This window comes from Paenibacillus sp. UNC499MF, assembly GCF_900107975.1.
Classification (GTDB): domain Bacteria; phylum Bacillota; class Bacilli; order Paenibacillales; family NBRC-103111; genus Paenibacillus_F.
The window spans coordinates 1-57,671 of record NZ_FNVF01000009.1 but is presented as its reverse complement, the minus strand read 5'-3'; the positions used below and the strand labels follow the sequence as shown (position 1 = coordinate 57,671).

General features: G+C 48.9%; 53 protein-coding genes and 2 pseudogenes (1 of these 55 running past the window's edge). 5 read left to right on the top strand and 50 right to left on the bottom strand.

The genetic code is table 11. The annotated features are described in order from the left end of the window. The 15 genes from C4S74_RS18340 to C4S74_RS18270 form a co-directional block, all read right to left on the bottom strand. Positions 1-315 carry the start of a hybrid non-ribosomal peptide synthetase/type I polyketide synthase gene (locus C4S74_RS18340; protein ID WP_103996737.1) on the bottom strand. 8,931 nt of this gene lie to the left of the window's left edge, so the window shows 315 of its 9,246 coding nt (coding positions 1-315); its start codon is at positions 313-315; its stop codon lies beyond the left edge, outside the window. Next, the gene (locus tag C4S74_RS18335; protein WP_103996736.1) at positions 308-1,489 is read right to left on the bottom strand and encodes an acyl-CoA dehydrogenase family protein; all 1,182 of its coding nucleotides are present in this window, start codon (positions 1,487-1,489) and stop codon (positions 308-310) included. The genes C4S74_RS18340 and C4S74_RS18335 overlap by 8 nt, the downstream gene beginning before the upstream one ends. A 3-nt stretch (positions 1,490-1,492) precedes the next feature. Next, entirely contained in the window at positions 1,493-1,744 is a 252-nt protein-coding gene (locus tag C4S74_RS18330) for an acyl carrier protein (RefSeq protein WP_053491437.1), read from the bottom strand. Between the two features lie 4 nt (positions 1,745-1,748). Beyond that, the gene (locus tag C4S74_RS18325) at positions 1,749-2,813 is read right to left on the bottom strand and encodes an HAD family hydrolase (RefSeq protein WP_103996735.1); all 1,065 of its coding nucleotides are present in this window, start codon (positions 2,811-2,813) and stop codon (positions 1,749-1,751) included. Positions 2,814-2,825: 12 nt separating this feature from the next. Then, complete coding sequence (locus C4S74_RS18320; RefSeq protein ID WP_103996734.1) at positions 2,826-3,680, bottom strand: 3-hydroxyacyl-CoA dehydrogenase family protein; 855 nt, start codon at positions 3,678-3,680, stop codon at positions 2,826-2,828. Positions 3,681-3,683: 3 nt separating this feature from the next. Beyond that, positions 3,684-4,415 (bottom strand): thioesterase II family protein, encoded by a 732-nt coding sequence (locus C4S74_RS18315; protein WP_103996733.1) that lies wholly within the window; start codon positions 4,413-4,415, stop codon positions 3,684-3,686. Further along, on the bottom strand, positions 4,416-5,960 hold the full coding sequence (locus C4S74_RS18310; RefSeq protein WP_103996732.1) for a serine hydrolase: 1,545 nt from the start codon (positions 5,958-5,960) through the stop codon (positions 4,416-4,418). It lies immediately after the preceding gene. A 14-nt stretch (positions 5,961-5,974) separates the two neighbouring features. After that, positions 5,975-10,459, bottom strand: coding sequence for an amino acid adenylation domain-containing protein (locus C4S74_RS18305; protein WP_258042531.1), 4,485 nt, complete (start codon positions 10,457-10,459; stop codon positions 5,975-5,977). A gap of 25 nt (positions 10,460-10,484) precedes the next feature. Beyond that, complete coding sequence (locus C4S74_RS18300; RefSeq protein ID WP_258042530.1) at positions 10,485-11,510, bottom strand: BtrH N-terminal domain-containing protein; 1,026 nt, start codon at positions 11,508-11,510, stop codon at positions 10,485-10,487. Positions 11,511-11,882: 372 nt separating this feature from the next. Further along, complete coding sequence (locus tag C4S74_RS18295; RefSeq protein WP_103996730.1) at positions 11,883-12,392, bottom strand: AAA family ATPase; 510 nt, start codon at positions 12,390-12,392, stop codon at positions 11,883-11,885. A gap of 81 nt (positions 12,393-12,473) precedes the next feature. Next, positions 12,474-12,821, bottom strand: a complete 348-nt coding sequence (locus tag C4S74_RS18290) for a VOC family protein (RefSeq protein ID WP_103996729.1) — start codon at positions 12,819-12,821, stop codon at positions 12,474-12,476. Between the two features lie 273 nt (positions 12,822-13,094). Then, positions 13,095-13,856 (bottom strand): SDR family oxidoreductase, encoded by a 762-nt coding sequence (locus C4S74_RS18285; protein WP_103996728.1) that lies wholly within the window; start codon positions 13,854-13,856, stop codon positions 13,095-13,097. A gap of 137 nt (positions 13,857-13,993) precedes the next feature. Then, the gene (locus C4S74_RS18280; protein ID WP_103996727.1) at positions 13,994-14,440 is read right to left on the bottom strand and encodes a MarR family winged helix-turn-helix transcriptional regulator; all 447 of its coding nucleotides are present in this window, start codon (positions 14,438-14,440) and stop codon (positions 13,994-13,996) included. Positions 14,441-14,560: 120 nt separating this feature from the next. After that, positions 14,561-15,457 (bottom strand): chromosome condensation regulator, encoded by an 897-nt coding sequence (locus C4S74_RS18275; RefSeq protein WP_103996726.1) that lies wholly within the window; start codon positions 15,455-15,457, stop codon positions 14,561-14,563. 140 nt (positions 15,458-15,597) lie between these two features. After that, the gene (locus C4S74_RS18270; RefSeq protein WP_103996725.1) at positions 15,598-16,281 is read right to left on the bottom strand and encodes a DUF6273 domain-containing protein; all 684 of its coding nucleotides are present in this window, start codon (positions 16,279-16,281) and stop codon (positions 15,598-15,600) included. Between the two features lie 154 nt (positions 16,282-16,435). On the opposite strand from C4S74_RS18270, the gene C4S74_RS18265 reads away from it, so the two are divergent. After that, on the top strand, positions 16,436-17,143 hold the full coding sequence (locus C4S74_RS18265) for a MerR family DNA-binding transcriptional regulator (RefSeq protein ID WP_103996724.1): 708 nt from the start codon (positions 16,436-16,438) through the stop codon (positions 17,141-17,143). A 304-nt stretch (positions 17,144-17,447) separates the two neighbouring features. Here C4S74_RS18265 and cysC read toward each other — a convergent pair whose 3' ends face one another. The 21 genes from cysC to C4S74_RS18155 all read right to left on the bottom strand — a co-directional run bounded on the left by cysC (position 17,448) and on the right by C4S74_RS18155 (position 38,045). Beyond that, positions 17,448-18,020, bottom strand: a complete 573-nt coding sequence (gene cysC, locus C4S74_RS18260) for an adenylyl-sulfate kinase (protein ID WP_103996723.1) — start codon at positions 18,018-18,020, stop codon at positions 17,448-17,450. A gap of 535 nt (positions 18,021-18,555) precedes the next feature. Continuing rightward, complete coding sequence (locus C4S74_RS18255) at positions 18,556-19,482, bottom strand: bifunctional 2-polyprenyl-6-hydroxyphenol methylase/3-demethylubiquinol 3-O-methyltransferase UbiG (protein WP_103996722.1); 927 nt, start codon at positions 19,480-19,482, stop codon at positions 18,556-18,558. A gap of 271 nt (positions 19,483-19,753) precedes the next feature. Continuing rightward, positions 19,754-20,227: a DinB family protein gene (locus C4S74_RS18250; RefSeq protein WP_103996813.1), complete on the bottom strand. Its 474-nt coding sequence runs from the start codon at positions 20,225-20,227 to the stop codon at positions 19,754-19,756. 75 nt (positions 20,228-20,302) lie between these two features. Continuing rightward, a complete protein-coding gene (locus tag C4S74_RS18245; protein WP_258042529.1) occupies positions 20,303-20,944 on the bottom strand; it encodes a ThuA domain-containing protein in 642 nt (213 codons plus the stop codon). Positions 20,945-21,217: 273 nt separating this feature from the next. After that, positions 21,218-21,619, bottom strand: a complete 402-nt coding sequence (locus tag C4S74_RS18240; protein WP_103996721.1) for an Rrf2 family transcriptional regulator — start codon at positions 21,617-21,619, stop codon at positions 21,218-21,220. Between the two features lie 202 nt (positions 21,620-21,821). Then, positions 21,822-22,562, bottom strand: coding sequence for a YheC/YheD family protein (locus C4S74_RS18235; RefSeq protein ID WP_103996720.1), 741 nt, complete (start codon positions 22,560-22,562; stop codon positions 21,822-21,824). Between the two features lie 19 nt (positions 22,563-22,581). Then, a complete protein-coding gene (locus C4S74_RS18230; RefSeq protein WP_103996719.1) occupies positions 22,582-23,694 on the bottom strand; it encodes a 2-aminoethylphosphonate aminotransferase in 1,113 nt (370 codons plus the stop codon). Further along, entirely contained in the window at positions 23,691-24,851 is a 1,161-nt protein-coding gene (gene aepY, locus C4S74_RS18225; protein ID WP_103996718.1) for a phosphonopyruvate decarboxylase, read from the bottom strand. The genes C4S74_RS18230 and aepY overlap by 4 nt, the downstream gene beginning before the upstream one ends. Then, the gene (aepX, locus tag C4S74_RS18220; protein ID WP_103996717.1) at positions 24,851-25,747 is read right to left on the bottom strand and encodes a phosphoenolpyruvate mutase; all 897 of its coding nucleotides are present in this window, start codon (positions 25,745-25,747) and stop codon (positions 24,851-24,853) included. The genes aepY and aepX overlap by 1 nt, the downstream gene beginning before the upstream one ends. 42 nt (positions 25,748-25,789) lie before the next feature. Next, the gene (locus tag C4S74_RS18215; RefSeq protein WP_103996716.1) at positions 25,790-26,518 is read right to left on the bottom strand and encodes a YheC/YheD family protein; all 729 of its coding nucleotides are present in this window, start codon (positions 26,516-26,518) and stop codon (positions 25,790-25,792) included. 725 nt (positions 26,519-27,243) lie between these two features. After that, positions 27,244-28,455 (bottom strand): macrolide family glycosyltransferase, encoded by a 1,212-nt coding sequence (locus C4S74_RS18205; protein WP_103996811.1) that lies wholly within the window; start codon positions 28,453-28,455, stop codon positions 27,244-27,246. 73 nt (positions 28,456-28,528) lie between these two features. Further along, complete coding sequence (locus C4S74_RS18200; protein ID WP_258042528.1) at positions 28,529-29,986, bottom strand: MFS transporter; 1,458 nt, start codon at positions 29,984-29,986, stop codon at positions 28,529-28,531. 524 nt (positions 29,987-30,510) lie between these two features. Further along, positions 30,511-31,734: an MFS transporter gene (locus tag C4S74_RS18195; protein ID WP_103996715.1), complete on the bottom strand. Its 1,224-nt coding sequence runs from the start codon at positions 31,732-31,734 to the stop codon at positions 30,511-30,513. A 62-nt stretch (positions 31,735-31,796) separates the two neighbouring features. Further along, entirely contained in the window at positions 31,797-32,387 is a 591-nt protein-coding gene (locus C4S74_RS18190) for a TetR/AcrR family transcriptional regulator (protein WP_103996714.1), read from the bottom strand. 336 nt (positions 32,388-32,723) lie between these two features. After that, positions 32,724-33,491 carry an ABC transporter permease gene (locus tag C4S74_RS18185; RefSeq protein ID WP_103996713.1) on the bottom strand — a complete coding sequence of 256 codons (768 nt, stop codon included), beginning with the start codon at positions 33,489-33,491 and terminating at the stop codon, positions 32,724-32,726. Continuing rightward, positions 33,491-34,261, bottom strand: coding sequence for an ABC transporter ATP-binding protein (locus C4S74_RS18180; RefSeq protein ID WP_103996712.1), 771 nt, complete (start codon positions 34,259-34,261; stop codon positions 33,491-33,493). The genes C4S74_RS18185 and C4S74_RS18180 overlap by 1 nt, the downstream gene beginning before the upstream one ends. Before the next feature lie 13 nt (positions 34,262-34,274). Then, on the bottom strand, positions 34,275-35,141 hold the full coding sequence (locus tag C4S74_RS18175; RefSeq protein ID WP_103996711.1) for a pentapeptide repeat-containing protein: 867 nt from the start codon (positions 35,139-35,141) through the stop codon (positions 34,275-34,277). A 13-nt stretch (positions 35,142-35,154) separates the two neighbouring features. Continuing rightward, positions 35,155-35,484, bottom strand: a complete 330-nt coding sequence (locus C4S74_RS18170; RefSeq protein WP_103996710.1) for a PadR family transcriptional regulator — start codon at positions 35,482-35,484, stop codon at positions 35,155-35,157. Between the two features lie 215 nt (positions 35,485-35,699). Next, entirely contained in the window at positions 35,700-36,101 is a 402-nt protein-coding gene (locus tag C4S74_RS18165) for a cupin domain-containing protein (protein ID WP_103996709.1), read from the bottom strand. 81 nt (positions 36,102-36,182) lie between these two features. Then, entirely contained in the window at positions 36,183-36,884 is a 702-nt protein-coding gene (locus tag C4S74_RS18160) for an SDR family oxidoreductase (RefSeq protein ID WP_258042527.1), read from the bottom strand. Between the two features lie 111 nt (positions 36,885-36,995). Continuing rightward, positions 36,996-38,045 (bottom strand): NAD(P)-dependent alcohol dehydrogenase, encoded by a 1,050-nt coding sequence (locus C4S74_RS18155; RefSeq protein ID WP_103996708.1) that lies wholly within the window; start codon positions 38,043-38,045, stop codon positions 36,996-36,998. A 319-nt stretch (positions 38,046-38,364) separates the two neighbouring features. On the opposite strand from C4S74_RS18155, the gene C4S74_RS18150 reads away from it, so the two are divergent. Beyond that, complete coding sequence (locus C4S74_RS18150; RefSeq protein ID WP_103996707.1) at positions 38,365-38,922, top strand: TetR/AcrR family transcriptional regulator; 558 nt, start codon at positions 38,365-38,367, stop codon at positions 38,920-38,922. 259 nt (positions 38,923-39,181) lie between these two features. On the opposite strand, the gene C4S74_RS18145 is transcribed toward C4S74_RS18150, so the two are convergent. From C4S74_RS18145 to C4S74_RS18135, 3 genes are all read right to left on the bottom strand, one after another. Beyond that, entirely contained in the window at positions 39,182-39,808 is a 627-nt protein-coding gene (locus C4S74_RS18145; protein ID WP_103996706.1) for an HAD family hydrolase, read from the bottom strand. A gap of 80 nt (positions 39,809-39,888) precedes the next feature. Continuing rightward, complete coding sequence (locus tag C4S74_RS18140; RefSeq protein ID WP_103996705.1) at positions 39,889-40,839, bottom strand: LacI family DNA-binding transcriptional regulator; 951 nt, start codon at positions 40,837-40,839, stop codon at positions 39,889-39,891. Between the two features lie 174 nt (positions 40,840-41,013). Then, the gene (locus C4S74_RS18135) at positions 41,014-41,907 is read right to left on the bottom strand and encodes a LysR family transcriptional regulator (RefSeq protein ID WP_103996704.1); all 894 of its coding nucleotides are present in this window, start codon (positions 41,905-41,907) and stop codon (positions 41,014-41,016) included. 131 nt (positions 41,908-42,038) lie between these two features. Here C4S74_RS18135 and C4S74_RS18130 point away from each other — a divergent pair, with 131 nt between their 5' ends. Then, a complete protein-coding gene (locus C4S74_RS18130) occupies positions 42,039-43,046 on the top strand; it encodes an alpha/beta fold hydrolase (RefSeq protein WP_103996703.1) in 1,008 nt (335 codons plus the stop codon). Positions 43,047-43,180: 134 nt separating this feature from the next. Here the strand turns inward: C4S74_RS18130 and ppsA are convergent, their stop codons facing one another. From ppsA to C4S74_RS26850, 6 genes are all read right to left on the bottom strand, one after another. Beyond that, positions 43,181-45,793, bottom strand: a complete 2,613-nt coding sequence (gene ppsA / locus C4S74_RS18125) for a phosphoenolpyruvate synthase (protein ID WP_103996702.1) — start codon at positions 45,791-45,793, stop codon at positions 43,181-43,183. Between the two features lie 260 nt (positions 45,794-46,053). Further along, complete coding sequence (locus C4S74_RS18120) at positions 46,054-46,746, bottom strand: TetR/AcrR family transcriptional regulator (protein WP_103996701.1); 693 nt, start codon at positions 46,744-46,746, stop codon at positions 46,054-46,056. A gap of 56 nt (positions 46,747-46,802) precedes the next feature. Next, entirely contained in the window at positions 46,803-47,981 is a 1,179-nt protein-coding gene (locus C4S74_RS18115) for an NAD(P)/FAD-dependent oxidoreductase (protein WP_103996700.1), read from the bottom strand. 497 nt (positions 47,982-48,478) lie between these two features. Continuing rightward, on the bottom strand, positions 48,479-48,937 hold the full coding sequence (locus C4S74_RS18110) for an SMI1/KNR4 family protein (protein WP_103996808.1): 459 nt from the start codon (positions 48,935-48,937) through the stop codon (positions 48,479-48,481). A 338-nt stretch (positions 48,938-49,275) separates the two neighbouring features. After that, complete coding sequence (locus tag C4S74_RS18105) at positions 49,276-50,178, bottom strand: type II CAAX endopeptidase family protein (protein WP_103996699.1); 903 nt, start codon at positions 50,176-50,178, stop codon at positions 49,276-49,278. A 23-nt stretch (positions 50,179-50,201) separates the two neighbouring features. Further along, positions 50,202-50,393 (bottom strand): hypothetical protein, encoded by a 192-nt coding sequence (locus tag C4S74_RS26850; RefSeq protein WP_146065512.1) that lies wholly within the window; start codon positions 50,391-50,393, stop codon positions 50,202-50,204. Positions 50,394-50,712: 319 nt separating this feature from the next. Between C4S74_RS26850 and C4S74_RS18100 the strand changes: the two are divergent. Next, a pseudogene (locus tag C4S74_RS18100) lies at positions 50,713-51,084 on the top strand (enolase C-terminal domain-like protein); the annotation flags it as partial. Between the two features lie 36 nt (positions 51,085-51,120). On the opposite strand, the gene C4S74_RS18095 reads toward C4S74_RS18100, so the two are convergent. The 3 genes from C4S74_RS18095 to C4S74_RS18085 are packed head-to-tail and all read right to left on the bottom strand — an operon-like array spanning position 51,121 to position 54,754. Next, positions 51,121-52,305, bottom strand: a complete 1,185-nt coding sequence (locus C4S74_RS18095; RefSeq protein WP_103996698.1) for an aminotransferase class I/II-fold pyridoxal phosphate-dependent enzyme — start codon at positions 52,303-52,305, stop codon at positions 51,121-51,123. Continuing rightward, complete coding sequence (locus C4S74_RS18090) at positions 52,298-53,236, bottom strand: D-alanine--D-alanine ligase (RefSeq protein ID WP_103996807.1); 939 nt, start codon at positions 53,234-53,236, stop codon at positions 52,298-52,300. Before C4S74_RS18090 ends, C4S74_RS18095 begins: the two co-directional genes overlap by 8 nt. Before the next feature lie 27 nt (positions 53,237-53,263). Next, on the bottom strand, positions 53,264-54,754 hold the full coding sequence (locus C4S74_RS18085) for a PLP-dependent aminotransferase family protein (RefSeq protein WP_103996697.1): 1,491 nt from the start codon (positions 54,752-54,754) through the stop codon (positions 53,264-53,266). Between the two features lie 273 nt (positions 54,755-55,027). Here C4S74_RS18085 and C4S74_RS18080 point away from each other — a divergent pair, with 273 nt between their 5' ends. Next, a complete protein-coding gene (locus C4S74_RS18080) occupies positions 55,028-56,458 on the top strand; it encodes a PLP-dependent aminotransferase family protein (RefSeq protein WP_103996696.1) in 1,431 nt (476 codons plus the stop codon). Between the two features lie 87 nt (positions 56,459-56,545). On the opposite strand, the gene C4S74_RS18075 is transcribed toward C4S74_RS18080, so the two are convergent. Both C4S74_RS18075 and C4S74_RS18070 read right to left on the bottom strand, forming a co-directional pair. After that, the gene (locus tag C4S74_RS18075; protein ID WP_103996695.1) at positions 56,546-57,082 is read right to left on the bottom strand and encodes a pyridoxamine 5'-phosphate oxidase family protein; all 537 of its coding nucleotides are present in this window, start codon (positions 57,080-57,082) and stop codon (positions 56,546-56,548) included. Positions 57,083-57,332: 250 nt separating this feature from the next. Beyond that, a pseudogene (locus C4S74_RS18070) lies at positions 57,333-57,671 on the bottom strand (hypothetical protein); the annotation flags it as partial.

The following is a 57,671-nucleotide window of genomic DNA, read 5'->3' as shown; positions in this document are numbered from 1 at the left end:
ATAACCGGAATAGTCCTCATAACGAATAACGGGACGATGTTCCCGCAGCACGATTTGAACAGGCTGGTTCACCTCTTTCCAGCGGTACAGGGACCGCAGTGCCTCGTTGGTCTGCACGACGTAAGCCCACGCCCGTTCAAACAAAGAGGGCTCCAGCTCCCCGCTGACAACAAGCGCGATCAACTCTACATACTGCGTAGTTTCGGGATCTCTCAAGTATTGAAGCAGCATCCCGGACTGCATAGGGGTCAATGCCAAAATATCTTCAACGTTGCTTTTGTCCAGCTTTTGAGGTTCCTTCACGCTATCACCCATCCTTTCCTATTCGAACTTCCTCCTGCTTCTTTACCGCATATTTGCGAAGTCCGTATTGAGAAATGACCTGCTGCTGAATTTGGCTGGTGCCTTCGATGATTTCCAGCACCTTGGCTTCACGGAACAACCGCTCGGCAGGGTAGCCGGTGCGGCAGCCGTTGCCGCCGTGAACTTGCACTGTATCGTTCGTGACCTCGACAGCAACTTTCGACGTAAAATATTTGGCGATCGCTGTCTCGTCAACCGCTTCCGCCGCTCCGCTTTTGCGCATTTCACCTGCGGCAATACAAAGCGTACGGGCGGCATGAACCTTGGTGACCGCGTCTCCGATCAGCCCTTTGACGAGCTGGAACTGGTGCAGCTTCTCTCCGAATTGGGACCGCGACATGGAGTAGGCTACCATCGCTTCGAGGGCTTCGCCCGCAATTGCCGCTCCGGCCCAGGCAATGCTGTATCTGCCGTGATCAAGCGCGGTGGATACGATGTAAGTAAAGCCTCCGCCTACGATGCCGAGCACGTTCTCCGCCGGAACTCTCACTTCATTGAGCTGAATCTCCGCAATGTGAGCCCCCCGGTTGCCGAGCATGCCCGGCATAGGGCGTGTATGCACTCCCTCACGTTCGCGCTCTACAATGAATGAGGTGATCTGCCCGTTCGGATCGGCTGCGATCACGACGAAAAAATCGGCGATTGCGGCGAATGAAATCCACTTTTTGCTGCCATTCAGAATATAATGGCTTCCTTCTTTACGGTAGGTGGTCTGTACGCTTTTGGCATCCGAGCCCACATTCGGTTCCGATAAGGCGAAGGCGCCCAGCTTCTCCGCCCGCGCCATCTGCGGCAGCCAGTATCTTTTCTGTGCCTCTGTGCCGAATCGCAGCATGGTCTCTCCCAGCAGTGAGGTTTGAACGGTTATCAGCGCTCTCGTGTTGCAGCATGCTTTGCCGATCTGCTCTGTAAACAGTCCGTATGCCACAGGATCCAGCCCCAGACCGCCGTATTCCGCCGGCCAACTGGCCGCCAGATATCCCAATTGGCCCATTCGGTTAATTAAGCTGCGGGGCAGCTCGCCTGTGACATCGATTTCTTCTGCGAGCGGCCGGATTTCCCGGCCGGCAAAAATTTTAGCCTCTTCTATGATTTGGGCGGCAGACTCGCATGTCTGTGCAATCATCGCTTAGGCCTCCTGCTTATGCTTTTCGATTAGCTTGACGATATTGTTAAGCGTGCTGAAGTTAGCGATATCCAAATCCTCATTGCTGACCGTAAATCCGAATTCTTGTTCGATGTAGCTGAGAAGCTTCATCGCGAATAATGAATTGACGAAGCCCTTCTGAAAAATATGATCATCATCGGTGAAAACGGCCTCATCCTCAAATACAACCAGATTGCTTTCAATAAAACTGCGGATTTTTTGTTTGATTTCCATCTAGTTACCCCTTTCTCCCGGCAACCGTTACCAGCACATCAATGTAAGGCGGGAACGGCTGAATTTGGTTTAACTCGTTCTCGAACAGGATGTTACCTTCTCCGTCATTTGAAATTTCCGTGAAATTAGCGAAACGGTACGTGACATACATCATCTTGTTGCGGTCCGTCTGTTTGAAGTCGGCCCTGAGTACTTTCCCGTCATTTTTCGCCTGCTGCATGATATACGTGAGCATGACGGTACCGACTCCGCGAGACATCACTCTGCAGGACATGAGCAGCATTTTCAGATGCCAGCAGCTTTCCTTCAATTCGATCAGAGCGAGCCCGATTTTTCCGTAAGAGCCGTATTTATCCGTCAATTCACAGACGAGCAGGATATGACTATCCGACTGTCTGATCGTGTCCAGCTCCTCGTAGCTGTACGTATAACCCGTCGCATTCAGCTGATTTGTGCGGATGGTCAGTTCCTCCGCCCGTTTCAAGTCTTCCTCTCTAGCCTCGCTAATGACAAAGCGCATGCCGAGCGAGCTTAGAAACGCCTCTTGGGGTCCGGCAAACGATTCTTCTTCGTTTTTGCGCAGCATATCTTCCAGATACATGGCGCGCCGGCGTCTTGAATCTTCCGTAATAAACCGGGGATTGAGACGCGGGTGACCGAGCAGTGTCTCGTAAGGCGTCACATCCAGACACTCTACCTCCGGATGGGTGCTCAGGACCTCATCCCGTTCGAAGGGCTGATCGTCGATGAACAGAATCGTGTCCATCCCGATGTTCAAGTTTGAGCGTATTTTGTCGATCGATACGGATTTGGCATTCCAATTGATTTCGGGATACAGGAAATAGGTGTCGATACCGAATTCCTTCAGCTTGTCCAGCGCATGCACCGTATCATTGCGGCTTGCGATTGATTGCAGAATGCCGCGAGAATCAAGTTCCGCCAGAAGCTCGCGCATGCGCGGTTTTAGCTTCACCTCGTCGGACTCCAGCAAAATGCCGTCCCACATCGTGTTGTCCAGATCCCAGATCACACATTTGACTTCTTTTAACTTGTCCGCTGCCCCGTTCATTGTTATCCCTCCTTACTTGCTGTAATCGAAAAATCCTTTTCCCGATTTTTTGCCAAGGTAACCGGCATCCACCATCTTTACGAGCAGCGGGCAGGGCCGGAATTTCGGATCCTTATAGCTGTCCTGCAGCACCAGCAGCGAATTGAGAATGGTATCCAGGCCGATCAGATCACACGTAGCAAGCGGCCCCATTTTGTGACCGAAGCCCAAACGGAAAATCTTATCGACATCCTTCGGCTCTGCGACTCCGTCCTGTACGGTCCAGACGCATTCGTTAATCGTCAGCATGAGGACTCGATTTGTTACGAAACCGGGGAAATCATTTACCACTACCGGAACTTTATCGAATGATTTCAAAAACTGCTCCCCGCTGGCAACGGTCTCGTCCGATGTATGCTCGCCCCGGATGACCTCGACCAATTCCTTCATCGGGACAGGGTTCATGAAATGCATACCGATGACATTCTCCGGTCTCGGCATTAGCGAGCCAACCTTCGTAATGGAAATGCAGCTTGTGTTGACGGCATAAATGGTTTGTAAGCCGCACACCCCGGACAATTCCGTAAACACCGTTTTCTTAAGCTCCCACTCTTCTGTCACGTTCTCAATCACAAACTGGACACGCGAGAAGTCATCATAAGCCGTGGTAAAGGTGATCCGGGACAGGACGTCCTCCACGGTTAGCTGTTTCGCCTGAGACTTGACCAGCTTTAACAGCCGGAAATCTGTCTTGATTTTCTCTTTAGCTTGATGCAGGACATCTTCGCTAATATCTTTGAGCACCACTTCGTATCCATAACAAGCCAGATCCAAAGCAACGTCACTGCCCATTACACCCGCACCGACAACTCCGACGGTTCGTATCATAAATCACGACTCCTTTTTAGTGGACATTCGTTCAACAGGGCTGCCCAGCACATCGTTGATGAGCGACACTACCTGCTCGGTATGTTCATTTATGAAAAAATGACCTCCCTCGAATTCATAAAGTTGACAGCCCCGGCTGCCATATGCCGACCATTCGAGCAGGTTGAAGCCTTCGGTCGCTGTATCCTCTTTTCCGTTAAGCACGGATATGTTACAGGAGAGAAGCTCGGCTCCGCTTTGAAAAGCATGTGTTTCCACCAGCTCCAGATCCCTCCGCAGACCCGGTAAAAACATCCGCAGCAGTTCTTCCCGCTCAAACAATTCATCCTCGGTTCCGCCAAGCAGCCTGATTTCCTGCTGCAGTCTTTCATCGGATAAGAGATGCAGCGTGAGCTTCCTGCGGGCGTGAGGCGGATAGGTCCCCGAGACGAACAAATGAACGGGTTCGCGCCCACGCTTCTTCCTGACGGCGTGCGCCAGCTCGTAAGCGACGAGGGCTCCCATGCTGTGGCCGAAGAAAGCAAAATCAGCTTCGTCCAGCTGCGGGTCTAAATATTCGTATAAATCCTCCACTAATTCGTCCATGCTGCCGTAAGGAGGTTCGAGCAATCTTTTGCCCCTTCCGGCCAGTTCAACGGGATGCAGTTCAATATGGCCGTGCAGATGGCGTTTCCATCTCGTATAGACGGTAGCCGAACCTCCGGCGTAGGGCAGGCAGAACAGCTTGCATTTCATTTAGATCACCTCCTCTGCGGGAGCCGGCAGAACCGGTCCCGAACGTCGGCGTTTCACCGATGGAAACAACCAGACTGCAAGAAAGAACAGGAACGCGATTACGACGAACAGGTAGAGCGCATAGACGAACCAGATGATTGTGACAGGCGACCATACCGCGACTACGGCAAGCGGCAGGCCTGCAAATGCAGTCTGGAGCAGCAGGCCGATTCCCCATAAGCAGGCTCCGGTCAGCACAAGCGCAGCTACGAGCCCGACGAGCCTTCTTCCTTTCGGCGGAACGAACGTGCGACGCTGACGACGCAGCTGTCCGGGGATACCGATGGCTATAGCTGCCAGTATAATCATGAAGACGCTGATAAGACCAAGCGAGATCATCGCAATGCGATCAAGCAGCGGATAGAAATCCGCTTCAGCGGGCGGAGGCTCCTGCTCCCGCAGCAGGCTCATCAGGCCTTGGCCGATATGAAACGTATAGGCCGAATTGATGTTGGCGAGTACTCCTACGCCGAGCCGCTCTTGCGGACGCATGATGAAATAGGACGAGAAATTGGGATTCGAGCCTTGATGCGAGAGTTCTTTGCCGTCTGTCGTGACAAACCATCCCGTGGCATAGTAGGTTCCGTTGGCGTCCGGTCCTACGCTCGTATCGGGCATATGGGAACGTTCGACGATGCTCCGTTCCGCCTCGGATATGCTCTTCGTGCCGAGCTGGAGCAGCAGCCACTGCCCGATATCGTCCGCATTGGAGACTAAGTAACCGGCGGGCGTGTTTCCCCTGTAATCGGGCGCTTCGTATAGTCGAGGCGAGCCGAATCCGATCTTATATCCCTTGGCTAGCCGCTGCGGGTCCTTCAGCTGTGCGGCAGGAACTGTGCTGCTCATGCCAAGCCGCTGCAGTAATCCCGACATGTAAGCTTCGTACGGCATACCGGATACTTCCTGGATGACCAGCCCCAGAACATCATAATTAATGGTGGCATATTGATACTTGTCTCCGGGAGGGGTGTCCAGCGCCGTGCCTGATAATGCCCGTACAGTCTGTTCCAGTGCCTGCTCTTCGGAACTGATCGGGATGGAAGCGAGCGAGGCGAACGGCACTCCGCTCGTATGGTGCAGCAGATGGGCCAGCGTCACCTTGGCCGGCTGACCTTGATAGGTCAGCGAGAGCCACGGAATATAACGGGTGACCGGATCGTCAAGCCGAAGCGCATTTTCACGCTCCAGCTCTAACAAGGCCAGTCCGGTAAACGCTTTGGACGTCGATCCCAATTCAAATAATGTAGTGCTTGCAGCCGGAATCCCCGACGCACGATCGGCGAGCCCGAATCCCTTCGTATAAACCACCCTATCCCCGCTTACGATAACGACTGCGGCTCCCGGGCTTTGCGCTTTCACCAGCTCGGCCTGCACAAACCGGTCGATGGCAGCCACATCTATATCCGGCTGTTTTTGCGAAGCAGGGGCTTCGCCTTCGGCGGATGCGGCTGTCGGGCTGACTAGCAGAAGCACCATCAGTACGTAGAAAGCAAGTTTCTTAACCACGATTGTTCGCCCCTTTAGGAATTGAAAAGTACGTCAAGTTCTTCTTGCGCGAGCTTGACCGTCTCAAAATCAGAGGGCGTAAAATCAGCCTGTCCCCTGTCTGATCCCAGCCGGATGACTTCAGACAGCCGCTTCATAAAAGCCTGGATGAACGCGTCCATTGTATCCCGGCTGAACATAGCCGTACTGTATGTCATGCGGACCTGGAGCCTTTTGTCCGTAATCATGGCTACCACATCGACCAGACAGGACAACCTGTTGGTCGGGCATGTATCACTTCCCGTATCGTCCCCGGCTATGGCGAGCAGAGGGCTGTGCAAATGATTATCGATTTCGCCCATATAATTGAAACGGAGCAGGCTGTTGTCCGTTCTCGGAATGCCGCCGGAACCATATGCCAAGATACCGTAGTCGATTCCTTTGTTTGGAATGGAGCGAAGCTGTCCTTTTATGCTCTTGATGATCTCCGCAGTTCCGGTTTCATTCATCAGGAGGTTAACGGGATACAGCGAAGTGAACCACCCGACGGTTCTCGATATATCCATGTTTTCGAACAGCTCTTCGCGTCCATGTCCTTCCAATTCGATCGTTATTTTTTTCTTGCCGGTAATGTCGCTCAAGGCCATTGCCAACGAGGTGATCAGCAAATCGCCCGCTTGAGTCCGGAATGCGGTATTCGCCTCCCCCAGCAGCCTGTGCGTCTCCTGCTCGGAAAGCTCCCGGACGAGCTCGGCACATACGGCAATCCGGTCGTCATCCGAGGGGTAATCCGTGTCAAGGCTGTCCTCCGCGTTCTCTAAGACCGAATGCCAGTAGTCGCAGTATTCCAGCGCCTTTCCGCAGCCGTAAGCATCTATAGCATCCGACCAGGCTTGAATGGAATGCGTTTTATTCGGCAGAGTCCAAACCGAACCGGTCATAACCGCTTGCAGCAGCCGGTCCAAGTCTTCCAGCATAATGCGCCAGGAAACGCCATCTACAATCAGATGATGCGCTGTCAGCAAGAGACGTTGTCCCCCAATTCCTTCATCAAATACAAGAGCTTTGAATAAAAGCCCTTGTCCGAGACGCACACTTGCTTTGAATGATTCGGCTTGTTTCTTCAGGGCTCCAGCCCGCTCTTCCTCCGGAATGGCGGCCAGATCAAAGCGGGCAATCTCCACGTCCCCGCGTTCGACCGTCCGGTACTCCAGGCTTCCGGAAGCTTTATCTGCCTGCAGCCTCAAGGCGTCATGGTGGCCGATTAAGGCAAATAACGCATTGTGAAGCTGATCTGTCGTTATGGACGGACTTAAGCGGAGCAGGACAGACTGCGCATAATAATGAGGATTGTTCCATTGTCTTGAAAAAAACCAGGATGCAACCGGCAGCGGTTTAACTTCCCCGTAACTCGGAACCTGCTCGATCGGAGCAGCGGTGTTTAGTTCGATAAACACAGCGAGTTCACGGATCACGGGATAGCTCATAATTTGCTGCACCTTTAGCTGATAACCGGCCGACTTAATCTTGGATACAATTTGGATGGCTTTGATTGAGTCACCGCCGAGCCGGTAAAAATTATCCTGAACCGTTATTTCATCCGTGCTGAGTACATCCTGAAATATATTCATTAACAGCGCCTCGACCTGGCTGGTCTTGCCGGTCTCGCTTGTTTCAAGGTGCTGTTCCGGAGGCGGCAGAAGACGCCGGTCCACTTTACCGTTCGGAGTAAGCGGCACCTGATCGAGAGGGACGAAGTAAGCCGGTATCATATACGAGGGCAGCGCCTCTGCCAGCTTCATCCTAAGCTCCAGCGCCGTAAGATGTCCCGCAGCGACGTAATAAGCGGCAAGATGCTGCTGTCCGTCCTCTCCGGTGCGGTCAATGACGACGGCTTCTTCAATGCCGCTTATTTCAAGCAGCCGATGCTCGATTTCCCCCATTTCAATGCGGTATCCTTTAATTTTGACCTGATGATCGATCCGGCCCAAATATACGATTTGGCCATTATCGTGGCGAACGGCCAAATCGCCCGTCCGGTACATTCTTTTGCCCGTAAGGAAAGGGTTGGGCAGAAATCGTTCTTGAGTCAGCTCCTCCCTGTTCAAATAGCCCCGGGCCACCCCGTCCCCGGATATATAAATTTCGCCGGTCGATCCGTTTGGAACCGGCTCCAGCTGCCGATCCAGCAAATAAATTTGCACATTGTCAATCGGCTGTCCGATCGGAACCGATACCCCTTCGTCGCTCACCGGATCATACCGGTAAATCATGCAGCCGACTACGGTCTCGGTCGGTCCGTACTCGTTAAGGATTTCTATCCCGCCACGGCTGCGTTCATGTATTTCGCGAGCCAGCGAGCATTTCAAATCTTCGCCGCCCACAATGAATGTCCGGACCGTGTATTCGCTGAAATCCATGTCTTTAATAAGCGCCAGATGAGCCGGCGTCAGCTTGATAACCGTGGCCTTGTTGTCTTCCACAATACGTTTGACTATAAAGTCGCTCGCGTCATCTTCGTAAATCTCGATACGGCTGCCGCTAATTAACGGCACAAAGATAGAGGTCACCGTGAGATCGAAAGCAATGGACGAGTACAGCGCAAACACATCGTTTTGCGAGCGGATATACGTTTTGCCGGCCCACCAGATGTAGTTCACCAGCCCCCCGTGCTCGATCATCGCACCTTTGGGATTGCCTGTTGATCCTGAGGTGTAGATAATATAGACCAAATCGTCTGTCGTAAGCATGGCAGGCAAATTAGTCCCGTCCTTGTCGTACAGACGTTCATCATCAAGTGCAAGAACCTCACCGCTGTAAGAAAGCCGCTCCCATTCCTTGCCATGTGTCAGCAGCAGGGAAGCCCCGCTGTCCTTCAAAATATACTCGATCCGTTCTTTGGGATATTCGGGATCGATCGGCAGATACGCCATTCCGGCCTTGATCACCGCCCAGATTCCTACAACAATGGATAGAGAGTGGCGGCCCATGATAGCTGCGGGGGTTTGAGGGCTTGTCCCTCTTTCCATCAGGGTTCGTGCCAGCCGGTTGGCGCGTTCGTTCAGTTCGCCGTAAGTAAGCGATTGTCCATTGCATGAAACGGCAATGCGTTCAGAATTCCGTTCGGCTTGTTCTTCAAAAAGCTGCAAGATCGTTTGATGCGAGGGATATTCGCAATCCGTTTTGTTGCACGTATACAGAAGTTCTGTGCGCTCATCCGGCAGAAGCAGTTGCAGCTCATTAAGCGCAGCATCGGGACGGCTCAGGACTTGATCGGTTAAATGTAAAAGTCGGCTGTGCAGTTCATCGATTTGCTTCTCCGTGTAGTCGCCTTCTTTATAATCGAAGTACAGCTCCAGCTCTTCATCCGGTGACCATTCGGTGACGATAAGCTGCAAGGAATATAGCTGATTGCCGTTATTCGCTTCAATCTGCTGCATTTTCCATCCGGGACCGAAGTTCCGGTCGAATGCCGTATTATAATAGTTCACGCATATTTGAAATAACTGGTCCAATCCCCGTTGCTGAAGCTGAAGATCCTGCACAAGCAAGTTATAAGGATATTTCTGGTGAAAATAGCATTGAACGAGTTCCTGGTTGACGTTATGTATGAACGACGAGAAAGACATTTCGTGCTCGATATCAATGAGAAAGGGCATCGTGCTGGTAAACATTCCGAAAGTATTTTTTTCTTTGGCCCCCGTACGATTTAATACAGGAGTGCCTATCAGGAGACGGTTTTGCTGATTCGCTTTGTGGAGATAAAGGAGCATCGTTGCTACAAAAAAAGTATTCAACGAAATATGATGGGTTTGGGCAAAGTCGCGGATGGCATCGGAAGCGGACCGGCTGATAGAGAACTTTTTGCGGTTTCCGGCGGTGCCGATTGATGTATGGTGCAGATCGATATCATGGATATGATCGAATTTGGTGTTCCAATAGCTTTTATTTTTCATGAAGCGGGGGGATGACAAATACTTCTGCTCTTGTTCGATATAATCCAAGTAGGTTGGACGGGATTCTTGCCCGATTTCCTCCCCTTGCATCAATTGTGTATAAATCTGATTGATATGCGTCGTCATTAATTGAAAAGACCAGCCGTCCGAAATAATATGGTGGAATTTCGTGAGATACGCGCTTTCCGTTTCGCTGATCCTGACAAGTACAAAATCATACAATTGTTCCCCGTCCAGCGCGAGCGGTTTGGCGAACTCGGTACTCACCCAGGCATCCACATCCGATTCCAGGTGGTCCGTAAAATCGACAAACGCGAACGTTTTCCTGCGGTGTTCCGCGACCGTCTGCTGTACCGAACCGTCTTGTCCGACTAACCGTATGCGTACAGCATCGTTGAGCCGGATGAATTGATTAATGGCTTCCTCCAGCAAGGAAAAATCGACGGGACCGTAAATTTTGATGAGTCCTCCGATATTATGTATGCTTGTACCCGGGTATATATTTTCTACATACCAAATTCGTTTTTGCGGATGAGTGAGCGGATAGAGTCTGCTTGCCTCCATAGAAATAACCTCCAATCGGAATAAGTTACGGATACCGGGAAACAACCCGAGGGTCCAGCGCTGTTATAACCGTTCCCAGTATTCGTTTTTCGCTTTCCATGATGTGAGTCATTTCGCCCAGTCCTTGCTTTAACAAGGTATCGTCCCCGGTTAAAGCGTATTTCATTAATAAATGACGCAAAGCATATGCCTGCTCTTCTACGGGCCGGAAGCAATCTGCCAAATCCGGCGAAAGAAGTCCCTGATTGCATAAATAATGGATCCGCAGCCCCATCAATTTCTTGTGCTCCCACAGAATGTGGATGGGCCGGATATCACGTTTGCGCACAAGTACGGGCATGTTGCGGATTAGCGCTTCATAAACATTGATGCCGAATGCCGCCTCCAGCGGATCCGCCGTTCCCCGGTCGCGCAAGGAAATATTGCTGCCCGCCATGTATTCTTCCAGGGATTCCTTAATGAACGCCGCATCCAGCCGGTAGCTCCCCGTTTTATTGAACTTGTACAGGTAGATTTGTTCTTTATAGTTATCCGTCCATTCCAGGTTTTGGAACCCTTGCTCCATTTCATGGTACGGCACCACGGTCTTCTGGAACTGCATTTCCTCGTCGTAGCCGAGAACAAGAAACGTTCTTCTCGTATCATCGTAACCGTAAACGAGAATATCGTGAGCATAATGAGTTTGCTGGTAGACTCGTCTCCGGGGGATATAGAACTCATTTACATAAAGAGAAACCGTATAGTTAGAACGGATACTGTTTCTCAGAAATTCGGTAATTCCAGGCGATGAATCCAGCACGTATTCGCGCTCCAGCTTTTGCGTGATCAGCCATGGACAGCGGATAAAATCTTCACCGTAAAAAGTCATAGGTACAGAGCGTGAAGCGCCCTCTCCGTCAATATCCTGATGACAATAGAGATGGATGAAATTGCTGTAAAACCATGGAAGCGCCTCATTCCGTGTGAGTACCGTACATAGGGGATACGCCAGATACTGATAACCGACAAGAGGCGGGATGCTTAGTTCCAGTTCCTTAATACCCAAATCCATACTCACTTCTTTCTTTTAGGTTATTTTGTAAAATAATGAAGCATTATGATATTTACCTGCAAATCAATAAAATAACTAAAATATGTAAGTTTTATATATCCATACTCCCATAGACGAATTTTGTTGTCAACATCTATAAAAATTTTTTACTTCCTCTTTTTCACTCCTTAAGTTATCCAACCCGATTAAAACCGGTCTCCTACGGAACCGGACAGTTTCTGAATTCGATATGAAAAAGTTCGAGTAATGCTACCTATCCTGTAACGTCTATCACTCTCTCCCACCCCAACAAAAAAGAGCAGAAACAGGAGACCCTGCTTCCACTCTTGGTTGGAACAGATTATAAGAACTTGAAGCTGTCAGCACAATCAATTAAACTTTTTTGCATTTCCGATCCAATAGTTCTTTTAACGTCCTCAAGCTTTCGGCCACGGTTTGATGAGCTGTGTCGATGACGATGTGGTCTCGGTCCCAAACATCGTACTGCCGGTTCCTGACCTTCTCCCAAGTAGGCAGAACAAAACCAGGTATATCGGCTATACGCGTTTCGACCCGATGCCTGTGTTCACGACCGTCAGAGCAGATCACTTCGATTTCCACAAACGGAGTTTCAAGAGCCTCCGCCACGTTGCGCCAAGCTTGACGCGTTTCATGGATAGGGTTGACTGTATCTGCTATCACGTCAAGACCGAGCCTGAGATTCTGCGACGCAATCGCATAACACACGATGTAACCCGCAGGTCCGTCGTCCCATGTTCCAGCATCCCGCATAGCCTGCTCCACGACATCGACCCGCAGATACGCTGCCTGCAGTTCTTTAGCCAGAGAGGCTGCTAGCGTGGTCTTCCCGGTGCCCGGCAGCCCGCCAAAAATATAAAGCATAAAACTCGCCTCCTTGCGTGCTTAACTGCCATTAACAAGAGGTACTCATTCTCGTTCTTAGGCTAATGTTGTAGTCCCCGGTTATTTCTCCCAAAGCTCGATGAGTCGTCCTTCAGGATCTTCAATCCAAATAAACTTTCCGAATTCGCTTATCTCTTTTTGCTTTGCAAGAGGGACACCGATTTGTTCAAGGTGCTTCATAGTCTCGTCCAGATTATGTACTTGGAAATTCAGCATCACTTGTTGTTCTGTCGGAAAATAACTGTCATGCTCGGAAAAGAAAGAAAAGATAGTTTCATTTCCCGATTGAGGTTTTATCACCGTTCCATTCCAATCTCCTATTTCAATCTTCAACACTTCGCTGTACCATTTTTTTATAACTTCCATATTTTTAGTCCTCCAGAAAATTCCTCCGAAACCTTTTATCATCGTATCAAACTCCTGTCATTAAATTTTGGGCAATCTCATTCGCTTAAGATATTCGTGCATTAAATTTAAGTTCCTTTTTCTGCTATACTGCCGGGTGTGTGCAAAACACCTCTTGTTTGCCATAGTCTTTTGGATTCCCCAGTCTCATCACACCGCCATGGACAGGGAATTTCATCTGAAGCTGTTCGCCCGACGCTCCGTACACGGAGTATTTCGTTAAAACAAAAAAAGCCGCAGCGATGCGACTTCTTTATGTTCTTACAAGTTTTCCGGCTATTCAATTGAGGCTTTCATTGCGTTGTACATCTTTTCTGCATACTCGTCAACCTGATCTCGTGACATACGCAAGCGGTCTGCGGAAGTGCTGTATCCGATTTCGGGTTTGCCTTCCGCCAATGCTTTGAAAATACCGTCCGCGAAAGCATCCAGGGGTTCTATATGCGTACGCAGCCACGATGCGCTTAAATCCGTATCTACTGCCGGCGGAGCCACTTCAATCACCTCGATGGATGTAGCTGAAAGCTGGTGCCTGAGGCTCATCGTAAAGGAATGCAGCGCCGCTTTTGTGGCCGAATAAATCGGAGTAACCGCAAGCGGAGTAAATGCTAGACCGGACGTCACGTTAATCATCGCCGCCGCTTTTTTTTCCGCAAAGAACGGTGCGAACAACATGGAAAGATGGACAGGAGCTTCAAGATTAGCTGTAATTTCTTCACTGAAGCGGCTCCAGTTGTGCTTCGCATCTGCTTTTAACACATTGAAATGTTGGAGAATTCCCGCATTGTTGACTAGCACATTTACTTCGGGATAATTCGCGATGACCCAATCAAATAAGGCGATACGCTCGGATTCTATCGTCAAATCACATGTACGCGTTATGAGGCCCGGGAATTGTTCTTTGGCTTTTTGAAGTGTGTTTTCACGTCGTCCGCAAATCAATACCTGATTCCCCGCTTTTATAAAACGTTCTGCAAAAGCCAGCCCGATTCCGGATCCTCCGCCTGTAATGAGGATGGTGTTGCCTGACATTTTCATACAGCTTCCACCTTTCGTATAAGCATTTCGTCGTAGAGCTTTTTTAAACTTGCATTCCCGGTATGCTCCCCTCCTCCTGTCAAGTCATGAAACTGTTTATCTTTAATTAGCCAGGCTAATTAATAACGCAAAAAAAATTATAAATCGATTTTTGTCAGCAAATTAAGCAAACTGTCGGTCTCTTCTTCTGTTAATTTGTTAGTGAGATTCGCGCAAGCCTGCCAATATCGGGGTAACGCGAGGTCAAGAAGACGATAACCTCCTTCGGTGATGGTGACATGAACCCTTCTCTGGTCTTCAGGACTTATGGTTCTTGTGATCAATTGATTTTCTTCTAGCCAAATTAACTGCTTGGTTACAGAGGCTCGTCGTATTCCCAGCCGGTCTGCAATTTCTGAAGGTTGTAAGGGCTGGTCTTTTCTCGTATGGAATAGCGTCAGCAGCAAAGCAAATTTGCTTTCGGAAATATGAAATTCATTCAGCGTACTGTTTATGGCATCCAGAATATCATCGGATATCTGTAACAGCACTTCTCCTAACCGCGCTCTTGTGTTAGGGGGGTTGGCAATAGAATGTTTCTCCACAAAAGAACCCCTTTTGTAATTAGTTTCCCTGGCTAATTAATAGTATAATGTTGGAAAAAAGGAATGTCAACAGGAACGCGTTTAGAGAGCCTGCCTATTTTTAAAGAAAATATACTGAAACTAGTTGCCGGGCATTTGTATGCCGTGCCAGCCGTTTACGTCACATTGACCATATTGATTATCACCCGCCGCCATCACTGTCCCGTCCGATTTAAGACCGAGCGTATGAGCGCAGCCCGCCGCTATCGCCACAATATCGCGCCAGCCGCTTACCTCGCATTGACCATGCTTATTCAGACCCGCTGCCGTCACGGTGCCGTCCGGTTTAAGGCCGATGGTATGATGACTGCCCGCCCCTATCGCCACAATACCCCGCCAGCCGCTTACCCCGCATTGGCCATGCTTATTCAGTCCCGCCGCCGCCACTGTCCCGTCTGATTTCAGCCCGACCGTATGAAGGTAACCCGCGGCTATCCCCACTATGCCGTGCCAGCCGCTCACCTCGCACTGGCCGTACCGATTATTACCGGCAATCGTCACGGTGCCGTCCGTTTTAAGTCCTGCGGTATGCCAGTCACCCGCCGCTACCGCGGCAATAGCGCGCCAGCCGCTTACCTCGCATTGGCCTTCCTTATTTCGGCCCGCCGCCACCGCCGTGCCATCCGATTTAAGCCCGACGGAACGACGCCACCCCGCCGCTACGGCTACAATACCGTGCCAGCCGCTTACCTCACACTGGTCATGCTTATTCCAACCCGCCGCTACCACCGTGCCGTCCGATCTAAGGCCGATGGTATGAGCATTACCCGTGTTCGTCGCCATGTGAACATTACCAGCCGCTACCGCCACAATATCGCGCCAGCCGCTTACCTCGCATTGGCCGTATTTATTATCCCCCACCGCTGTCACCGTGCCGTCCGATTTAAGTCCGACGGAATGACGACAACCAACGGCTATCGTATTTTTAGGCCATCGTTTCAACTGTAACTCCGCTTTATTCGATAAACAGTGGTTCATGCCTTACCTCCTCGAAAACAAGATAGTTTTAGCATATAAATCCAGTTCCGGATCTCGCTGAGAATCATTTGTTCACCTTATAAAAATTCCCCGACTTCATATGGATAGTCGGCCGGGTATTTTCTCGATTTCCATCTTTGTCATACAAGATTGAGATTGAAAGCGGGACGAACACCATAACCGTCTATACTGTTATTCCCATAGCTGCGGATACTGCAACCCGGACCAATAAAACACGCACGTGAAGGTTTGTTACCTTGTGTTCGCAGCCACCACCAGGAGCAGCCGGTCTTCTCGCCGTCTTTAACGATATAGTTGTCTAAGTTCGTTTTATCATATACATACAACCTGCATCCATCCGACTTTTTCGACTTGGCAAAATCGGTTCCGACAGCACGCCTCAAATCCTTGCCGTGGATCCCGGTTAAATCTTTTATCTCGGCAGCGCTAAGCAGAAAAACCTTGTCCTCCGTATCCGGGCAGTTCTCTCCGTTATCCGTGCAATGAGTCGTCTTGATGAATGGCTTTTCACCGGCATTGAATGCGGAGTTATAGAATCCGTTATTCAGCCACTCGCGCAAATCACAGTCATGCCACGTCATTTCCGTGCAATCACGCCATCTCAGATCCGCGCTCTTGCCGTGATACCTTTTGCAGTCCAAAATAAACTCGCTTATAACTAACAGCTCGCTTCCTGAATTTTGAAGAACACGCCATTCAATCGCCCGTTCTTTACCGTCTGCAGACTGCGGATACGTGCCGAACGTAATGATCTCGCCGGGCTTAAGATTCCGGTACGTTAAAGCAAAATGACCCTGTTCCATTAAGTTTCCTCCCCGATTTTCCCTTTCATCTTCGATCATATAACATTCATGCAAGATTTCGTTTGATAAACCGGGAATCCTTGTACGGAAGGCCTTTGTCTCTTATAATGTTGTTGCTGTACTTTAGTGTTTGACTTTAAGGAAGGAGCCGCACGTGGACAAAACCTTTACGCCGAAACAAATGGCCAAAAACCTTCATGTCAGCACCACAACCCTGCGAAGATATGAAAGTCTCGATTTGGTGCCTGATGTACCGCGGACAGCCAGTAACAGAAGATATTATACAACGCTCCATGTTCAGGCTTTCCTTGCTTTAAGGTCCTTGATTAAAGGGTTCGATCTGCCCGTCGCCTACGATGTCATGAACGTATTAAAAAAAGGGCACGTTGAGCAGGCACTTTGGAAGATCAATTTACAGCAGTACAACATTCAGATAGAAAAGCAGCGAGTAGAGGAGATCATGAGCCTCATTCATCATGCGGATTTCTCCGTATATAGGAATATTCAGGTCACGGATGAAATGAAAATCGGGGAGGTCGCCGTTATCGCCGGTGTAAACCCGTCCGCTATTCGACACTGGGAAAAAGAAGGGCTTATCCGCGCCAAGCGGAATCCCGAAAACGGATATAGAGTCTTTACAGCGCGGGAATTAAAAAAGATTATTGTACTGAGCAGTTTAAGGAAAACCGTCTTTTTTATTGAAAGCATGAAACAATTGCTTGAAGCTTTAGAGACACATGATCTGCTTACGATAGAACGCACTTTCAAAGCGGCTCTTCAGAAGCTGAATGAGCAGCTGGAAAAGCAAATGAACGGCATAACAGAAATGATGAGATATATACAATTTTTAAAAAGAGAGTAAACCGCTCCAATCGCTTCGCGTCAACTTTCATCTTATTTTCTGGAATCGGAAAAGCAAAAAGAGGGAGAGCAGTCAGCCTCCCCCTCACAATCATTCCTCGCTTATCGCCTCGTTGTCCAAGTATTCCGATCATGAAAATTGCTTCGGCCATCTTGCTGTAGAACATGGCATCGCCGACCGGAGGGGGAAACAAGCTGCTGAAAATGTAGATGAGCCTAAGCGCCAAAGCGCTCAAAAGTATAAGATAAAGTCCAACTGAAGAGTTCATCCAGCCTTCTCTACATATATTTTCCGCAACAAGGATTCATCGTCCTTTGGATTGACAGTCCTGGACAATGCTGTCCACAAGAAGCCGCACGCAATGCTCTATGGTCTCGTGTTCTGTATCCAACGTAAGCTCCGCTTCCAAAGGAGGCTCATACAGCGAATCGATACCGGTAAACTGCTTGATGAGACCGGATCTCGCTTTGCGATACAGCCCTTTGGGATCGCGCTTTTCGCACGCCTCAAGCGAGCACTTTATATAGACCTCCATGTAGTCTTCCGGTCCGAACCGCTCCCGAATCGTGTTCCTGGTTTCCGCAGACGGGGAGATCATCGGCACCAGAACGACAAAGCCGACGCTTAAAAAGAGCGCGGCGATCTCCGCCGCGCGCCGCAGGTTTTCGTTGCGGTCCTCGTCCGTGAACCCGAGATCACGATTGATACCCGATCGGAGCTGGTCCCCATCGAGCACCACACTCCGGATGCCGCGCAGGAACAGCTCTCTCTCGGTTTCGGCAGCCAGCGTCGATTTGCCCGAGCCCGACAATCCCGTGAACCACAGCACCTTGCCCTTATGGCCGTTCACGCGATTCCATTCACTTTTTTCTATCATAATACTCCTCCTTCAGTTCCAATCTATAGGCTTCCGTTGAATACTTATCAGTTCCAATCGTTAGCTTCCTCCGATCAGCTCGAAGCTTTCCATATCGGTGCCCGGAAGAACGATCACCAAATACCTTGTACAGTTTATTTTTTCACAGCGCATCAGAAACTTGCTCGCCGATCAATACGAACTGAAAATTTTGTCGCACTTAGCTAACATTGCTGCACTCTTTTAGATAAGTAACGACCACGTTCTTTATATGGCAACACCTGACTTCATTCGACAAAGTTCGGATGATTCCTTCCATGGATGTTCTATGTCATTTATTTATCCTTTATCGAGTCGCGAGAATGAATCTACTCCTACTTTGATCATTTTCATGGCGTGCATTCAAACACTGAGCCAGCTAAACGCAAAAAAAGAGGGGCGATGGATCCGCGCAATGTCCCGGCCCTGTTATGGGCTGGTCAAAATGCGGATATTAGTACAAACCCTCTTATAACGGATATTTTATTAGGACGCTCTTAACTCTCCCCGGTAGCTGCTATTCGATATTTATGGCGGCTGTAGGCTGGATACGGTCTTCTCTGTCGTACATATGCTCAGTTTGCATACGAACCAGCACTTTGCCGAACCGGCCGCCTTGCCGGATCTCCACTTGTCCGCCGGGATAGCGCGTGTCCAAATGACGGGAGACAATATGACGAACCCTCTCGTCCGCCGGGATACCATACATGTTAAGCCATTTGATCGTTTCATTGAATGCGGACTCTTTAGAGACTGTCGTTGTTTTCATTTCCCGGGTTACCAACGATTGATAAGAGTATCCCTTTAGCAGCAGTAATTGGGTCAAGTAAATCATCTCCAGGTGCTCGGTCTCTCGGGGGCGATCGGTGACAAGCGGCCATACCTCGTCAACCAGGCTGTGCGTCCTGGAACCTACCGACAAGCTCATGTAGCAGAACGCCTTCGCGCAGCTCAGCACCCTCTCCACACTGGCCCAATCGACCAGAACCGGACACATGGAGACAAACACGAGATCAAAGGCCCGCTCCCATCCCCTTGCTTCAAGGTCGATGTTTTCGAAAGGCTCGTGCACCACCTTGACCGTTCCATTCGCTAAGCCCGAACTGTTTTGCTGCAGGAGCTCGACCAACGGAGGAGAAGTTTCCACCGCCGTTACATCCGCTCCCTTCTCTGCGAAAGGTACGGAAAAACCACCCGACGCCGCACCTATGTCCAGGACAGAAGATCCCGGTAATTCAACTCCCTGGTCCTCAAGCCAGTTCATAATCCGTCTGGCCCTTGCCCTGCCTTCTTCGCTAAACACCTCCTTATTGAACGAGTCGGCCGATGAATCAAGTGTATGCGCCGGATCGATGCCGGCTCTCTTCATTTTGTTGACTCCCGTATACGGATCGTCCTTCCATGCTTTTTCCCATACCGCCGAATCAAACCGTTCATCTGTCATTGCATGTATCACCTATTTTCTGATTATTAGGGCTTGAAATTGCGTTATCACCGCTGTACCGATTCCATTGCTCATCCGTTATATAATGGATATTAAAGGCACTAGATATCTTTAATTAATTTAAAAAAGAAGTGTTATGTAACTATTATGAAGCTCCCACAGGATTAGACATTCTCTGATTTCTCCACTGTTTTTCCATCTCCCGGAAAGCAGGAACCGTTACCACACTCCACAGAGGTTGACTCAAAATCCCCAGAACCATCTCATAAAATCACTTAGGTTTAACGAGGTTTATTTTGGGCGGGGTATACCCGAGCTGCCTGCCTATCTTTACAATTTGTCCTCTATGATGAAATTCGTGCGTGATGGTGTGCGTAAAAAGCCATAATTCGGTTAATTCTTGACTTTCGCTCTGCCAGGATGCTTGAATGTCAGGATCCCACTTGTTTTTGAATTCATTCAGAAATTCATAAACCAGGGCATCCGTTTTTTTAAAAACTTCACGCATCTCCTGTACATTGCCGACGGATTCCGGGGCTATTTTAGGAAGTGATTTACCGAGGGCGCGGCTCCCCAGCCATACCCTGTAACAATCGGCAACATGAGCATGCAGATTGCGAATAGAGACTCCGCCTAAGGCTTCAACTTCTTTAATATAATCTGCGGGAGACAAAGTTTCGCAATAACGAAATAATAATTCCCTTGTGCGCCGGATCAACTCATACTGGTTTTCGAATACACCCATCTTCTCGCTCCCCTTTTGATAATAAGGCGGCTTTTCAGTAAGTCGGTTAAATGGGAGGTTCGCCGCCGCGTTCAACTATTCTACGACTCCCCGGGCAGCCCACGTTCCGCTGTTCCGGATCAGCTTACGCACGGATTCTACCTGGAAAGTCGGAAGATGATGTCCCGGCATCAGATATACCACGCGGCCGGAGCCATACGTATGTGCCCAAGCCGCAGGCCAGCGCTGCCCGTCATGGACGTATTCGGCAAGTATAACCGCTGATTCATGGGGGCTCAGTTCGAACCGAAACGGTTCTTCATTTATCGTAAAATCGCTTAAACTCTCCACGATAGGATGACTCCCTTGATTATAGTGAACGGGCAGTGACGTATACTCCGGATGTCCCGTAACCCTGCCGCCGATTAACTTTTCGAGCTTTTCGCTTTGCTGCAGCGAGATACCGTTGTGAATAGCCAGCAGTCCCCCGCCGTTTTTTACATACGAAATGAGCGCTTGTACCTGATCTTCGGGTATCTCCAGATCCCATAAGTCCGCATACGAGATGAACAGATCATAACCCTTCAGCTTATCCTCCTGAAGCACGGCGTAATCCTCCGTACATTCAATGTCCATAACATGTTCAAACAGGGTTTGCAATTCTTGATCGATACCCGTAAAAGGATGATATTGCGCTCCCTCGTATTGTCCAAGTGCAATGGCTTTCATTTTCATCATTTTCTCTCCTTCCTGTTTGTCAGAACCGGTTTTGACCTCTTCAGAAAGTTCGGCTGTTCGCCAAGGTAAGCCTTATAGTCCTTCACAAGCTTCATGACTCGTTCGGCAGGCACATCGGAGCGGCACCGCCGCAGCTTCTTGATTCAAGCTTTCCCGATTACGTTTGACTCGATAGCAGCTATTCACCTCCTTTACAGATTCGATTAACCCAGTTATAAATCAATATTATAGATATTAAAGACTAATATTATCTTTAATATACTTAAAAAAATATTAGATGACTATATTCAGTTCACGCACAAGATCAGACATTTTCTGATTTCTGAGCTGTTCTTCCATCTTCTCTTCTGCCGATAATACGACCTTTTGTATCGGGCATCCTGGTCCATGTTCGAAACTGCAATCAAACAAGGAGGCCGAGCCTTCAATCGCATGAATAATATCCAGGAACGAAATATTTTCCCAGTCACGTTTGAGTCGGTAGCCGCCATTCACCCCGGTTATCGATTCAATCATGCCCGCCTTCACCAATTTGGTCAATATTTTGGACAAATAGGTTGGGGACACATTTTGCCGCTCCGCCAACTGCTGCACACCTATCGGTTTTTGTGGGGTCGCCGCAGTAAGAAAGAGCATCGTATGGAGGGCGTAATCGGTAGCCTTGGAGTACTTCATTCATCATCACCTCAAACACAGACTTTACAAGTCTATAATAACTATTATCGTTCCTAACGTCAAGAATAAGCATACCTGGGAATTCTTAATAAAGAACGCAATTCCAATCCAAGGGCTCATTTTCTACCCGGTATATGTATTTAGGTCGTGCCATACATGTTCTTGTCTTTGACCTTGGGACAAGAACATGTACATGTGATCGTTAACCGTTTTTATAATCCATAATGCGGTGATACATCGTTTTATCCTTCAGCTTCAGGAAATGAGAACTTGCCGGATAAAGATTAGCTTCAATAATTCCGATACGCCCTTTCCGGTTTATTCCGATATCCAGTCCATATATGCGATGTCCTGGAAAAAATGCGCTCAATCTCTTCGCGGAACGTATGGAAACACGATCAATACGGGACTCTAACGCACTGGCGGACAGGTGCCGGACGGAAGATCGTCTGATGCCGGATTTAAAACGGTGCAATTTGCCCTTACTCCGTGTATGGTTGGAAACGATATAACCTTTACCTGCAACTTTGATAACCTTTCCTGTGACTACCCATGCGGATGAGTAAATTCTCCGTTGAATGATGACTCTCATATCAAAAGGGCGTTTGTTGATGGTCGGACGGGTAATTCTGCGTTGAACCATATAACTGGTGTTCCCGATTTTTCTTCTGATATAACGATACGTGTTGGTTCTGCCCCGAATTATAATTTTTCTATTCTCGTAATGTACGGCGTACTTATGTCCTCCTTTCCAGGAGACTTGAATGACCCCCCGCCCACGGCTCCCCCACACCGGTTTTAAGATAACATGCCTGTACTTAGAGAGTAGTTTCGAAAAAGCATACCGGTTCAGGAGCTTCGTTTTGAGTACGTAACGCTTTAGAGATGCATGCCTTCTCAAAATCAGATATTTGTACCACTTATTTCTTGTCGCCAATGCCATTGAACTCCACCTTTCTTTCTCATCCGCATTTTAGGCTAGCGAGATAGCGTTCAAGCAATTCCAGAAATAACTCCATTTCCTTGTACGTTATATCGCCTATATTGGCTATCCGGAACGTATTTAGTTTCGCGATTTTGCCGGGATAGATCATAATGCCTTTGCTGTAAAAATAATCATGCATAGATTGAAAGTTATAGTCCGCACACTGAGGCTCGAGAATGGAAGTGATGATTTTGGCATGGTGCTCTTCGGGAACGATATAGGTCAGCCCCAATCGGGCTAATCCGTTAATTAAGGTTTTCCAGGATGTCGCGTAGCGTTCGTACCTTTTATCCACTCCCTCCTGCTTTAATTCCTCAATCGCTTGTTTAAGCGCATATAGGGTTTGGACCGGAGGAGTAAACCGCATCTGGCCATGTTCCTTAAAATAGTTGTATTGAGCATATAAATTCAAATAATAGCTTCTCGGCTTCCGACCTTTCAAATTCTCCAATTTAGTTTTTTCGGCTATCACGAACGAAACCCCGGCCATTCCCTGCAAGTTTTTGTTGGAGCTTGCCGCCAGGTAGGCAATATTCATTTCCTTCAATTGAATCGGAACGGCCGCAAACGAGCTCATGGCATCTACCAACATGTCGATTTGATACCTTTTGCATAATTCTCCGATATCTTTTACCTTGTTAAGCAGGCCGGTTGTCGTCTCATGATGTACGACGGCCAGATGGGAGACGGTGCGTTTGGAGGATTGGATGCACCTTTCTAAATCAGCCAAATCAATGGCATCATCAGGAGGACTTTTGAATTCAAAATAATTCACTCCATAAACTTCCGCTATTTCGCACATCCGTTTTCCATAGGCACCATTGCTCACAATGACCACCGTATCTTGGTTCGGGACCGAACTGATGATGGATTCTACCGCCGCAGTACCCGATCCGCCAAACAATACGGTCGCATAATGATCCGGGTCTGCAACCAGCCGGGTAAGTTCCGAGGAAATATACTCCATAATTTGACCAAACTCGGCTTCGCGAGGACAAATATCCGGAACCACCTGTGACCATTTCACACTATCTGTAGTCGTTGCCGGTCCAGGAGTAAGCAAAATGTTTTTCTTGACGGAGGAACTCATGTACCGCCCACTTCCTTGTCTTTCAAAGGATCGTTATGAATAAAACGCTGCAGACGTTCTTTTACTTCGTGAGGCTTCATATGCGGGCGGGCAAGCTGATCTTTGGAATTTATGGATATTTTCAGGAGCACGAACGTAAGACCTTTGCTCACTTTCCATTCCTGTACAAAAGCTTGCAGTTCCTCGAGACTGTGAACGTGAACCGAGTTCGTATACCCGCAGGAAGCCGCAATATCTATAAAATTAATAGAATGGGATACGGTACTTTGCCCGCCTGTTGATTCATGTGCGTTATTGTCGAGCAGAATATGAATCATGTTAGCGGGATGATAATAGCCGTTGGTTGCCAGGCTCCCCATACGCATCAGAAGAGAACCGTCTCCGTCAATGACGACGATATCTTTGCTTGGTTGGCTCAAAGCCAACCCGAGTCCAAGAGAACCGATGCATCCCATAGATCCAACCATGTACAGATTGTTTTCCGCATCTTCGATTTCATACAATTCGCGTCCGGTTTTACCCGTTGTCGCGAGCTGTACGGTATTGCCGTCTTTCACGGAGTTGATCGCGGATAATGCGTCATACCGCGCAGGCATTTGATGGTCCGCATGAGCATGCTGCCGGAGCTGATTTAAATGAACGGAGGTTTGCTGTTTTCGCAGGTGCACTTTGTCGAAAGTGCCTTTCTTAACGACAAAAAAGAACGGGCGATTCCGGGCTATGTGTTCGTCAGCCTGAAACAACTGCTTTTTTGCCTCCTCTAAATCTGTGGAGAGATACTGCCATTCCACATCCATCAAATCGAGCATTTGCGTTGTAATCCGGCCCATCAGTTCATGCTGAGGCTCATCGGGTATGCCCGGCTCTCCGCGCAGGCTGACAAATCCAAGCAGCGGAATACGAAAAGGGTAATTCAGGGAGGTCAAAGGTGAAACAGCGTTGGTTAGTCCTGAATTTTGCATAAGGACTACTGACTTCTTCCCTCCTATATAAGCTCCCGATGCAATAGCGACCGCATCTCCTTCGTTAGCCGCAGCAACATAATCGCATTCGTTGATGGCATAATTGATCAAGTTTTTTAAAAAGGAACAGGGAACACCACTGAAAAAGGTATATCCTAATTTCTCTAATTCTTCTCCTAACAATTTTGTGTCCATTATGCGCGTTCACCCGAATCCGGTTCTGACGGGAGGTATTGCTGTTCCGCTGCTTCCAGCTCTTGGGCCCCCTGAAGTCTGAAAACCTCTTCCAGGGGTGCGACGTCTTTTTCGACATGAATTAGGCTTTGATCCCGATAAATTCGGTCCGATAAGTGTTTCATTGCTTGAATGGATGCTCTCAAATTGTGGTTTGCCCAAATCACAAGATTAATTCCCATCTCCTGAAACTTCACGGTTGGAGTCGTATAGTATTTGGTAGGCACGATCACTACCGGCAATCTTCCGGCCCATTCCTTCATGAACGCTTCAATCTCCGCGACATCCGATCTTTTGCTGTGTATAAATACGGCATCGGCTCCTGCCTTACGGTAAGCCTCCGCCCGCTCCAGGGCCACTTTAAGCCCTTTCCCCGTAATAAATGCTTCTACTCTGGCCACCACCGTAAAATCCTCGTCCGTTTGAGTATCTTTCATCGCTTTAATCTTCCCGGAAAACTCTTCGATATCAGCCAAAGATTGATCCTGACCGTTAATAAAGGAATTCGTTTTGGGGAACTGCTTATCTTCAATGCATACTCCCGCAATATGACGCTGCTCCAGTTTTTTCACCAGCCGTCTTGCGTTATTAAAGTTGCCGTACCCCGTATCTCCGTCCAGCAAGATCGGGATGGAGGTAGCATCACTCATGAATTCCAAAACATCCAAAACTTGCGTCCAGGAGGCCTCGTTGTTATCCCTAACTCCCAGCGCCGCGGAGATGGATAATCCACTGGCCCAGATTCCTTTAAATCCCGCCTCCTCCACTATTTTGGCAGACAGACCATTATGGGCTTCCATAATAAACTCCGGTTTTTGTGAACCGACCAAGTCTCTAAGCTGTTTTGTTTTTTTCATTGAAGTGCTCTCCTTCTCCCCCTAAAATAACGTGCAAGAAACCTACTTTCGAATAATACGCTTGTTTCTCCTGATGGTGTTGATCATTGTAGAATCGGACAGTTGAGTAAATAACATATGCCCGGGGCGTGAATTGGCCTCGATAATCCAAATGCGGCCTTTTTTATCTATGGCAATGTCAACCCCCAATTCGCGAACCGGGTGCCGTTTATTAATCGTTTTGGCTATGGTGACGGATAGTTTGGAAATTTTGCGTATATAGGCATTCGCTTTGGAGCGGTTGTGCTTAAAAAGACTGTAAAGTGCCCGATTCAAGGATACTGCATGCCCTCCTTTAAGATAATTGGTCACATACTTACGAGGTGCCGCGACACGAGCGACCAAGCCGGAAATAACCCATTTCCCCCTCGGCTTCTGTAAGTAAATCCGGATGTCGAAAATCGACCCGTGGTACTTGGCTAAGCGAAGTCCTTTCTGTACCAGATACTGATGTCCAGGTTGCCGGTATGACTTAATGGCTCTAAAGAGACGACTGGATGGAACAACCTTTCGTCTTGAAGCACTACGAACTTCGTATCGTTTTTTCAATCTCTTGACCCGGATAATCCCGCTGCCGCCACTCCCGTGATTAGGTTTTATGAAGACCGATGAATAGGTTTTCAGCATTCGCTTGGTCCTCGATTTCGTAAACCAGCGGGTTTTAGGTAAATGTGAACGCAAAACGGGATGTTTCAACATGACTTTGTACTTTTTCATTTTTCCAACGGGCATTGGCCATCCCTCTCGTCTTTTTTTTTTTTTTTAAATTTGCTGTAAGCATATGCATCCGGATTTCCGCCTGCGTGGACCTCTGCCACGGTTTGAAATCAAGATTCATTTTATAAACGGCATATCCTTGCGGGTATAATTACGAAAAGCCCAAAGACTTCCTCCGGGACAAACTCAGTGTTGGGGACACAAAAAATAGACTGCCGCCAATCAAAAAAATCCGCTGCCGGCAGAAGTGGCACTGGATCTTTGATTCCTGCAAGATTCATAGAGTTCATCGTGATCGGGTCTATCCGTGAAAATATACAAGGAGCAGCCTAAGGGGTCCGCAGATGGATAAAAAATTGTATAGAAAAGGCTGTATCAAATGGCGAACTGCGGGGTTCTACGGATATCGCCATGCTGGTTACCTTACTTGAAACATTTCTTCAAGGAATTTCGACACAAGCCCGGAACCAGGTTCCATACGAGACAATTGACGCTGCGGTAACTCAACTGATGAGTGTCTGGGTTATGCTGCCTGCAAACAAGGGAGATCGGGGCAAGATCTGAGAGAGAGGACAAGTTAGAAGATTATCTCTGGAACACCACTTGGAGTTTTACAAGATGCCTGTTCCAAAAGAACCAAAAAGCAGACCCTCCGGTCTGCTCTTTAAATTAGTGCGGTATTTTAAACTCTTTCGGATAGATCCAATAGAAAACGTGCATTCGAGTATATAACAGATAGGTTAAACTTTCGCAAAATGATTCATAATCGTATCGGCAGCCAGCTTGTAACCGCCGGCTTGCCGTAAAGATTCACCGATGAGGGATGCGTGCCGTTTATAACGCGGATTGCTCAGCACTTCCGCCAATGCATCTCTCAAAACGCTCGGGCTGAGGCTGTGCTTATCGAGTGTGATACCCGCTCCCAGCTCCTGGACCCGACTGGCGACAAGGGGCTGATCCGACGTTAACGGAATCATCACCAGCGGAACGTTGTAATAAAGCGCCTCACTGGTACTGTTCATCCCCGCATGCGTAATAAAAACATCCGTATGCTGCAGCATATCCAACTGCGCTATGTATGGCTTGACGATAAAATTATCGGGAATCCGGTCCGCCAGCGGCTCCATATCCGTGTATTTTCCTGAAGATAGAACAACATTCACGGGCAAATCCCCAAATGCTTCAAAGCAAAGCTCATAAAAAGCCAAGTTTTTATTTAAAATGGTTCCCATCGCAATGTACACGGTTTGCGGGAATCGTTCCCGAAGCAGCTCGAACGGGAAGGCCGGAGCGTCCTGCCGCGGTATGATCGAAGGACCGGCGAAAATAAAACTGTCGTCCAGCTTTTCCGCCTGCGGCTGAAAATAACGGCTGGTATACACCAGCTTTAACCGGCCCGCGTGTGCCGGAATCTCTTCTATGGCCGGAATACTCACATGATACTGCTGCGCTAACTCACGCGTTATTTTCATCGTGGCCTCATACAGTTCCTTTGGATCCGTCTCTTCCTCACTCTGACCTTGGTCAGTCCCCAAAGGCTCCACGAAAGCAAAGGAGGCAATCGAACACACCGCCGGGATTCCCAGCTTCTCTGCAAGAAGAGTTCCTCCCCAGCCCATCAGGGAATCAAAGATTAGATAATCAAACTTTTGATTTTCAATCACTCGGAGCACTTCGGGGATCATCCGCCGGATGATGCCGCCTGCCATCATATAAATGAACTCATAAGGATGCTTGTACTCCAGCGGTTTTAACACCGGATCATGAGAGAAAGCATCTTTCGGAAAGGGATACGTTAGTAACCGGGCTCCGGTTTGTTCAATTCGGGAACGGTACTCCTCCGTGCACACATACACAACTTCCTCGCCATTGTTAATCAACTGAGTGACTAATCCTAACGACGGATTTACATGGCCTTCAGCCGGAGTAATAACAACTAATGCACGTGCTATCTTGCCCACCTCCGAAATTTATATATTCCCTCCGCTCTTCTTGATGGTTTTGTTACGACGGAACCGTCGTCCGTTACATGGGAAGCTTGTTCTTCGCATGACTCACCGCATGATGTTCAGGATGAATGAGTTCCATAATTCGCACGGACGCCAAGAAACTTAACATGACAAAGACTAATTGAAGCGTTAATACGATGAGAATCCCATTAGATACGCCCCACTGTAAAGTTTCGGCCAAAGCGATTAAAGCTCCGCTGACTCCAATGCTCACTCCTATACAAAACGAATCCATGAATTGAAGAGCCGCAGACACTTCTCCCTCTTTCCCGGGCTCGGCATGCTGTAAAGCAATGGTGCCGGTTGTGGGGTTGGCTAAGCCGACACCGAATCCCGTAATCATCTGCGAGAGCAGGATGAGCTTAATTCCTCCGCCCGGCAAAATTAGGGCCAGGATCACAAGTACAGTTCCGGATATCATAATCCCGATTCCCAGCATGACTCTCTGCTTTCGGCCGCGGCCCCGGTCTCGTGCATCAAGCTTGGACTGCAGCCACGCCGCGGCGGACCAGCTCAAAGAACCAGCGGCTACGAGAAGCCCCGCAAACTGTGCCGAGACCCCCTTCACTTCGGTCAGTGCCAAGATCACAAAGCTCTCCGTTGCAAAATAACAGGCGACATATAGCCCTCTGGAAACCAGAGTTGCGGGCAGCCCTTTTTTCACTGAAAAAGTACCTGGGGGCAGCAGCTTGCGCAATAGCGGAATCATGATGAATAACCCGACCAAAGTTAGCACAATTCCTTCCCAGTCGGTTATCATACCGAGACCGGTGAGCATCAGCCCCGTTCCGACGGCAAGCAGAACCGCATGGATGACCTTCGAGCCGGATGTTTGGGCCGGACCCGTGTGGGCTTTACCGGACAAACCCTGCCGATGCTGCAGAGCACGGAAAGAGCGGAACGTTAGACTTAATGCCAACACAATCAGGGGTAAAACGATCCAGAAAACAAAACGCCAAGAGATATAGGAAGCAATAAGCCCTGCCACGTAAGGCCCGATTAAGGAAGGCAGGATAAATGCCATCGAGAAGGCCGCCAAGATCCGAGTACGAAGAGCATCCGGATAATGCAGCGTTACACTGGCATAAATACAAGTGCTCAGAGCTCCCGCCCCAAAACCTTGAAGAGCTCTTCCGGCAATCAAGATGTGCATATTCAAAGAAACGGCCGCAACCACGGTACCCAGCACAAAAATTCCGCAAGACACAAGCAGGGATGTAAATACGCCGCGCTTGTCAACCTGCTGTCCCATGACCAAGGTACCCACAAGCTGAGACAACAAAAATGAGCTGAAGATCCAACCGTACAAATGAATGCCTTGTAAGCTTTGTGCCAATTTCGGGGCAATGGTCGTAATAGCCAGTCCCTCGAAAGCTGTGGTTGTCAGAACCAGCATAATACCAATCGTCAACGCCCTGTACGAAGTGTCGAAAATCCCGGTCTGCTTAGTATTCGTTGTCTTTCTCACCTCCATAAAAGAATTTGCTTTAATGGAAATATCCACCACATATGGCATTTCGAATATACAATAATCACCTTACTTTGTAAAGAAAAAACTTTATTAAGTAGCGGCGAAAGGAAGATGAATGACTATTTCACTTGTATCTCGTATCGGACAATTCCTTTGCCGTTCTAATTAGAGGTAAAGCCGACATTTTAACGAAAAAATACGCTAAGCCTTCGGACGTGACCGACTTAGCGTTTTTCTTACTATCAGACCCGATATTCCGCCGGTAACCCGAACCGGCGGTCATTCAACTTCCTGTTGGTCCCTACCCCGCACTGCACGTGCTTGCAGCAGTTTCTACGACTTTCGTTTAGAACGTGGAAAATTGGCCGTTCACGAACCGATAAATAAATGGCTCATGAAAATTCGTCCAGTTGGTGACTTCCATGAGCAGATTCATTAGTTTGATTCGCGGCAGCAGCTCGTAGAGTTTTGCCGTCCAATCGTCAATCGCGACGAACGAACAGCGGCTCCGAATTGAGCAGCGCAGCTTAATCCGGATGCGCTCCGGATTGATCCGCTTTGGCTGCGGCCTCCCCTAATTTCATACCGAGGCTCGCAAAGGCGGCAATCAAAATAATCGCGGCGGACAGGCTGTAGACGGGAACAAGCGTAATCGACTTCATAAGCGGCCCCGCCAGAGCGGCCCCCGCCAGCGTCCCGGCCATGAATAGCGGTGTAACAGCACCGTTCACACGCCCGATGTAGGCTTCCTCAACCAGTTTCATCATAATCGCTCCGAGCACGATTTGCATGAACGCCGTCATGACGCCGACCATGAAGCGCATAGCAGCCGTTAGATACACCCAGACGGACAGAGCCTCGACGATGATAGAGAACGACAGGAAAGCGATGCCCGCGAAGATGACGACACGAGGATTTATCTTCGGACCGAGAATCGCTGCCGCCGCGCCCCCAACCAGCATTCCGGCGCCGGACAGTGCATAGAACCATTGGACGCTTTCCTTGTCGAGCTGAAGACGTTCGGTCACGATATAGATGTCCAACGGCTGGATCAAGCCAGACCCAAGCCCGATACAGGCAAACGTAAGCGCAATAACAATTAAATTCCGATGACTGCGGATATAGCGGAACCCCTCCTTCACATCCTCGAGAATCGGCACGGCACCCCGTTCGGGCGAGCGCGGCGAGGGAGGCAGGGAGAACTGGACGGCTGCCGCCGTAAGGAACAACCCGATCATCACGGCCAGTGAATAGCTCAGGCCGAGCGACGAATAGATGAGCGTCCCTACGACCGGTCCTACAATAATGAACAAGGACATGATTCCCTGAGAAATACCGATCGCCGGCGCCAGCAGCTCCTCGGGCACATGCCTCTTGAACATCACGGCCGAGGAAGGCTGCGAGAACTGGCTGACGATGGCCGACACGACCGTCGCGGCGAATACGGCCTCCCAAGAACCCGCAAGCACGAACAATAGAATGGTTCCGATCGACAGCGCGCTGAGCAGATCGCCGGCGATCATTGTCCGCTTCGGATTCCACCGGTCGGCGAAGGCTCCGCCGATGAAAGAGAACAGAAATATCGGCGCGTATTCCATTACGTTCAGAAGGGAAACGGCGACGGGATCACTGTCGGTCTGCTCCAATACATAGAACAGCAGCGAGATATTTCGGATCCAGATTGCCAATTGCTGCAGAAGGTCAGCGAACGCTACGATTCGGAATACCCGGTTGGCGAGCAAGGCTTTCATAACATATCCCCTTAAGGACGATACTAAACCGACCGTCCGGTCTAATTAGTGAACAAAAAAAATTAGTGATTCTCTATTCCTTGCAGCAGGACGTCGATCGCAGTCCGATATAAGCTGACAATCCTATCCGTGTCGTATTGGAAATACGAAACACTCAAGCCTCCAAATAGCCCGAATAAGATATAAGTTAGATCTTCAAGCGGTATCGGTCGAAACTCTCCGCTTTGCATTCCTTCCTCCAACAGCTGTTGGAAGATCGGGAAGTGCATTCGCGTCAGCACCAGCAGTTTGTCCCTAATCTCTTGATCCCCGTTTTCGCTTACCGAAAACTCTTCTGCGGCCCGCAGTAGCGGATTCCGAAAATCTTCGGCGTAATGCTCGGCAAGCCGGTACAACTTCTCGCGTGCCGTACCGAGCGGCTTTTCCTTGTCGCGCCACTTGCCGATCCATTCGAGCATGGACAGCTCAAGGATGTACAAAAAAAGCACTTCTTTATTCTTAAAGTGATGGTAAATGCTCCCTTTGCTCGATCCCGATAACTGACGTATCTCGTCCATCGTGGTCGCCGCATAGCCTTTCAGCTCAAACAGCTCCTTCGCCTTGGCCGCAATGTTGCGCTTTGTCTGTTCGCCATGGTCCGTAGATTTGTTCATATCGTCACTCCTTTCCCAGACCGACCGTCCGGTCTAATCAGAATATAAAGAATTCCTTTTCGCTTGTCAAGACTAGTCGCTTACATTCGTGTCATCCGGCCATAAACGGTTCAACTAACTTGCCATGTATAAACAAAAAAAGTCGCTGTCCGGCGACTTCTTAACAATTGCATTTTCTTATCCTCCCACATGCGTCCGTGGAGCGTTTTTATGGCCAAGGCTCGCCGTCTTCAGGGGCTTTCCGCACCGCGTGAAGCTCCCAGCGTGCGATGCTCGGCGTCACATGGCGGTGGTCAACCACTATTCTACAAAGCTTCCCCGTCTCTCCCGCTTGTTTTATACCCGCTTTTTATAAACCCTCATCGCAAAGATATAAGCCACAAGCAAAATTCCCACACACCACGCAAGAGCGACCCATATGTCATTACCCACCGGCTGATTTGACAGCAGGGCACGGATGGCTTCCACGATTGCGGTCACCGGCTGGTTCTCGGCAAAGACGCGAACGGCGGCCGGCATCGACTCGGTCGGCACAAACGCCGAGCTGATAAACGGGAGGAAAATAATCGGGTAGGAAAATGCGCTTGCGCCATCCACTGATTTGGCGGACAGTCCCGCAATAGCCGCTACCCAAGTTAACGCCAAGGTGAACAGCAGGAGTATGCCGGCTACGACCAGCCACGGCAGAATCCCCGCGGACGAACGAAAGCCCATAATCAACGCTACGAGAATGATGACGACAACCGATATGGAGTTGGATACCAGCGAGGTCAGCACATGCCCCCACAGTAAGGTGGAACGTGAAATCGGCATAGAGTGAAACCGCTCGAATATGCCCCGCTGCACATCGGTGAACAGGCGGAAAGACGTGTAAGACACACCGCTGGCAATCGCAATCAGCAGGATACCGGGCAGCAAATAATTGACATAGTTATCCGTACCCGATTGAATTGCGCCACCGAACACGTAGACAAACAGCAGCATCATCGCGATCGGCATGATGGTGACCGTGACGATGGTGTCCATACTGCGGGAAATATGGCGCATGGAACGCCCCAGCATAACGCCAAGATCGCTATAATAATGTTTCTTTACCGCCTCCATTATTTTCTCTCCTTTTTGCCGACGATCGCGAGGAAGATTTCCTCTAATGTCGGTTGTTTTTCAACATACTCCGCCTTTGCGGATGGGAAAAGCTTTTTCAGCTCTCCGAGCGTACCGTTGGCAATAATCTTTCCCTCGTGCAAAATGGCTATCCGGTCGGCAAGCTGCTCGGCTTCCTCCAGATACTGCGTGGTCAGGAGTATCGTCGTGCCGCCGTCGGCCAGCTCCTTGACGATCTTCCACACCTCGATGCGTGATTCGGGGTCAAGTCCGGTAGTCGGCTCGTCGAGGAAAATGATCTGCGGACTTCCCACAAGGCTCAAAGCAATGTCCAGCCTGCGGCGCATACCGCCCGAATAAGTAGACGCCTTGCGGTCGGCGGCGTCCGTCAGGCCGAAGCGTTTAAGCATGTTATCCGCCACCTGACGCGGATTTTCAAGGTATCGCAGCTTGGCAATCATGATCAGGTTTTCCCGTCCGGTCAATATTTCGTCCACGGCGGCGAATTGCCCGGTCAGGCCGATCGCCTGACGCACATGATCGGGCCTGAGTACCGCATCGAACCCGTTTACGGCAGCGGTTCCGCCGTCCGGTTTTAGCAGTGTGGCGAGGATTTTGACGATCGTTGTCTTGCCCGCTCCGTTGGAGCCGAGCAGGGCGAAAATACTGCCCTTTTCCACCTCAAAATCCACGCCCTTCAGCACCTCGTGCTGCTTGTAGGATTTCTGCAGTCCTTTTACTTGAATAGCCTTGGTTTGCACGGTTAGCATCGGATTCCCTCCCTTAAATGACGGTAACTTTCGACAAATCGGCTTCCATGCCTTTAAGAGCGGCATAAGTCAGTTTATCCATCGCTGCGCCGTCAAAGCAGATAGTTTTGATCATACGATAGTACTTTTTGGTGAAGGTAAACCCGGGCTGGAAAGAAACATTTTTAAAGACGGCTCCCTTGAACGAAGCTTGCGTTAATGCCGTTTTTTCAAACTTAACGCCGATAAACGTCTGTCCGTCCAGACACTGCCCGCTCAGATCGGAGTAATTAAAATCTGCTCCGTCAAATATACAGCCTTCAAAAACCGTTTTTCTGAGATCGGTCATCGACAGTGTAACGTCGGTCAGTCTCACTCCTGTGAATCTGGCTCCCTCAAGGCCCGACTTGCTGAAATTGGTTCGTACAAGGATCGTTTTATTGAAGCTTGCGTTTCTCAGGTCAAGCGCGGCCAGGCTGCAGTCCGTCAAATTAGCACCGTCAAAATTGGCTTCCCGTACGTCGCTGCTCTTAAACGAACTTCCGGTCAAATCCGCGCCTGAAAAGTCGGAACCCCGCAGCTCGCTGCCATTAAACTGCCCTTTATGAGCCCTAACGCCAGCAAAGTCGCTCTGTGCCAGGTTGCTTGCGCTAAAGTTAGTCACGACTTGCCGTTCCAGCGAACGGGAGAGGTTGGCGACCTCCAAAATCGTCTCCTCGATGTCGCCGATGCTTTCAAGCGTCATCTTAAACGCCGTTTCATCGTCCTTGCCCTCGGCTCTGAGTTCACTATACCGTTCCTGCAAATCGGAGTGCAGGTCGGACTTTAATTCGGTGACGCTTTTTACCCCGTTATACGGCGTGAAAACACTGTTCAAATAATCCGTCAGTTTCTGATTCATCCCATCAATCTCCTTATAATAAGTTTTCCAGCACGCGCTTCGCATACTCCCAATTGCTTTTGTTGCGGGCGTATGTATCCCTGCCCTTTGCGGTAATCCTGAAATACTTGCGCCGTCCGCCCTGCGATTCATCGCCCCAATACCACTCAATGTCGCCGTCCGCTTCAAGCCGCCGGAAGCTGGAGTACATCGTTGCTTCCTTTAATTCATACTCGCCGCCCGAACGCTCGGCAATCAGCTTGACGATCTCGTAACCGTAATGATCAGCTTCGGACAAAAGCCGTAAAATCATCGTATCCGTATGTCCGCGAAGCAGGTCGGATGTGATTTTGTTCTCGCTCATGTAATCACCTCCACACTTTGTATGATAAGACATATTACTATGACTGTCAAGGTAGTATTCTAAACAAAATACTTTGCCATGAACAATTCGTTGGTGCACAGCAAAAAACCGCGCGGAGCGCGGCATTCTTGGGCATTATTTGCTTGAACTTACGGCACTAATACGAGCTATATCTTTAAAAGTAAGCTGGGTATCAACAACTGCCGCAATCTTTTTTAGATAGTATCGGCGTTTTCATCGTCACTTACTCTCTCCATCCAATCGACCGCCTTGCCGTTCAAACGTTCTTGAATGGCAATATGAGTCATCGCTGTGGTTGGAGAAGCTCCGTGCCAATGTTTCTCGCCTGGCGGGAACCAGACTACGTCACCCGGATGAATTTCCTCAATCGGACCTCCCCAGCGCTGAACCCGTCCGCTGCCCGCGGTTACGATCAGAGTTTGGCCCAGCGGATGGGTATGCCATACCGTCCTTGCTCCCGGTTCGAACGTCACGCTCGCTCCGGCAGCGCGTGCAGGGTCCGGGGCCTCAAACAGGGGATCAATACGAACCGTTCCGGTAAAATATTCAGACGGCCCTTGGCCGGAAGGCTGTGAGCCGATTCGTTTGATTTCCATTCTTCCTATACCTCCATTGAGTTTCGGTTTCTATAAGTTTACAGCTTTCATTTGCTGAAATAATACGTACCTGCAATTGGGTTACCAATCGATTCGTTTTCCGTCTCTGAAAAATTCCCCGTTAGGCCCATCAGGACCAATCGTCGCTAACCAAAGGATGGACTCGGCCGCCTCCTTAGGGGTTCTTGGTGCGGAGGGTCCGCCCATTTCTGTACTTACCCATCCCGGATCGACCGTATTGATTTTGATATCCCCTTTGATTTCCGCCGCTGCCAGCCGTGTCAATCCGTTAAGGGCGAGTTTGGACAACTTGTAAGCGCCTGAGCCCGGATAGGACATTTCGCTTAGCGTCCCGTATTCGGACGAGATATTAATAATTCTTCCATACCCTTGTCTTGTCATAAGGGGAATAAAATAACGGATCACATCGTAAACGCCAAAGAAGTTAGTGGCCATCGTTTGCTTTAGAATGGCAGGGTCCATGGAAAATAGCTGTTCATGTTCGTCCAAATAAACGCCGGCGTTATTAATCAGGACATCTAATCTTCCATAGTGCTCATCTACCGTCGCCGCTGTTTGACGAATGCTTTCTTCCCGGTCTACATCCATCAGCAAAAATGAAACGTCGAGTGCTGACTCCTTTAGTTTTTGCACGGCTTCATAACCCTTTTGAGGATCACGACCAGCCAAAATGACTTTAAATCCATTCAACGCCAACTGTTTGACCAGCTCGTATCCAATCCCCCGGTTTCCGCCGGTAACAAGGGCAACTTTTGTATGCATAAGCGTTACATCCTCCATTTCTTCACTGCTTGCCGATATTGGATGCAGAGTTCGTTCTGCATAAAGAGGCACACCCGTTTGTCGGCACGCCTCCTCTGTGCGGAAACCCGGTTATTCATTCATCATCGTACTGATATCGATCACAAAACGATACCGGACATCCGAAGCCAGCACGCGCTCCCAGGCTTGATCGATCTGGCTGGCGGAAATCACTTCGATCTCAGGCGTGATATTATGTTCGGCGCAAAAATCCAGCATCTCCTGCGTTTCGCGAATCCCGCCGATGGAGGAACCGGCAAACGAGCGGCGCTGGGGGATCAGGGAGAAAACGTGAACCGGCAGCGGCTCCGACGGCGCACCGACGTTGACCAAAGTACCATCCACCGCGAGCAGCGAAAGGTAGGCGTTGATATCGATCTTCGCGCTCACCGTATTTACGATAAGGTCGAACGTACCGGCCAGTGTCTTGAACGTTTCCGGATCGCTTGTGGCATAATAATGATCCGCACCTAGCTGCAAGCCGTCATCTTTCTTCTTCAAGGTTTGGGATAAAACCGTAACCTCCGCCCCCATCGCGTGAGCGAGCTTAACGGCCATATGTCCGAGCCCGCCAAGCCCCACAACGGCGATCTTCTTGCCGGGACCGGCTCCCCAATGACGCAGCGGCGAATACGTGGTAATCCCGGCGCACAAGAGAGGAGCGGCGGCGTCAAGCTGCAAGCTCTCAGGAATTTTAACTACAAAGTCTTCCGTTACGACGATTTGTGTGGAATAGCCGCCTTGCGTATACTGCCCGTACCGGTCGACAGCCCCGTAAGTACCGGTCATTCCGTTAAGGCAGTACTGTTCTTCACCCTTATGGCAGTTCGTGCATTTCCCGCAGGAGTCAACCATGCAGCCTACCCCTACCCGGTCGCCGGCGGCATACTTGGTGACTTCCGAACCGACCCCGGTAACGATTCCGGCAATCTCGTGTCCGGGAACGATAGGATATTGGACAGGTCCCCACTCGCCGCGAGCGGTGTGGATGTCCGAGTGGCAAATACCGGCGTATTTTATCTCAATGAGAACATCGTGCGGCTGCAGATCTCTGCGTTCGATTGCGGTAAGTTTGAACGGACCCTCCGGATTAAACACGGCACGTGCATGAGTCGTAATCATATATATCCTCCAATGAATGATAGATTTTGTGGGGCGTGTAATTGCTTAAGCGTCCTCCTAAGCAAGCGAGACAGAATGCGGACGTTAGACGCTCCGTCACACTTCCTCTCCTCGATTCGGTAAACCTGTATGGATTAATTAATGCCGTTAACAAAAAAAACCGAAGTTGATAAACGAATTGCATTGTTTAATCAACTTATGTCTATTATTATATAATGAAGCAAATCATAATCAATGGTTAAAAAGCCGCATATTGTTGATATATCAACACAGCAGCCGGAATTGTTCATTATCTTGGAAAGAATGGAGTTATCGTTCTATGACTAAAGTGGATCGCAGAATTCTCAAAACACAAGAAGCATTAAAAAAAGCCGTCATCGAGTTAATGACAGAAAAAAACTTCGATGACATCACCATTCAGGATATTGCCGACCGGGCAAACATTAACCGGGGAACCCTCTACCTTCATTATCAGGACAAATATGATTTGTTGGATAAACTCATAGAGACTCACTTAAATGAATTAGGTGAGATGGATAAATGGGCATGCGAGATGGATTGGAGCGAAGCTCTTGTTCCTTATTTTGAATATTTCGAGAAAAATTTTTTGTTTTTTTCAACCATGTTAGCGAGCAAAGACGCTAAAGGGGCCCCCTCGTCTTTCAGGACCCGGCTTCTAGCTTCTTTTGTGGAAGGATTCAGGGGTGAGATTGACAGAGAAAGCGGCAGAAATACGGAGATAAGCGAAGATATTATGCTGCAGTATGCCGGGACCGCTTATGTAGGTGTGATTGAATGGTGGATAAGAAACAGGATGCCTTATCCGCCGCATGTCGTGGCCAAACAAGTCGGGGCCTTGTTAGAGAGAAGTCTGTAAAATTTTTTTGATTAACAAAAGCGCCCTGCCTGGCAGATTGATCCGAACTTACTGTAATATATCCGTACACAGCGGATTACCGTAGATCGCAGAACTGTGGAGAACGACTGTACCTGAAGCTAATCGCCGCCCCCTGACCCAGGCCGGCCAACGCTTTTTGTCGTTGCGGATTAGGAGCTTTCGTCAGGCAAGCAGGCCGGGTTGGCGGCTTATTTTCTAAAATGATGCCTTCCGTCCATTCGCCTCTGTTCTTACTGAGTTATTGGGGATTTAATAAGGCAACAATATCTGCAGGATGCTCGAACTTATATGTAGCCGGAATAGCATCCGGCTGCTTGCATCCCCACAGAGCTAATCCAAAGTCAACTCCGGCGTCCCTGGCGCATTCATAATCATAAACGGTGTCGCCGATATAAATGGAGTCTTCGGCCTTTGCGCCTGAAATCTCCAGAAATTTTAACAAAGGTTCCGGATTGGGCTTATGCCGCTTCGTATCATCTGCACATACGACATAGGGGAGATCGTGAACGAGGCCGAACGGAACGAAGTCATCCAGAAACTCTTGCTTGGTTTTGGACGTCACAACCCCCGTTAGAACCGAGCGCTCCCTCAGTTCAGCAAGCAGCGGCTGAATCCCCTCATAGACATGAATAGTATGCTGGTATTCCCTCATAAAATCGTTCCAGCACTTATTCGCATATTCCAGATCGTCAATACCGAGTTGACGCAGGGACACAGTTCCGGGAATTCCCAGCACAAAGGCGAGATCTTGCCGGCTTATCTCCCGGTCATAGTTTTTTTTCAGCAGCTTCTGCAAAGATCCCAACACCGCTTGCTCTGTATCGATCAATGTGCCGTCAATATCAAAAATTAGGGTCGTATGCATGACTTCCATCCTCCTTCAGCATCCTTGGAGATGAGCTCCCCTTTCAATGCTAAAGTATGAAAACCATTTCAAGTCAACAGCTATATGGATTGACGTACAAGGATATGATAAGGAATCTCTATCTTCGCTTTCGATTTCTCAATCGCAAGATAAAAAGCTTGTTCCCCGACCTTCACCAATTGATGATTCACCGTAGACAGCTGTAATCCGATTCCAATGGGCTGATTCTCTTGGCCGATGATTGCCAGGTCGTCCGGTACAGCCAATTCTATACTCCTTGCATACTGATAAATACCCGCCGCTACCTCATCGCCGTTCGCATAAACGGCAGTAGGTCTACGATCCGAATGAAGCAGGCATTGTGCCGCTCTTACCCCGTCGTCAATGCCGTAACAATCCCTGATATGGTACTCCGGCAGGAAATCGCCAAATACTTGCCGATATGCTTTTAACGTCAATTGAGTACTATTGCTCTCTTCTCCTCTTGCTGTCGTAAAGGCGACTCGTGAATGTCCTTTATTCTTTAGCAATTGAAACGTCTCCACGTAAGATCCATATCGATCTATATAAGCACAGCCGATTTCGGGGTGATCCGTAAACTCACATGCTATGATCGTCCCGTACTTCGTGTACGGTATAATGGCATCCCAAGCGTTCGAACGGGAGGCGATAATGATGCTATCCAGTTGTTTTTTCTTCAACATGTTCAGGCAGTCCAGTTCTTTAACCGCATCATATTTAGTAGGCAGAACCGTTACGGTATAATCCCGCTCAACCGATCCATTAAGCACGCCGTGAAGCAGTTGATCAAAAGCCTGATTGTTGTTGTACGGCATGATCACGCCTATACTTCTTGTTTCCCTGCGGATTAAATCGACAGCTGAGCGGTTTGGCGTATAGTCCAATTCTTCAATGACACGCTGTACGGCTGCCCGCTTCGATTCCGATACATAAGGATTGTGATTCAACACACGTGATACGGTCGATACGGATACTCCTGCACGCTTAGCAATATCGTGAATATTTGCCATCGTCATCTTCTCCAATACTTCATGCTTGTATTCTAGTCTTATACCAAATCAACAAGTGAAACATCAATAAGCCTTTCGCACCCTATCGAACGGCCTTAATTCCTTGCTCGTCGCAATTGTTGGCTGCTGGAAGTTACTTGTGCATGCCTCATTCAAGCTTTTTGAGAAAACATCTCATGAGCCGGTCTTCAACACATTTCTAGCCAATTCGATAAAGGCTTTAAATGAGGGGGAAACCCATTTCTCCTGATGCCATAACATTTGAGTAGCAAATCGTATTTCAGACAAATCCCATGGCAAAACGGTCAGCTCCCCCCGCTCCACTTCTCCCTTGATCACCATTTCAGGCAGCAGGGCAATGCCGAGCCCCGTCATTGCGCATTGTTTAATGGCTTCCGCACTGTTAAACTCCAGCTCGGTCAAGCTGTCGGCCCCTTTTTTCAACAAGGTGCGATAGAAATACGCGCGGTATGAGCAGCCCTTCTCGCTTAACAGAACATGCTCTCCGTGAAAATCGTCTATGCTTAATGCTGATCGCGAAGCTAAAGGATGATCGGGGGAAACTACCATAAGGAAGGGTTCTTCCAGCAAAGGCTCCGTATGCAGATCCACAGATACGGAAGGTTCATCCAGCATAAAAACCACATCCGCATTTCCGTCCCGCAGGCTTTGTTTCAAATTGTCACTGGAGAAGGGCCGGAATAACAGACGAACATGCGGATAACGTTCGCGAAAAAGCCGGAGCAGCGCGGGCAGCCGATACGTACAGAGCACTTCGTCCGCGCCGATGATAACGGTACCGGTCAACTCCCCGCTCTGACTTGAGACATGCCGGGCCTCTTCCACATCATTTAAAATTTTGCCGGCATACGGTAAAAACTGGAAGCCTGCGTCGGTTAACACAACGGTTTTGCCCAGGCGGTCCAGCAGCTTAACTCCGAGTTCCTCCTCTAAAGCTTTGATCTGCATCGTTACCGTAGACGGAACATAGTTCAGTGATTCGGCAGTGCGGCTAAAACTCCGGGTGGACGCAAGCGTCCAAAAGGTTTTCAGCTGGCGGATTTCCATAGGAAAGGCACCTCTTCATTCAAAATAAATGAACATTACAATCAAAAACGTTTCGTTGATTTGATACTAATCCTATCGTAGAGTAAAAATCAAGCTTCACCCCAAAACTTGTAGACGAGGAGAATCGGATCATGAAAGACTACGAAATTTATCCGCTCGGAGACGTCGAGCTGCAATCGGGCCGCACGCTGCCCCAAGCCTTTCTTGCCTATAAAACCTACGGAACCTTAAATACCGCCAAAAGCAATGCGATTGTCTATCCGACCTGGTTTGCGGGCCTGCATAACGATAACGAGTGGTTAATCGGACCAGGCAAAGCGCTTGATCCCGACCACTATTTTATTATTGTGCCTAATATGCTGGGGAACGGCCTTTCCTCCTCTCCGAGCAATACACCGGCTCCTTGTGACAGGGCGAATTTCCCTCTCGTCACCATTTACGATAACGTCCGGCTGCAGCACCGGCTTGTGACTGAGAAATTCGGCATTACGAAGCTTGCTTTAGTCGTAGGCTGGTCGCTCGGGGCGCTGCAAACTTTTCAATGGGGCGCAAGCTATCCGGAGATGGTGGAACGAATTGCGCCGTTCGGCGGAACGGCAAAGACCAGACCGCATGCTCAAGCGGTTTTTGAGTCGCTGATCGCCGCCTTGCAAGCCGACTCCGTTTGGGAGGACGGATTTTATACCCGTCAGCCCGCCGCAGGACTTGCCGCAATGGGACGAGCTTACGCTCCTTGGGGATTCTCTCAGGCCTATTATTCGGAGCAGCTTTATCAAGCGGAGGGATACCCCACGTTGAAGTCTTACCTGGAGAACTACTGGGATAAAGTGTTCTTTTCTTTCGATGCGAACGACTTGGTTGCCATGCTCCGCACAGGAATACACGGGGATATTAGCGCCACTCCTGCAGACAACGGAAATTTTAAACAAGCATTGAGCCGAATCACCGCCCGTGCCCTTGTTATGCCTGGTTCGACCGATCTCTTCTTTCCTCCCGGGGACAACTCCTGGGAAGTAAAGCATATGCCGAACGCGGTTTTCCTCCCTGTCGAATCCAAGTGGGGCCACTGTTTCGGGATCGGAGCCAATGAACCGGATTCGTTCGTAATCGACAACCATTTGAAACAATTTTTACAGTGAATGATGACTTTAGATGAAAAAAACCGTTCCCTTATCAGGGAACGGTTCGTTATTAGGAACCTGCTGCAGCGCGACCAGGAAATCATTAAACTGCTTTCGGCGTGGTCGTCTGCGTCATTAAACTAACGCCTGCCTTACACGAATTCGATATATCCTTCCGTTCCGTGCACGCGAATTCTTTGCCCGTCTTTTATGAGCTTGGTCGCATTCTCCACTCCGACAACGGCCGGCAGGCCATATTCCCGCGCGATAACCGCTCCATGAGTCATCAATCCGCCAACTTCGGTGACCAGGCCCTTAATGGCTACGAACAATGGTGTCCAGCTGGGATCGGTAAAGGCGGTGACTAAGATATCGCCGTCTTCCAGGTCAGCCTCTTCCATGTTTAAGATGACACGTGCCCTCCCCTCTATAACACCCGAAGAAACAGGCAGACCCGCCATCGCTTCGGCCGGGAGATTTTCCCGCTTGTACTTGCCTGCGATGATTTCACCATCCGATGTGATAACACGCGGCGGAGTTAGTTTTTCATATAACTTGTACTCGTCTTTCCGTTTGCTGATGATCGTGTAATCCAGTTGATTCGTGCATACGGCTTCGTGAAGCTCTTGAAAAGTGAGATAGTATATATCTTCTTTATCCTGAATAACACCCGCTTGTACGAGTTGTTCGGCTTCTTTCAATAAAGCCTGCTTGTAAACGAAATAGCGGCTAACCATGCCGTATTTGGGATATTCCCGATAACCGATGAAATTCCGGATAAGGTCGATCTTTCGTTTGGTTTCTTTGGCTTTTTGTTCCCCTTCCGGCAATCGCATCAATCGTTCTAATAGTTCTTTTTCTTTGGTCAAAGCCTCCTGCTGCCCCTGCTCAAATTTCCGGCCGCTTTCATTAGGTTCAAAGCTTTTGATGTTACCCAGGATCAACGGGACGAGCGTAATGGGTTTTTCGCTCCAACGAGTTCGGGTGATATCGATTTCTCCGGCACAGCGCATGCCGTATTTGCTGAGATAAGTAGAGATCGCGTCCCGGGTTTCTTTCCCGCCTTCGAACTTAACCAGTTCATCCAAAAAGTTGTCGTCTTTGACATGCTGCAAGTAATCGATGACTTCCGGATAAGGACGGATCACATCTGCGACATCGAGTAGCGCCAACCCCATTTCCGAAGTAATATTATTGGGCACAGATTGAGAAAGCGTGTCTGCCGCGTTTTTTTCACCCAGCCACTCTTTCATTTTTTCATTGACCCATGATGAAGCATTCATGGCAGCCATAAACACCGCAGAACTTTCCGGGTCGAATAAGATCTTTTTTAATTGCTGCATATCTTCCAGGATAAAATCAAACAAATCCGCTCCAGCCTTCGCTTGGATGTTTTGTTTCAACTCTTCTATCGATGCTTGACTACGCTTAATCAAATCGGAAACGATTGTCGGATCGTTGTCGAATTGCGGCTGAGCACCGGCAGGCGGCATACCTTTCTTGCTTGTACCGGGACTCGATTCTTTTGTATCATTTGGTAATAGTTTGATGAAATCCCGATCTACTAGGGTCATAAGTGCGTCTTTTAAAAGCGGATCGTGGTGTCCCATGCCGGTTAATAAATTTTCTCTGCTATCAGATGAAGCCAGCATGGATGTAACATCAACAAATAACCTTCCACCGGCTTTACGCATGGGTGCAGAAGTCGTCAGCAGAAAAAAAGACAATCCGAGCGGTTTTATGGGGTCCGTCATCATTTGTTGATGACCAACCGAGATATAGACGTGATTCTCTTCATCGCTCGCTTCAGGGAGGGGATATAAAGTTGTGATTGGACGACTCTGTACAATATAAAAGGTGTCATCGGCCAAACACCATTCGATATCTTGCGGGCAGCCAAAATAAGCTTCGATCTGTCTTCCTATGCGCGCCAGTCGGACAATTTGTTGTTCGGTAAGGGTTTGAGTCTTTTGCTGATGGGGATCGATCTGCCGGGTCTCTGTTCCGCCTTCTTTCAGTCCATAGACAGCCAATTGTTTGGCTGCTATTCTTTTATCGACGATTTGATCTTCCTGCACTTTATAACAATCGGGTGATACCAAGCCGGAGACCAGAGCTTCCCCAAGTCCGAAACTGGCATCGATCGATAGCAGCTTCCGGTTGGAAGTGACAGGATCAGCGGTAAATAAAATTCCGGAAGCCTGCGGGAAAACCATCCTTTGAACGATAACGGATAAATAAACCTCCCGGTGATCGAATCCGTTCTGCATACGGTAAATGACCGCGCGATCCGTAAACAGGGAAGCCCAACATTTGCCGATATGCCGCAAGATGGCTTCTCTGCCGATGATGTTTAAATAAGTGTCCTGCTGACCGGCAAAAGAGGCATGCGGCAAATCTTCGGCAGTCGCGCTGGAACGTACGGCATAAGCGTGTTCTTCACCAAAACGGCTCAGATATTGAGCGACTGCTTCCGCAACATCGGAAGGAATTTCCGTTTCCTCAATGAGCTGCCGAATCTTTCTGCTGATTTCACCGATCTGATCTCGGTCTTCTACTTTTAGCAGGGCTAGTTCGTCCAACAAAGCATGATACGTGTCGTTTTGTCCGATGGCTTTTTCATACCCCACTGTTGTAACGCAAAATCCTTCCGGTACTTGAATTCCTTCAATTTTTGATAATTCCCCTAAATTCAGTCCTTTTCCGCCGACAAGCATAAGCTGCGTTTTTTCCATTTCCTGAAAACCGAGAACCAAAGAACTCATTCGATATCTCCCCTAACCGTTAAATTGAGAAAAACATTTGACAAGAGTTCACCGGTACGGTATACTTAAAGTATAAGATGTAACACATATGCCTATATAAAATTAAAAAGTCGTGATCTGATTATATCATCGCGCCTATTTATATGCAAGATTAAAGAACCTGATAATTTTATCAGGTTCTTTTTTGATTTTCCCGCTGACAACAATGTGAAAAGGACAGACCCGTTAAAGTGGGCTGTCCCTCTTCAGATGTGGTTGATTTAACTCCGCTGCAAGCCGTTGGCCTGTACAAGGCCGTTCACGATTACTTCCATTCCCCAATAGAACCGTTCCTTGGAAACGGTGTCCCCGGAGAACAATTCCTCCTTCAGACTGTTAATGAGCGGAAAACGGACCGGGTCCGAAGCCTGGTAGGAATGCCGGATGGCCGCCATATGCTCTTCGCCGTGCTTGGACCTTGCCGCCTGCTCGAAGGCGACGGAGGAAACGTACAGCAATAACAGATCCATTCCCCATGCCGCGGATACGGACGTGATCCCGCCTTTGTGCAGGACGGCAAGCAAGTGTTCGTTCAGCCGGAAGGCATGAGTCCCGATCGGAATCGCCTGAAACGACAGCTCGGCAAGCCCGGGCTGCTCGATCAGCAGCATCGCATACGAATCCAACGCCCCGAACAGCTGCTCCTTCCAATCGCCATCCGTAAGCTCCGGCAGGACGAGCTCGCCAAGGCCATGGTCCAGCACATACGAGCTCAACTCCTGCAAATTTTTCACGTATACATAGAGCGAGGAAGGTCCCGTATCCAGCGCTTTGGCCACCTTTCGCATGCTCATGCCCGAGATGCCTTCCTTTTTCAACAGCTCATAGGCTGTCTTCACAATCAGCTCATGACTGAGCGGTTCTTTGGCCGGACGAGCCCGGCGGCTGACAATTACACGATTAGGTTGTTTCATCATAATTTCCTTATATCATACCGAGAGAAAATAGTAAATCCGGTATGCAGGGACGTTTAAGCTCCATCGTGCTGCCCGTGATAGAAATTCATCAGCTCGGCAAACTTCGGAGCGGCATTATCCGAGAAGCACAGAACGAGATTATCGTACGACTCCCGCGCCTTTTCCGAAGAATAGGCATACATCTTCTCCTCGTATTCCTCGATTGCCTTTGCCGTGTTGCCCTCATGCCGCACGATTGCAAGGGCAAGCTCCATCGCGTCCTGCATCGCCAGATTGACGCCTTCGCCGGCGAACGGTGACATGACGTGGGCGGCGTCGCCGATCAGCGTGACCCCGGAATTACGCTTCCACTTGAAGCCGGCCGGCAGCATGTAGATCCGTCTTGGTAGAACGGCATCATCCGCATAGCGGATATAATTCTGCAGTTCTCCCTCCCAATCCTGAATCAGTCCAAGCAGCTGTGCCTTCGCTTCCTGGGGCTGATCGGCCGTGATACCGCTTGCTTCCAGCCATTCCCGCTCGGCCTTCAGGCTCACATATACCTTAATCCGTCCGCTGCCGTTAAGCTGGGCCAGGATGCCCATGTTATCGTCCAGCGCAAACATCTTGCCGCGCCTGTTGAATGCGGCCAGATCCGGATAGCGGTTCGCCGCGTCCGTTACATTTAGCTCGAACATCGTCAGGCCCGTATAGTCCACATCCGTATCCGAAAGCAGCGGACGAACACGGGAGAAGGTGCCGTCCGCCCCGATCACAAGATGTACCTTATCGACGAACCCGTTCTCGAAATGCAGCTCGGTCATGCCGCCGGCGAGAGAAACAGCCTTATCGAGCTTATACCCGTATCGGATGGTCGACGGATCCAATTTGCTTAAGAGCAAATCGCAGAGCTCGCCGCGGTCGATCTCCGGCCGCTCTCCTTGCACATCCTCTTCAACCACTTCATCCATGTAGCATCTTCCCGTCTTGTCGAAAAGCCGGAAATCTTCCCCTTCATATCTTGCCAGCCGTTGAAACGCCTCATATAGTCCGGCTTCCTTGAGCGCCTGCTGCCCGGATTCCTCGTGAATGTCCAGCGAACCGCCGCGCTCATGGCTCTTGTCTTCTTGCTCCCGCTCATAAATGACGGATGGAATGCCGTGTTTCTGAAGAATGAGCGCTAGCGTAAGGCCGCCTGGGCCGCCTCCGATAATGGCGATACGCCGTTGTTCTTTCGCAATAGTTAAGGTCATCGTGAACAACTCCTTTGGGTAATTTTATGTGTAATAAGAATGTGATAAAGATGAAAACAGCGTATTTACGAACACCGTCCTTTAAGAACGGTGTTCGTTTTAAGCGGCAGAACACCCTTCGTCTCTTGGAGTCCAGACTTGATCAAGAGATATTTTGCTCAAAGTTGGTTTAGTGAGCGTTAATGAGCACCTTTTATTTATACCACAACGAACACTGTTCGTAAAGAACATAGTTCGCTTAAAATTATTCCATCTCGATTCTTCACAATTTTTTGGCCCGCTTATGGAGTTAGCGTCATGCTGCGTCTTCAATCAGACTTGTAAGAAAAGACAGCCGTCACCCGGCAGCCTCCTCAACTTTATTATAAATTCAGTCGTGTTCCGGCAAACAAACAGTGTTCAACTACCCACTACGATCTGGCACTCGGCAGTTGAAGAGTTTCGCTCCACACCCGGCCCTTGAACATTCAAGCGGCGATTGAAGGATGTGTTCTAAGTTAAGAACGTTCATCGATCAACTGTTCTAAAAATTCCGCAAATGTCAAAGCATACGTATCGATCAAGTCATTCATGAGATCATAGCGCATAATCGGGAATTCACCGTGTTCATCTTTGGAAGACGTATCAAAATAGTAAAGCTCGTCGCTATCCGGAACGAACAAGTCCAGCCTGTGGGGAAACCGGCTTACCAGCCACTCCTCCGCTTGGTTGAGCCTATGTATATAAAGAATGTCGCTGTCGTCATACTCCCTGTGCTCCGGAGATGTGACCGTTAGAATATGTCCGCCGCCCAACCCGGCATTTCCGTAGCGGGTTAGCCACCAGCGGTAAGACGGAGGCAGCCTGAATCCTAACTCCTCTTCCAATTCCGTTATCCAGCTCTCTTCCGCACCGTGGCCAGGAAACCATTTTAAAGCGGAGGTTGTTTTCAGTTTGTCTGCCAAACGCTCATACATGGGTTTCATCCTCTCTTCCTGCCTGTTTTATTTCCAGATCCTACCCTTTACTATATCACATAAAGTTACGGACATCAGTGCCGATACCGACTTAAGACTCATGACCCTGTGCGGGTTAGACAGAGAAAATTGCGCTCGAAGTATGATTTCGCAAATCGGTTTAGCTCCGTAATCAGGCTCTGATAAATCAGAAGTAGTAACCCATAATAAAACTGCCTGTTTTTTGATTTCAAACGTACAGAGGAGCAGATGAATGTGAAAAACAAGTGGTTTGATTCCAGCTAATTTTCTGAGTTACCAGATTCTTTGCTAAAGAAAAAGTTAATCGGGTTAACGCATTAAAATAAGAAAATCTCTAAAAGAAACCAAATTACGGAAATGAAAATTGGTAAAAACCAATAGTTTAATTCTTTGTTAAAATTTTTTGCCATTTTAAATTGTTGTTCTTGTCTTTTAATTTTGTGCAGTAAAAGCCAACATATATATAATGCTGGTATTGACGCTACACCCGATAAGCCCAATAATACATATTCAGGTGAATCAGAGGACATAGATTTCACCAAGTCTCCGCCTTGAAAGTATGACCCCACAACGTAAGAGATGTTTGTTACCATATGCACAAGGATAGCTGGCCAGATTGATTGTGCGTATATCACGATTAGTGAAGACACCCACGCAGCGAAAAATAACTCTATTAACCTGTATGGATTATCATGAAAAAGAGCAAATAGAAAGGAACTTATTGCCGCCGCGATCCATCTGCCTTTCTTCTCAAATCCCGTTAACAGAACCCCTCTGAATAGAAGTTCCTCACAAAACGGTGGTATGACTCCTATAGCAACGATCAGAACAATAAGAGAAGTGATGTCTGTAGCTATTGGATAAATAGATACCTGATATGTTCTACCGAATGTAGATGAAATGATCTCAGTCAATTGGTGTATAAAGAGTATGAAGATTTGGCTAATCGCATAAATTAGTAAACTATATAGCATCGTTCGCCAAGTGACCTTGCGGAACTTAAATACAATCTTCCAGGATAGCTTCTTACGCTTCATCCATAGGGTAGCAGGCATGACATTTAGACCAATCTGTGCAAATGCAACATACAAGATAAAAAAAACTAAATGAGCGTAAAGTTGTTGCTTATCTGGAAACAAAAAAGTAGACAACATATTACCTGATAAATAAGAAATGAGGAATAACCAAGCCGCGCCTACTGCACTCAAGCCTCTATCCATGGTTCTCGCCCTCCCGGCGTTATTCAAGAATGACCGAGTTCTTTTTCTATACGCTGAACGGTTCGCTTGGATTTAATCAGACCTGCCGACACTGAAATGATGATGCCTGATATTACAGGAATCAATGGCCAATCCATACCTTCCAACAGCAAACCATAAACCCATTTTCCTAATGGCGCAGAAATGTCAATGAGTGTATTCGCAACTCCCCACACTTTACCCCGATACTCCTCAGCTATATTGAATTGAAAATACGTATACAACGGAATTCGGACAAACATCTGTAATATGCCAATAATAAAAACCAAGCCACAATACAAAGCAACCGGGAAGCTTTGCCCTGAGGAATGAACCCAAGGCATGCTCGACATAGACCAACATATGATAACCACACCCTGGATTATAAGAAAATCAAAAAAACGGCGAATGAATGATTGGATCGATTTAAGTCGGAGCAAAGTGATCGAGCCGCCAATCATACCAAGCGCCCAAAAACCCTGTATTAGAGCTAGATCAGTTCCCTTAAGTCCCAAAACCCTGCTTTCCCGGCATGCTCTGGATTATATTACTCCCGATCCCTTGCATCTTACAGGGATAGACGAGTACAGGGAAACGTTAAGCCTCGCCAGAAAATTTGGCATTCGTGCAATGCCTCATGCTTTTGATGGTGCATTAACACGCTTATATGCTTTATTCGCTCAAGCCTGCTTGGAACCATGGAGCAAAATGGAAACGGAAATGATCGAACCTGTGGAATGGGATGTGATGGACAACCCGTTTAACCATTTGATTTCGGTTCAACCTTCAAATGGTGAGATAGCCATTCCATCCGGCGTCGGAATCGGGATTGAAATCGACTTGGACATGCTTGCATTTTATCAATGGGACGGAAGCAGTTACGAATAGTTTCCTGCAAGGTGACGGAATGTGGTGATCGTATCATCAAATCGGCTGCGTCACCCGCATAAACCTTCCCATCCGCTCCAGCACCTTCTCCAAATCGAAGAGCGAAGCTGCATAGGAGCAGCGAATAAAGCCCTCTCCGCCGGAACCGAATACATGTCCCGGCACGACCGCCACCTTCGCTTCCTCCAGCAGCCGAAGAGCGAACTGCTGAGATGACATGCCAGTACAAGCAATGGAAGGAAAGGCATAGAAAGCCCCCTCAGGCTCGTGACAGGTCAGCCCGATTGCATTCAAGCCTGCTACAAACAGCTTGCGGCGTTCATTGTAGCTCGCCATCATCTCATCCTTGGCAGCCAAGCCATGACGCAAGGATTCGATCGCGGCGATCTGTGCAAGGGTAGGGGCGCACATGGCCGTGTACTGGTGGATTTTCAGCATGCCGGCTATCAACTCGCGCGGGCCGCAAGCATAGCCTACCCGCCAGCCTGTCATCGCGAACGCTTTGGAAAAGCCGCTGATGACAATCGTACGCTCCTTCATGCCCGGAAAGGAGGCGATACTGACATGTTTTCTTCCATAGGTCAGCTCGGCATAAACTTCATCCGAAATGACAACCAAATTATGTTTGATAATGAGCTCTACAATCGGCAGCCAATCCTGCTCCGTCATAGTTGTTCCGGTCGGATTACACGGATAATTGATCATCAAAGCCTTCGAATGAGGTGTAATCGCCGCTTGAAGGGCTTGGGGAGTCAGCTTGAACTGCTCCTGTACCGTAGTCGCCACCTCCACGATTTTACCGCCATGCAGATGGGTAATCGGTTCATAGGCAACATAGCTTGGCGCGGGAATAAGCACCTCATCGCCCGGATTAATCACGGCTCGCAGAGCCAGGTCGACGGCTTCACTGCTCCCCACTGTCACGATGATTTCCTGCCCGGGATCGTAGGAAAGCGCGAAGCTGTCGGCAAGATAAGCCGAAAGCTCCTCCCGCAGCTCCATCGAGCCGGCATTTGAGGTATATTTCGTCTGCCCTTCACGCAATGCTTGAATGCAGGCTTCACGTACCTTTTCCGGCGTAACGAAATCCGGCTCTCCGACTCCAAGGGAGATTGTATCTCCGCCTGCTGCATTCAGATCAAAAAAAGCACGAATACCGGAAGGCCGAATATCCCGTACACGCGAGGATAAAAACCGCCCTGTACCCTCTTCGCTAAACATCTTGCACCGTCCCCCATTCCTGTTTCCGCTCAAGGAGCGAGCTGGCAATAATCCGGTCCAGCAGCTGTGTATACGTCATCCCTGCTGCTGCTGCGCTCTTCGGAAGCAGGCTGTTCCCGGTCATTCCGGGTAAGGTGTTCACTTCCAGCACGTAAGGTACATCCTGACACAAAATCATATCGACCCTTGCATAGACCTTGCACTGCAGCAGCCGGTAGCAGGCAAGCGCCACTTCACGCACACGCTGCCGGGTAGCGGGAGGTAGCCGGATCACTTTTTCCTCAGCGCCGTCAGTCTCATATTTCGCTTTGTAGTCGAACCATTCCGAATGCGCGGAGCAAATACCGATAATCGGTAATACCTCGCCGTCCACAATCGAGCAGGTAAGCTCCGTTCCTTTAATATAGGGCTCAATCAAGATCGCCTGATCGAAACTGCAAGCTTTCTGAACAGCCGGGAGCAATTCCTTCTCATTATGCACCAGTTGGATACCGATGCTCGATCCCCCCGTATTCGGCTTCACAATAACCGGGTAACCCAGCTGCTTCACCGCCTGCGGTTCATAATCGTTCATCCCCTGCCAGCAAAGGCCTTCAGGAGTATGCACGCCTACAGTCTTCAGCAGTCTCTTGGATAGCTGCTTATTCATGCATAAGCTGCTTGCCAGGACACCGCTGCCTGTATATGGAATGCCCATTGTCTCCAGCGCTCCCTGCACCGTGCCGTCCTCGCCATATTGGCCATGAAGCGCCAATAGCGCGAGATCGATACCGGTCTGCTGAGCCTGTGCGATTAAATCCGCTCGCCGATCGATTACAATGGGAACCGCCTCATAGCGGCTGCGATCCAAATGCTGGATCATCTCTTGACCTGTCTGCAGAGAAATCTCACGCTCAGAGGAAATACCACCCATAATAACGCCGATCTTCATCATGACACCTCATTCTCTTAAAAATCATTAGGCCTGAAGAAAACTGCGCGCCTCCTGGCCGATTATCTGTATACCCCGCTCGATATTTTCATCCGTTACTCGTGAAAAACCAAGCCGCATTGTATTCGTCCCTTCGCCTTCTTGAATAAAGAACTTGTCTCCCGGCGTAAAAATAACACCCTGTTCCGTGCAAGCTTCTAGCAGTTGGCGAGTATTTACGCTTGACGGGAAGGTAAGAAACAAATGCAAGCCCCCGTCGCCGGACAGTTGCGCCTCAGGGAGGTGTGCTTCACAGCATGCCTTCGTCAGCTCATATTTGCGCTTATATTCCATACGTGCTTTTTTTATATATTTGTCGAAATTTCCGTTGAGCAAGTATTGATATAAAATCGATTGATCGATTGTTGAGGTATGAATGGTGCGTGCACGCTTAATGCTTTCCAGGTTGTTGATCAGCGCCCGGTCTCCAAGCACCCAACCCACTCGCAGGCCAGGGAACAGCACCTTGGAGAGGCTGCCGATATAGATGACTCCGTTCCCCTGCCCTGCTGTCGCTATTAACGGGGCAACATGCGCTCCCGAGTAGCGCAGCTCCTCATTGAATCCATCCTCGATCACTGGAATCTGATAACGGGCCATTAATTTGATAACGGCGCTGCGCTTCGCCGGCGACATGACGATGCCTGTAGGATTGTGATAGGAAGGAGTCAAATAGGCCAGATCGAAGCTATTTGTCTGTTTCTGCAGCACCTTCTCAAGCTGTTGCACATCAATACCGTCATGTTCCATCGGAATACCGGTAATTTCAAATCCTTGCAGTTTCAAATTTTTGATCGCTGTATGATGGGTCGGATTTTCACAAATTGCCGCTCCGCGGCGCGCCGAAGGGCGCAGTGCCGACAGCACTATGTCAAAGCCTTCTGTAAACCCGCTTGTAATCAGCATATCCTTTCCGCTTATATCGATGCCCTTATTCTCCATATAACGGATCAGGTAATCGATCAGCGGTTTATAGCCCTTGGCATAGCCGTAGTTGAGCAGCACATGCCCTTCGATTGCCATCCGATCCATAAAGGCTCGCCTTACACCCCTTAGATCAAACAGCTGCTCATCCGGAGCGATGCTTGTGAAAGAGATGACTTCTTTTTGGGCGCGAATGCCCTGCTTCATCCTATCCAGCTCCACAGCCGTTATAGCATACTCGTTCATTCTTGCCTTCCAGTCGATCTGCCAGGCGGCAGAGCAGTCAGCTCCTCCGTTGTCTGTAGTCAAATGGACTCCCGTAGCTGCCACATAGCTGCCTTTGCCGGGAATCGCATACCTAAATCCGTCATCCTCCAGGCCTTCATAGGCTGCAATGACGGTATTGCGGCTTACCTTTAGCAGCCCGCTCATTTCTCGTGTGGAGGGCAGCTTCTGATCCGCTTGAAGCGCCCCTTTTATAATTAACCGTTTGATGTATTCTTTCACTTGTAGCGCGACCGGACGGTCACCGACGAGCTTGAAATTCTGGAACATCGTTCATCGCCCCCATCTATAATGATGGCATAGGAGACGAGATAAAAAAAGAACCACCGCACTGGATTTTTAATCCTTCGGTGGTTCCTCCGCATTTTATCCCCTGTACGTCCTCATATTCATACTTGTACCGGTCTAAAAAAACCGATAATTCTATCGTTTGCAAAAACAACTAGGGTTATGATAACGTATCAGTAAATGGAGTGTTAATGATTATTCATAGTTAATGTTTATGAGCAATCCATAATTCGGAGAAACACTTGAGGTGAACGAATGCTAAAAGTAAACCGAGATGACGAACGTCCCATCTGGCAGCAGCTTCTAGACCAAGCGATTCATAATATCACAACCGGAAAATGGCCGCCGGGCGAATTGCTGCTCCCATCCCGCGAACTCGCTCCCTTGATTGGCGTTTCCCGTTCAACCATACAGATTGTTTACGAGGAGCTGTTCAGTCGCGGGTACACCGTAACCTCTCGTCGCGGCGGGACAAGAGTCAGCAAATGGACATATGCGACTCGTCCTTCAGAGGTTGCAGCGACACAAGGACCCGTCCCCCCCGAATTGCCTTTATTAAACTCTGCAATCGGGCATTTGCACAGCTGGTTCGGAGACAAAGCAAATCGAAAAGTAGAGATCGACTTCAGTCCCCATGAGCCTTATTTAGACGAACATTTTCAAAAGAATTGGAGGCAATCATTTTTACATGCCTCCACTGAAACTGACCTGGACAGTTGGGCTTACGGCGACTCCTATGGATTCCTGCCCCTGCGAGAACAGATTCAACGTTATTTGTCACTTGAACGGGGCGTTCATGTGAACACCGATCAAATCATATTAACCTCCGGCGCGCAGCATAGCATCGACTTGATCGCACAAGCCCTTTTGCATGAAGGTGAAACGGTTTCGGTTGAAGATCCCGGCTTCCCTGCCGCCTGGATGGCGATGAAGTATCGGCGTATGCAAGTCGTCCCCGTTCCCGTCGACGAGTACGGCCTGTGCGTTAACCGCATTCACCCTCAATCCAAACTTGTCTTTGTTACGCCATCGCATCAGTGTGCGGTTGGAGTTATTATGTCGGAGCCTCGCAGGCAACAATTGCTACACATGGCTGCCGGGCAGCGGTTTTGGATTGTCGAGGATGATTACGACAGCGAATTTCGATATCGCGGCGACCCGCTTCCAACCTTGTTCAGTCAGCGACCTCAGAACACGTTGTATATGATGAGTTTTTCCAAAATGGTTGCTCCCGGTATTCGGATATCGGCAATCGTTGGTCCCAAAGAGGCCATTCGTCAACTTGCCCGAGTCCATGAATTAACCTATCGTCATCTTCCGATTATGGAGCAATTGACGCTTGCTCATTTTATCGAACATGGTCATTTCATGCGCCATATGAGACGAGTTCGAAATGTATATCGGCGCAGACACGAAGCCATGACGAAGGCCATCATCACGACAGGTCTGAGTGAACACTTCACACTAAGCGGCGTAGAAACGGGGCTGCATATGCTTCTTGAGGCTAATCGATCCTTTGACGAAGAAGCCGTGACCAACCTGGCACTTCAAAAAGGAATCCGTGTTTATCCGCTTAGCGCGTATTGTTTGGAGAGCGATCGTAAAGGATGGGTACTGGGTTTTGCTAAAGTAGATGAAACAGCCATTGAAGAAGGCATTTATCGGCTAGCGGAGATGCTAGTATAAGACAAGCATCCCCGCTCCTGATCGTCCCGGTGCGCGTTTACGTTCCAGTAATAGCCATCCGGCAGGTAATGTATAAATAAAACTAGCTTATACGGTTTTTCCAGGTTTGAACATTTTTTCTTCTTCTATTGCATTTTCTTTCGCGGTGATATGATGGGGATCAATTCTGTATACCTGAACGGCACCGCCAAATACCGCCGACCGGTATTTATCTACGTGCTGCCGAGATAACGGACGATTATAATAACCAGGCACATACTTATCCATCATTTCTTGCAGCATGAGTGTAGCTTCATCCAGATCGACGATAGGCTGTGCCTTGCCAAAAATCATCACACTCATATACGACGTGTCCGTCTTGGCAGGCACCGGATCAGTAATCGTTCCATATTCTTCACACACCGTAAAACAGACTTCCGGATTAGCACTCATAACCTGATTTCTTCTCCCGCCGGTGGCTCCATGGAAATAAAGCTTCCCATTTGTCCAAACGAAATTGAGCGGAACTACATACGGCAGATGACCGTCGACCATACCAAGTTGTCCAATTCGAGCTTGCTGCAGAAATGTATCCATCTTACTCTTGTCCAACACTTCTCTGATCTTGTAACGTACTCCATCCATTGTTATCACTCCTAGTGTATTGAAGGATTATTAGGCAAGTTTATCAGCCTTTGGAATGAAACTAAATGTCCATAAAGATAGAATTGAAGCAATCCATAACTCACGCATTGCTCTCCTGTCATGAGATAAAGAAAGCGTCAAATAACCCCCACCTATAATGAGGTGAGGGCTGTTTGACGCTTACTTTCATGCAGTACGAGGCTCATTTGACCTACTTTCACTTTGGTTAAATGAGAGTGGGAATCACTTGTTATTTCTTCGAAGATGGTTCATTTTTGTGTTCAATCACTTGCAATACTTTAGGTTCAATGGCTTTTAACATTTGTTCATTGGATTGGTTACTCTTAGGTACTTCGCCTTGCTTTTCACCTTGAAGCTGTCCATCAACCTGTGTTTGGGAAATGACAGCAATCACCTGTTGTTTGGAGACATTTTTAGACGCCGCCACTTCCACGACAGATTTACCTTTTGCCAATTCGGCTTTCAATTCTTCCGGGCTGATTTTCAGTAAGGAAAACAGTTTCGGATCATTCAAGAAACCATCGGCAAAATAATCAGGCTTGCCGTCTCTCGTGAAATAACCTTCCAC

Bases quoted from the DNA above. Each gene is read 5' to 3' on its own strand.
- C4S74_RS18335 (WP_103996736.1), bottom strand. From the start codon at position 1,489: ATGATTGCACAGACATGCGAGTCTGCCGCCCAAATCATAGAAGAGGCT.
- C4S74_RS18330 (WP_053491437.1), bottom strand. From the start codon at position 1,744: ATGGAAATCAAACAAAAAATCCGCAGTTTTATTGAAAGCAATCTGGTT.
- C4S74_RS18325 (WP_103996735.1), bottom strand. From the start codon at position 2,813: ATGAACGGGGCAGCGGACAAGTTAAAAGAAGTCAAATGTGTGATCTGG.
- C4S74_RS18320 (WP_103996734.1), bottom strand. From the start codon at position 3,680: ATGATACGAACCGTCGGAGTTGTCGGTGCGGGTGTAATGGGCAGTGAC.
- C4S74_RS18315 (WP_103996733.1), bottom strand. From the start codon at position 4,415: ATGAAATGCAAGCTGTTCTGCCTGCCCTACGCCGGAGGTTCGGCTACC.
- C4S74_RS18305 (WP_258042531.1), bottom strand. From the start codon at position 10,459: ATGGAGGCAAGCAGACTCTATCCGCTCACTCATCCGCAAAAACGAATT.
- C4S74_RS18300 (WP_258042530.1), bottom strand. From the start codon at position 11,510: ATGGATTTGGGTATTAAGGAACTGGAACTAAGCATCCCGCCTCTTGTC.
- C4S74_RS18295 (WP_103996730.1), bottom strand. From the start codon at position 12,392: ATGCTTTATATTTTTGGCGGGCTGCCGGGCACCGGGAAGACCACGCTA.
- C4S74_RS18290 (WP_103996729.1), bottom strand. From the start codon at position 12,821: ATGATAAAAGGTTTCGGAGGAATTTTCTGGAGGACTAAAAATATGGAA.
- C4S74_RS18285 (WP_103996728.1), bottom strand. From the start codon at position 13,856: ATGAAAATGTCAGGCAACACCATCCTCATTACAGGCGGAGGATCCGGA.
- C4S74_RS18275 (WP_103996726.1), bottom strand. From the start codon at position 15,457: ATGAACCACTGTTTATCGAATAAAGCGGAGTTACAGTTGAAACGATGG.
- C4S74_RS18270 (WP_103996725.1), bottom strand. From the start codon at position 16,281: ATGGAACAGGGTCATTTTGCTTTAACGTACCGGAATCTTAAGCCCGGC.
- cysC (WP_103996723.1), bottom strand. From the start codon at position 18,020: ATGATAGAAAAAAGTGAATGGAATCGCGTGAACGGCCATAAGGGCAAG.
- C4S74_RS18255 (WP_103996722.1), bottom strand. From the start codon at position 19,482: ATGACAGATGAACGGTTTGATTCGGCGGTATGGGAAAAAGCATGGAAG.
- C4S74_RS18250 (WP_103996813.1), bottom strand. From the start codon at position 20,227: ATGGGTGTATTCGAAAACCAGTATGAGTTGATCCGGCGCACAAGGGAA.
- C4S74_RS18245 (WP_258042529.1), bottom strand. From the start codon at position 20,944: ATGATGAAAATGAAAGCCATTGCACTTGGACAATACGAGGGAGCGCAA.
- C4S74_RS18240 (WP_103996721.1), bottom strand. From the start codon at position 21,619: ATGAAGTACTCCAAGGCTACCGATTACGCCCTCCATACGATGCTCTTT.
- C4S74_RS18235 (WP_103996720.1), bottom strand. From the start codon at position 22,562: ATGGCATTGGCGACAAGAAATAAGTGGTACAAATATCTGATTTTGAGA.
- C4S74_RS18230 (WP_103996719.1), bottom strand. From the start codon at position 23,694: ATGAGTTCCTCCGTCAAGAAAAACATTTTGCTTACTCCTGGACCGGCA.
- aepY (WP_103996718.1), bottom strand. From the start codon at position 24,851: ATGGACACAAAATTGTTAGGAGAAGAATTAGAGAAATTAGGATATACC.
- aepX (WP_103996717.1), bottom strand. From the start codon at position 25,747: ATGAAAAAAACAAAACAGCTTAGAGACTTGGTCGGTTCACAAAAACCG.
- C4S74_RS18215 (WP_103996716.1), bottom strand. From the start codon at position 26,518: ATGCCCGTTGGAAAAATGAAAAAGTACAAAGTCATGTTGAAACATCCC.
- C4S74_RS18200 (WP_258042528.1), bottom strand. From the start codon at position 29,986: ATGGAGGTGAGAAAGACAACGAATACTAAGCAGACCGGGATTTTCGAC.
- C4S74_RS18195 (WP_103996715.1), bottom strand. From the start codon at position 31,734: ATGAAAGCCTTGCTCGCCAACCGGGTATTCCGAATCGTAGCGTTCGCT.
- C4S74_RS18190 (WP_103996714.1), bottom strand. From the start codon at position 32,387: ATGAACAAATCTACGGACCATGGCGAACAGACAAAGCGCAACATTGCG.
- C4S74_RS18185 (WP_103996713.1), bottom strand. From the start codon at position 33,491: ATGGAGGCGGTAAAGAAACATTATTATAGCGATCTTGGCGTTATGCTG.
- C4S74_RS18180 (WP_103996712.1), bottom strand. From the start codon at position 34,261: ATGCTAACCGTGCAAACCAAGGCTATTCAAGTAAAAGGACTGCAGAAA.
- C4S74_RS18175 (WP_103996711.1), bottom strand. From the start codon at position 35,141: ATGAATCAGAAACTGACGGATTATTTGAACAGTGTTTTCACGCCGTAT.
- C4S74_RS18170 (WP_103996710.1), bottom strand. From the start codon at position 35,484: ATGAGCGAGAACAAAATCACATCCGACCTGCTTCGCGGACATACGGAT.
- C4S74_RS18165 (WP_103996709.1), bottom strand. From the start codon at position 36,101: ATGGAAATCAAACGAATCGGCTCACAGCCTTCCGGCCAAGGGCCGTCT.
- C4S74_RS18160 (WP_258042527.1), bottom strand. From the start codon at position 36,884: ATGCATACAAAAGTTGCCCTTGTTACCGGCGGAAACCGGGGGATTGGA.
- C4S74_RS18155 (WP_103996708.1), bottom strand. From the start codon at position 38,045: ATGATTACGACTCATGCACGTGCCGTGTTTAATCCGGAGGGTCCGTTC.
- C4S74_RS18150 (WP_103996707.1), top strand. From the start codon at position 38,365: ATGACTAAAGTGGATCGCAGAATTCTCAAAACACAAGAAGCATTAAAA.
- C4S74_RS18145 (WP_103996706.1), bottom strand. From the start codon at position 39,808: ATGCATACGACCCTAATTTTTGATATTGACGGCACATTGATCGATACA.
- C4S74_RS18140 (WP_103996705.1), bottom strand. From the start codon at position 40,839: ATGGCAAATATTCACGATATTGCTAAGCGTGCAGGAGTATCCGTATCG.
- C4S74_RS18135 (WP_103996704.1), bottom strand. From the start codon at position 41,907: ATGGAAATCCGCCAGCTGAAAACCTTTTGGACGCTTGCGTCCACCCGG.
- C4S74_RS18130 (WP_103996703.1), top strand. From the start codon at position 42,039: ATGAAAGACTACGAAATTTATCCGCTCGGAGACGTCGAGCTGCAATCG.
- ppsA (WP_103996702.1), bottom strand. From the start codon at position 45,793: ATGAGTTCTTTGGTTCTCGGTTTTCAGGAAATGGAAAAAACGCAGCTT.
- C4S74_RS18120 (WP_103996701.1), bottom strand. From the start codon at position 46,746: ATGAAACAACCTAATCGTGTAATTGTCAGCCGCCGGGCTCGTCCGGCC.
- C4S74_RS18115 (WP_103996700.1), bottom strand. From the start codon at position 47,981: ATGACCTTAACTATTGCGAAAGAACAACGGCGTATCGCCATTATCGGA.
- C4S74_RS18110 (WP_103996808.1), bottom strand. From the start codon at position 48,937: ATGTATGAGCGTTTGGCAGACAAACTGAAAACAACCTCCGCTTTAAAA.
- C4S74_RS18105 (WP_103996699.1), bottom strand. From the start codon at position 50,178: ATGGATAGAGGCTTGAGTGCAGTAGGCGCGGCTTGGTTATTCCTCATT.
- C4S74_RS18095 (WP_103996698.1), bottom strand. From the start codon at position 52,305: ATGTTTAGCGAAGAGGGTACAGGGCGGTTTTTATCCTCGCGTGTACGG.
- C4S74_RS18090 (WP_103996807.1), bottom strand. From the start codon at position 53,236: ATGAAGATCGGCGTTATTATGGGTGGTATTTCCTCTGAGCGTGAGATT.
- C4S74_RS18085 (WP_103996697.1), bottom strand. From the start codon at position 54,754: ATGTTCCAGAATTTCAAGCTCGTCGGTGACCGTCCGGTCGCGCTACAA.
- C4S74_RS18080 (WP_103996696.1), top strand. From the start codon at position 55,028: ATGCTAAAAGTAAACCGAGATGACGAACGTCCCATCTGGCAGCAGCTT.
- C4S74_RS18075 (WP_103996695.1), bottom strand. From the start codon at position 57,082: ATGGATGGAGTACGTTACAAGATCAGAGAAGTGTTGGACAAGAGTAAG.